This window comes from Pseudomonas sp. FG36 (genome assembly GCF_057809275.1).
Genome location: NZ_JBMDJQ010000031.1, coordinates 1 through 57044 on the forward strand (window position 1 = coordinate 1; position 57044 = coordinate 57044).

Consider the following 57044-nt stretch of genomic DNA (forward strand, 5'->3'; position numbering starts at 1 on the left):
TAGTTCGGCTTTACGTTCAGGTGAATAGTACGGCACATCGGCTCTCTTTCCGCCCTCGGAGTTTCTTTCAGGTCGGTCTGGAGACGCGACAACTATCCTGACACCGGGGGAAAGCCTGCGATGAAGATCCGCACCTGTTTGTCCAGCTGCCAGAAGTCGATGGTCTTTTCTGCGTTGATATCGCCATTGACTGAGGTGGCGGTACCCAAACGCAAGAAAGCATCCAGGCCATGCTGCTCGAGTTTTGCTCGCACCAATGCGGGCCATTTGTCCTGGGTCGATTCGTCGCCAAAGATGAACGAAAGTGGAGAGCCATTTAGCGGCTCGCCAGTGATCGCATCATGTACATGGAAAGTACGTATCACTTTGCTCCACTTGTCGTTCAACGGTATTCCCGTGTTGCAGGGTTGCCATGCGGCTGCGGGGGTATCTTTCAACGATGGTTGCGTTGTACCAGGCATGGCGTAAATCCTGCTGACTTGATGAGAATCCACTTTCTAGGCTGGTACTCGCCCACCCGCAACTGGCATTTTTGTCAGTTGCCGCGTTGCATTGGCTAGCCCACGCTTATGAAAATGGGCAGCTTCCCTACAGCTACCCGATGCAGCCAAAAGGCCGCCCCGGTGCTTGTAATCACACTCAGGAGTGGGACATGAACCTCAGTGATGCGTGGGTTGAAGAAGCCAATCGGGGAATAAAGGCGACACCGTCGGCCTGGATGGCCGATGCCGAAAAAATGCTGGAACATCTACTGGCTCATGAACCCGACGCAGCAACTGAGGCAACGGTTGGCAAATGGAGGGCTAGCTGTATAGAGGGGGTATTCAAGGACATCAGCTATCCGCAAAAAGAAGTAGGCGAGAATACCGCCCCTCTGTTTGAGCACCTGGAACGTGTACAGATGCTGGCCAGGTTCGCCATGAAACACAATGACGATGTCAGCGGGAAGTGTGCGGCCGAGGCGTTACGATTTTATACGGCACAGGAATATGTCACCGGCAATTGGTATCATTTGAAGGTGGGTCTTGCGTTACAAACGGCGCGTTGCCTGATGCTCCTGTCCGTTACACGTAATGCACCCGTCGAGAGCATTGAGTATGTCCGGGCGCTTACTAATGTTGATCAGCAACAGTACGCCGCCAATCGGGTCGAGTTTGCATACGTTCAGTTTTTTTGGTCACTTGCCGGCTGGAAAAATACATCGGATGTGAGCTACCTGGCGCAGACCTATGCAGCCTCAAGGGCCGTCTCGCAGTGCTGTGAGTTCGCCAGCCTGTCGGCCCCGACCTGGGGGGAGGGCATCAGGACGGACTACAGTTACAGTCAACACAACCCCTTCGTCATACGTGGCCAGTCCGTGTGCTCGCAATTGTATGCAGGCAGTTACGGTTTTGTGTTTCTGGAGACGGTTTTCAAGTTCAAGTCCGCACTGGTCGGGGTCTTTGGCTTGACGTCAGCCAGCCTGGAGAATCTCGAACTTCACTTGACCGAGGGCCTGGTATGGTGCGCTTACGCCGGGCGTTATGATTTTCATGTGCGGGGAAGAGCCGTCAGCCGTAGCAGCGGCGGTGGGACATCAGCATGGTCGAGGTGGTGCGAGGCGCTGCTGCCGACGGCTAAAAACCCTGGCCGGTTACGCGAGATGCAAGAGTTGGCGAGCGGAAAAGTGCTGACGGTTCCAGGGCTCAGGGGGGCTCGAGCATTCTGGGCCAATGACTATCTGTCGCACATTGACAATGATTTCGCCGTTTTCTGCAAAGTGATCTCCACGCGAACCGTAGGCACCGAAATGGGAAACGGTGAGAATCTGAAGGGTTATTACATGGGCGGCGGGAGCTATTTCGTTCATACCCATGGTAAAGAATACGAGGGCATCCAACCCGTGTGGCACTGGCAGTATTTGCCTGGGACCACGGTGGAAAAAGACCCTCATTTCGAGTACCCGCAGCTGGAGTGGGGTCGCGACGGTTGGGGCAGTCATGATTTTGCCGGGGTTCTCAGCGACGGCACAATAGGTGTTGCGACCATGATCCTGTCGCGGCAGAACATCAAGGCCTCCCGCAAAACAGTCATCACCCTGCCCGGCGAGGTTTATTGTCTCGGTCTTGCGGGGGACCTGTCGGGCGTTTCTCATGCTGTGCACACCACGGTAAACCAATGCTGGCATGACGGGACAGCGGTGACTGTAAAAGACAGGATCGGTTCGAACTCCTTTGGGGCCGGGACGTTGACGCGCTCAGATATTTCCGAGGTCAGCTACGACGGTGTCGACTATCAGTTTTTACTGCCCGCCGACGTGACCGTCGAGCTGACCACCAGTCGGGGATCATGGAAGTCCATTAATGATGGCCAGTCTGCCGAACCCGTAAGCGGCGGTACATTTTCGCTGTGGATCAATCACGGTAGAGTAAGTGAAGATAGGTATGCCTATGTGATTCGAAAGACGGGCTCGGTTGGACGTCAACCCACTTTTGTATGTTCCGCCACTGCACAATATGTTTGTTCGAGTGCAGAAGGCATGGCTGCCGGATCGGTCTTCAGCCCATCGGTCGAAATTGATCTAGGTGAAGTAAAAATCGCACCCAAGGCGCCACTGGCGTTTATTGCGTTGGTGAAGAACGCCAGGCTCACCCTGACAATTAGCGACCCGACACAAAAGCTCGATGCTGTCGAAGTTGAACTGAAGTGGAAGAGCCGGACGTACAATCACAAAGTCATGTTGCCTACTGACGTGGACTACCGTGGTAAAGGTGTTACTGTCGAGTTGACGGAAAAGGGAGTAAGCGCGTAATTGCGCAGCATCTTTCTAGTGGGGTGCTTCAGAAGTGCCACTGAAAATTTGAGCTAAGCGCTATAGAAACCCACTCATAAAACTGAGCTCATCCCCTATGCGTGCGATTGCGTGGCCATTCACCGTCGCACTGATCTCCGTTGAGGGATTCTACGATCAAGTTAGCACTGATTGTCTGACCTGTGCTGAATTAACCTCCCGTCCAACTGCCCCCGAGTCTGCTTCCATCCACCAGCGTGGATAAACGGCCTGAACATGACGGCCGGCAGATGATCTGGTAGATCGCGGCACAACGCAGCACTTACAAAAAGCTGAGTAAGTGCACCGCTCTGTACAACGCCAGACGCAAGGTTGAAAGGTCAAGGCTCAGGCAGTGGCCAAGAGCAAGGCGAAACCTGCGATCAGGAAACGAATGTCTCGCGACTTATTCGGAGTATCCCTGGGGTCTGTATGGAAAGTCTTGAGACAGCCGTTGGAGTTTGCTTCGTAACTCATAACGACCTTGCTGGGAAACATATGAGTAGGGTTTGTTTTGGGGTGAGGTTTTGCTCGCTGATGAGTACTAGTGCATGTGCGCTATTGAAATATTTTGATTTGGGTGCGATGCGTATGATTTTGTCGGAAGCTTCCTGTTTTGTATGGGTTTCTGGAAATTATTTTGCGCTCGTGCGTGTCAGTAATTTTTTGCCTCGGTTTGAAGTTCTTGAGGTGTGTCAATGTGCCAGCTGTGCTCGTGTTGCAACTCATGGGATACGACGCGGTTAGTGCTCTGGCGTGATGCCTCGAATGCATGCTGTCTTTTTGGCAGTTGTAGGACGCTTCCTGATTTTATCAAGGGACTGGCCCAAGACAAAAAGATGCGCCATGGTTTGTAGGGAAGCGCTTCCGGGTAGCGCTTTCACTCAAGTCGTCGTGCGTAATGGTCCGACAGGCTCTAATCAATTGTGTCGGGGTTCCGTGGCGCTCATTTGTGGCGCTGGTTCCCGCCAAGGAATCCCGGTCTGCAGGAGGCGGTATGGCTTCAAATAGCTTTCAGAATGAGGTGCCAAAAGCACGAGTCAATATCAAGCTCGATCTGCACACGGGTGGTGCCCAACGCAAGGTGGAACTCCCGCTCAAGCTCATGTTGATGGGGGACTACAGCAATGGGAAGGAGCAGCGTCCACTGTCGGAGCGATCCAAGGTAAACATTAACAAGAATAACTTTGATAATGTGCTGTCCGATTTTTCTCCAAGTCTTAAATTTGTAGTTGATGATACCCTCGCGAACGAGGGCGGAGAAACACCGGTCGAGCTTACTTTTCAGTGTATGAAGGACTTCGCGCCAGAGCAGGTCGCTCGGCAGATCCCGCAGTTGCGTGCGCTGCTGGCAATGCGGAACTTGCTGCGTGAGTTGAAGGCCAATCTTCTGGATAACGCTACATTTCGTACAGAGCTGGAACGGATACTTAAGGATGAGGCTCTGAGTGACGAGCTGCGTAAGGAACTAGCTGCCCTTGCACCGCAAAGCGAACGCTAGAAAACCATCATCTCGATAGACGGGAAGCTAATAAATGTCCTAAGAACAATCTTCTGTGCAGTCGCGTGGCGCCACCGTGCAGGTGGAAAAAAACTTAAGCGTTTATCACGCGCTGTTCGAAAGAATAAACCTCGAGCCACTTGATCAGATGGTAGGCATTGAAGCATTTCAAAGTGTGGATGCTTTGTCAGAAGCGACGGCTAATGAGCGCGTTACTGCATCGGTGAGCGTTTTCCTGGAGCGGCTCAAGCAAGCCTCTCCGAAGGTGGAGAAACTGGACAGGGCTTTGCTGGATGAGCACATCGCCTCGATTGACGCTCAAATAAGCAGTCAGCTGGACGCAGTCATGCATCACCCGGATTTTCAGCGTGTCGAGTCGATCTGGCGCGGTGCGAAGTCCTTGATCGATCAGACAGACTTTCGTCAGAACGTCCGGATCGAGTTGTTGGATATCAGTAAAGAGCATTTGGCGCAGGACTTTGAGGATGCGCCGGAAATTTCTCAAAGCGGTATGTACCTGCATACGTATACTCAGGAATACGATACGCCGGGTGGTGAGCCTATCGCGGCGGCAGTTTCAAATTACGAGTTTGGCCGAGGCGCACAAGATATCGCATTGTTGCGGAGTATCTCGAAAGTTGCGGCGTCGGCCCATATGCCATTCCTGTGCTCGATGGGGCCTGCATTCTTTGGCAAGAAAACCATGGAAGAGGTTGCCGCGATCAAGGATATCGGCAACTACATGGACCGCGCTGAGTACATAAAATGGAACGCTTTTGCTGAAAGCGATGATGCCCGCTATGTTGGCGGGACATTGCCCTGTATTTTGGGGCGACTGCCTTACGGGCCTGATACGAACCCGGTGCGGTTGTTCAACTATGAAGAGCGAGTCAAGGGGCCGGATCACAGCAAGTACCTCTGGGTCAGCTCGACGTTCGCGTTTGCAGCCAATATGGTCAAGAGCTTTATCACCAATGGCTGGTGTGTACAAATTCGTGGGCCGCAATCAGGCGGTGCTGTCACTAACCTGCCGATCCACCTCTATGACATGGGGACGGGCAGTCAGGTCAAGATTCCTTCGGAGGTGATGATTCCGGAAACGCGAGAGTTTGAGTTTGCCAATCTCGGTTTGATTCCATTGTCGTATTACAAGAATCGCGACTATGCGTGCTTTTTCTCGGCGAACTCAGCGCATAAACCGGCGATTTATGACACGCCTGAGGCCACGGCCAACAGCCGCATCAACTCTCGGCTGCCTTATGTATTCCTGCTTTCGCGCATCGCTCACTATTTGAAGCTTATTCAGCGGGAGAACATTGGCACGACCAAGGATCGCCGCCTGTTGGAACTGGAATTGAACAGGTGGATCAGCGGGTTGGTTACTGAAATGACGGATCCCGGCGATGACTTGCAGGCCTCTCATCCGCTGAGGGAGGCGAAGGTAGTTGTCGAAGATATTGATGACAACCCAGGTTTCTTCAGGGTCAAGTTGTTTGCTGTGCCGCATTTTCAGGTCGAGGGCATGGACATCAATCTGTCGTTGGTTTCGCAGATGCCCAAAGCTAAATCTTGACGGCTAACCTAGGAGTTTTTAATCGTGAAGATCGATCGGCCTATGTGGGCATCTGGTGTGGTGTTGTCTGCGCAGCAGTTTCAGCAGCAGGCCCGCGTTGAATCGTGGGCCAACCAGACAGTTGCTTCATTGGCATGGGTTCATCCGTGGGGCATTCGCGCAGTGGCATTTGATGCGGACGCACTGCAGCTGGGCAAACTCCTGGCCACTCGGCTGCAGCTGTGCATGCCGGATGGAACGTTAATTGACACGGATCGATTGGATCGGCTCCCCAGTGCCCTGGAGCTGTCCCGGGCGCTGTCTGAGGACAGCCAAGCTGCAACGGTGGTGCTTGCTTTGCCGCTGGAACAGGCCAATGGCAATAATTGCCTGTTCGAGGGCGGCAGAGTTGAGCGCCCCGTCAGGTATCGCCAGGTGTGGCGGGATGTTCAGGATCACTACACCGATGAAGTGCAGTCCGTCAGCGTGCTCGAACATGCACTGAGCTTGCGCTTTGAGGATGATGACAATGCCGACTACCTCACCTGCCCGGTAGCGCGCCTGATACGGGATGGGCGAGGTGGTTGGGAGATTGATCAGGCCTACATTCCCCCCTTGCTGAAGTTCGATGCACACGCTGGATTGTTGCTTCAACTGGACAACTTGCTGACTCAGCTGTCCGCCAAGCGTGAGCGATTGACGGGCATGCGCCGGGAGAGCAACCAGCGCATGGCGGATTTCGCGGTCGCAGATGTGACGTTGTTCTGGCTGCTCAATGCGCTGAATACCTACCAGCCGGTGTTGGCTGACCTTAAAGCACACCCTGCTCGGCACCCGGAGCAGGTGTACCAGCAGTTGGTGAAATGTGCAGGGGCGCTGCTGACGTTTTCGCTGGACCAGAACGTTGAGGATATTCCGGCCTATCAGCATGCAGACCTGGAGGCTGTGCTCCCACCGCTGATGCGCACTCTCTCGACCTTGTTGGAAGCGAGCCTGCCGTCACGTGTGGTGGCATTGCTGCTGGAAGCGCGCAGTGCCAACCGTTGGCAGGTGGCCCTGACTGATCCTCGTTTGCTGGAGCCAGAGGGCGCTGATTTTTACCTGTCGGTGCGCTGCAGGTTGCCAGCCGCGCAAGTGCAAAGCCAGTTTCCACGGCTGTGCAAGATCGGCTCCCCTGATGATGTGGATCATCTGGTCAATGCCGCACTCGATGGCGTTCCCTTGAAACCCCTGAGTCATGTGCCTGCGGCGATACCGCTGCGTTTGGAGAACCAGTATTTCGTACTGGACCTGAGTCATGAAAAAGGGCGTGCCATGTTGGCCGATGGCGTGTGCGCGCTCTATGTACCGAGCGTGTTTCAGGACGCCAAACTTGAACTGTTTGCGGTGCTGCGCTCATGACTTTGGCCCAGCAAAAAAACGGTGCAGCCAAGGGGGATATCGACGCCTTGCTGCAGAACACCTACTTGCTGGTGGTCGAGTTGCGCCATGGCACAGGGGTGCAAAGTAGCCCGGAGCTTTGGCCGCGTTGTGTGGCAGATGTCGAGCATGTTCGTAGCTCGCTTCAGGAGGGTGGCTTGGATCGCCGTAGCATCGAGCTTATCAGTCACGCGCAATGTGCCTTGCTGGATGAAACGGTGCTCGCTTGTGCCGAAGGTAAGGCCCATGAGGATTGGGCAATGGAAACCTTGCAGGCCAGGTTTTTCAGTAGCCACCAAGCGGGTGAATCGCTTTACGAAGACATGCGCACTGTGCTGCGTGAAGCCTCTGCACACCCTTATGTCTTCACGGTCTTTCAGCGCGTGCTGATGCTGGGCTTCCTGGGACGTTACCGTGATGTCAATCACCCAGAGCGGCAGCAGTTGCTGGCTGCAATCGATGCGCATGTTCCCCCCCTTGATACAAGTCAGTCCCTGGTCACCCACGCAAGCGGTACTTCACACCTCCTGATGTGGAGTTGGCTTCAGTCTCCTCTGATCCATGTGGTGGCTGCGTCTGGCCTGCTGATAGGCCTCTGGTGGGGGCTTGACCATACGCTGGGTGAGGCAGTGGCCTCGCTCCTTCCGGCGCAGGGGTGAGCGGGATGCAACTGAGACAAATACAAGGGCTATGGCTATGGGGCGGAACGCTGTCCTTGCTGCTCATTGCCGTGCTCCCGCTTGCTGTTGAATGGCTGCTCGCGTCTGCCGTGGTTGTTACAGGCGCAGTATGGGCAGCGTGGCGCCGAAGCAAACGAGTTGCCGCCGAGGGGCGTGAACTGCAGTGGGCCAAGGGTGCCAGCTTACCTGCTGGGTCCTACCGCCATCCGGTTGTCCTGGTGGTAGGTGATTGTCTGGCTGAGCTGTTTGGTCCAGTGCCTGCTGAGGAGTGGGCGTTGCGGGTAACGGGGGAGGGGTGCTATGTCCGGGTGTCTGATGTCCAGAAGCTGCCCGCAACGACAACCAGTCTGCTGTTGCAAAGGCCTGAGTGGAACGCTCAGCTGAGCGTCATGTGGGTTGTGGATCCCTCCGTCCATACAGATGCTGCAGTGTTGGCGAATGAGCTGCGCAGCGTGCATCTCCAGATCACGAGGTTGCGCGAGCGTGGTAGCCCGATGTTATTTCCAGAGCACTTCGCAGACTTCGGCCTGGTTTACCTGGGAGGCCGCCAAAACCAGCGTGCAAGCGCATGAGCCAGGTTTGTGCATGAGCCTGGCTGAATGGCAGGGATGGAGCGCGGACCCTGATCTCCGGGCTGCTCGACTGCGAGACATAGTGCAATTGAACGCTGCTGCCGGTTGGTTGAACGATGTGTGTATGTCGCAAGTGCGCGTGCGGAGTTCTCGCCAGAAGATCGCAGCCACCGCCGTTGCTGTTGCATGGGCTCCCATCTCTGGCAGGCATCCTGAAAACAACCTATGGCACCGTTGGCTGCAGGAGCGGACCGGCCTTTGCTTTCACCAAAGTGGGACTGATGAAGCCAATAGGTCATTGCCGTTCCCTGACGCGCTGCTCCATTTGCTGCCCCGCAGTGCTCGAAACAGGAGGCCACACAGAGCTGTGTTGGTGGGGGGCTGGCTGTTTGTGCTGGCAGGCTCCATCGCTTTGATCAGCTCGGCATGGCAGAACACATTGTTGGTACGGCAGGTCACCGACGACCTGCGCCGCTACGACGCTGCTTCGGCGAGCGCTGAGCCTGACCGGCTCCCCCAACGGGAGACCGCGCTGGTCGTGCTTCAGCAGGATGCCGAGCGCTTGGACCACTATTACCGCCAAGGTGCTCCGTGGTCGCTGGGCCTCGGCTTGTACCAGGGCGAAAAGTTGCGCCCGTCATTGCTGGCGGTCATCAACGGCCATCGTATGTCGACCATGCCTCAGGCTTCGCCCAACAGGCCTCAAATGGTACGCCTGGACAGCCTCTCCCTTTTCAGCAGTGGCAGTGCGCAGCTTAAACCGCAGTCGACCAAGGTCCTGGTCACAGCGTTGGCGGACATCAAGGCCCAGCCAGGCTGGCTGATCGTGATCACGGGCCATACGGACGCTACGGGCAACGACGAACACAACCTGCGCTTGTCGCGCGCACGTGCGTCTGCGGTTCACGACTGGATTCAACACATGGGTGACATCCCCAGCAACTGTTTCGCGGTGCAAGGCCTGGGGGCCAGCCAGCCCATTGCAAGCAATGACACGGAACAAGGACGGTCGGCCAATCGCCGAGTTGAGATTCGCCTGGTACCGGAGGCGGGGGCCTGCCAGTCCTCGACTGCGGGCTCAGGTCTGCAACCCCAGTCGCATTCCGCGACCTCCAACTCCTGAAAGAGGACTTTCTAAATGGCTATTCCTGTTTACCTGTGGCTGAAAGACGATGGCGGTGCCGATATCAAGGGCTCGGTGGATGTTCAAGATCGAGGCGGCAGTATTGAGGTCGTCGCTCAGGATCATAACTTGTACATTCCAACTGATAACAACACTGGCAAATTGACCGGTACACGCATCCACACCCCATTCCTGTTCAGCAAAGAAATCGATGCGTCTTCCCCGTATCTCTACAAGGCCGTCACAACCGGTCAAACGCTCAAGTCGGCGGAGTTCAAGTGGTACAAGATTAATGATGCCGGCCAGGAAGTAGAGTACTTCAATACCAAGCTGGAGAACGTGAAGGTCGTTCAGGTTGCACCAAAGATGCACGACATCAAAGATCCTGAGAAGGAAAAGCACAACCATTTGGAAGCGATCGAGTTGCGTTATGAAAAAATAACTTGGACATTCAAAGATGGAAACATCATTCACTCGGATTCCTGGAATGAGCGTACTACCGCCTGATGGAACCTGGCTGTCGGCCTGTAATTGCTGACGGTCCCCTGTGTATTGGGTTGAGCGTCCGTGCGCGGGCGTTCAGCCAAATACACCTCGGCCTTTCAGATACGTCGTGCTCATGACGCTAAGATCAATTACGACAAGGATGCCCTGTATGGCACATGATCCTACCCGTTTACTCCGCCGTCTCAACGGTCACTGTACCCAGGCACTTACGGCGGCGGCGTCCATGTGTCAAGCACGTGGGCACAGTCAAATCACTGTTGAACACTGGCTGTTGAAGTTGTTTGAGCAAGGAGAAGGCGATTTGGCCGTCATCGCCCGCCGTTTTGGTTGGGATGTGGATGCCTTGTGGAAAGGACTGCTTGAGTATTTCGATACCTTGCCGCGCAGTGTGCTCAGCAAGCCCCAGCTAAGTCTCGAAGTGCAGCAACTGATCAGCAGTGCGTGGCTTCAGGCATCGCTGGGTCGCGATTGTGAACAGCTTCGCTCTTTGCACTTGTTGCTAGCATTGGTTGAGACTCCGCACTTACTTCATTGCTCCTTCGCTTGGCCATTACTAAGTGTAAGTCCAGCGCAGCTACAACAGGTCGAGTTACTGCTTGAGGCCGACTCCGAAGAAGGCCGGTCGATACAAAACTCACTGTTCAAGTCTGAAACCGCACCACAGCCGCAGTCTGACGTGGATTCCTGCGTTGATGCGGCGCAGCTGGCGGTCTTGGACCAGTTCAGCCATGACGTCACCGCCAAGGCTGCAGCGGGGCAGATCGATCCAGTCCTAGGGCGTGATGATGAAATTCGTCAGGTGATCGATGTGCTGAGCCGTCGCCGCAAGAACAACCCCATTCTGGTCGGTGATCCCGGTGTCGGAAAAACCGCCCTGGTCGAGGGGCTCGCCTTGCGCATCATCAGCGGCGCTGTCCCTGACAGCTTGAAGCCGGTGAGCATCCGCACGCTTGACCTCGGGCTGCTGCAGGCTGGGGCTGGCGTCAAGGGCGAGTTCGAGCAGCGGCTCAAGAACGTGATCGATGCCGTCCAGCAATCGAAAAAGCCCATCCTGCTCTTCATCGATGAAGCGCATACCTTGATCGGGGCTGGCAACCAGGCGGGCGGCGCAGACGCCGCGAACCTGCTGAAGCCGGCCCTGGCCCGTGGCGAGTTGCGAACCATCGCTGCCACGACCTGGAGCGAATACAAGCAGTACTTCGAGCGTGATGCTGCGCTGGAGCGGCGCTTCCAGATGATCAAGGTGGATGAGCCGAATGATGCCAATGCCTGCTTGATGTTGCGCGGGCTCAAAGCGCGTTACGCCACCTATCACGGTGTGCATGTTCAAGACGCTGCCGTGCAAGCGGCGGTCAGTTTGTCCCGGCGCTTTCTGACGGGGCGCCGTCTTCCGGACAAAGCAGTTGACCTCATGGATACCGCCTGTGCACGCGTTCGCATGAGTCTGGATTGTGAACCACAGGCACTGGTCCAGCTGAGGTCGCAAAAGTCGGCTCTGACTGCAGAGCGAACTGCGCTGGAGCAGGATGCACAGCTTACCGGCAGTTTGATTGAGCCCCGCCTGGTGAAGATCAACGCCCAGCTGCTTCAACTGGAGAGCCAGCAGGCCGCGCTGGAGCTGCAGTACCAACAAGAGCTCGAATTTACGCAACAATTGCTCAATGTCCGCCAGGCCGAGCAGGTCGATGCAGCGGCGTGCGCCCAGTTGCAACAAGAACTGAGCTACGTGCAGGGCAATCGGCCGCTATTGTCGCTCGACGTGTGTGCCCGCAGTGTGGCCGAGGTGATCGCCGACTGGACGGGCGTTCCCCTTGGCAGCTTGCTCAAGGACGAACACGCCAGCTTGTTGAACCTGGAAGATCAACTGGCCGAACGCGTTGTCGGCCAAGAGCCGGCCCTGCTTGCACTGGCTCAGCGGTTGCGTGCTGCCCGAACAGGGTTGACGAACGACAACGCACCGCTGGGCGTTTTCCTGCTGGTAGGTACCAGTGGCATCGGCAAGACGGAAACGGCGCATGCCCTGGCCTGCAGCCTGTTCGGCGGGGAAAAGTCGCTCATCACCCTCAACATGTCCGAGTACCAGGAGGCGCACACCGTCAGCCAACTGAAAGGGTCGCCGCCTGGCTACGTCGGCTACGGCCAGGGCGGCATACTCACTGAGGCCGTGCGCCAGCGCCCCTACAGCGTCGTGTTGCTGGACGAAGTCGAGAAAGCCCATCGTGATGTACTCAACCTGTTCTACCAGGTGTTTGATCGCGGCTTTATGCGCGATGGTGAAGGACGAGAGATAGATTTCCGCAACACGGTCATCCTGATGACCTCCAACCTCGGCAGTGACCTACTGCAAAGTTGTATCGAGCAGCAGCCAGCCACAGACGGCAGCGCCCTCCATGAGCTGTTGCGCCCGGTGTTACGCGAGCATTTCCAGCCGGCATTGCTGGCGCGCTTCCAGACTTTGATCTTCCGACCACTGGAAGCGAGTGCGCTCAAGCGCATTGTCGCGATCAAGCTCGACCAGGTTGCCAGGCGTTTGCAGCGTCATTACGGCTTGCAGTGCGAGGTAGATGACTCGCTCTACGAGGCCTTGGTCGCCGCCTGCCTGTTGCCTGATACCGGCGCCCGCAACATCGACAGCTTGCTGAACCAGCAGATCCTACCGGTACTCAGCCAACAGTTGTTGCAGCGCCAAGCCCTGGGGCAGCCAACTCGAACGGTGACGCTCGGGTACTGCGAAGACAGCGGTATCAGTTTGAGCTTTTCCGATGAACACGACGCAGCGCAGCTGGCTGCCGAGAGGGCTTGATCATGGCGAAACCATTTCCAGGTTCCACCCATAACCACTACACGCTTGAAGTCGATGAACTGGATGCGGTTGAGCTCGATGTACTGTCGTTCAAAGGCGAGGAATGGCTGAGCCAACCGTTCCAGTACACGGTCGCTTTTACCTCTCCGACACAGGACATCGATGCTGCCAAGGTCCTCGGGAAGGGCGCCAGTTTTCAGATGGGCTCGTCAGGACAGATACCGCCCACTGCGATCCCCGCGGGAGCGTCGCGCACGCTGTATGGTGTGATTACGGGGTTCAAGCGCCTCTCCAGCTCCAGGGATGAAGCCCGATACGAGGTGATCCTGCAGGCTCGTCTGGCGCTGCTCAGCCGTGGCAAACAGTACCGGATTTACCAACATCAGTCGGTTCCGGAAATCGTCGAAAGCATCTTGCGCAGCCGCCACCAGTTCGAAGGTCAGCACTTTCTGTTCGACCTGGTTCGCGAATACCCCAAACGCGAACAGGTCATGCAATACGGTGAAAGTGACCTCGCCTTCATCAGCCGTTTGTTGGCAGAGGTGGGCATCTGGTACCGCTTCACGCACAACAACAAGCTGCTGATCGACGTTGTCGAGTTTCATGATCATCAACAGCATTACCAGTTCGATGTCAGCTTGCCCTATCGGCCGTTATCGGGCCTGACCAGCAGCGGGCAGGATGGTGTTTGGGCGCTGCAGGTCAGACATGAGGTGGTGGAGCAGCACATCAACGTTCGCGCCTATCACCACCGTGATGCTGCGGCTTTCCTGGAGGGGGAGGTGGATCACAGCCGAGGTGCGATCACCACCTATGGCGAAGGCTACCACTACGGTGAACCCTACACCGCGCTGGGTGACGCAATTGCCCAGGATGAAGACCTGCTTAGCGAGAGTGGTTACTTCTATGCGCGCCTGAACCATGAACGCTTCCTCAACGGGCAAACCCGCTGCAGTGGCATCAGCAGCAGCGTCACACTCGTTCCGGGGCAAGTGGTCACAATCACGCATGGGGCGCCGCAGGTCTTTGAGCCAGGGGTCGTCATGACGCATCTGACCGTCGAGGCGGCCCGGGACTGCAGTCTGGAAGTCACCTTCGAGGCGATACCGTACTCAGAGTCGATATGCTTTCGACCGCCATTGCCGAACAAGCCGCAGATCGCTGGCACAGTGCCGGCGCGAGTCACCAGCACCCAGCAGAACGATCCCTATGGTCACATCGACCTGGAGGGCCGCTACCGAGTGAACTTCCTGTTCGATCGGGACAGTTGGAAAGCGGGAGAGGAGAGTGTCTGGCTACGACTGGCGCGACCGTACGCGGGCGACACCCATGGCCTGCACTTGCCGTTGATCTGCGGTACGGAAGTGGCGGTGGCGTTCGAGCACGGCGACCCTGACCGTCCCTATATCGCGCATGCCTTGCACGACAGCCAGCATCCTGACCCTGTAACGCTGCGCAACTACAAACGCAATGTGCTGCGTACACCCGCGAACAACAAGTTGCGGATGGACGATACGCGTGGGCAGGAGCACATCAAGCTCAGTACCGAACACAGTGGCAAGAGCCAGCTCAACCTGGGGCATGTGGTGGATGCTAACAATCAAAAACGTGGTGAAGGTTTTGAGTTGCGCACCGACGGCTGGGGAGCGATTCGTGGTGGCAAGGGAGTGTTCATCAGCGCTGATCTGCAAGCAGATGCTGCTGGCGAAGCGCTCACCATGGAGCGCGCCAGCGCTCAGTTAGAAAGTGCGAAGCGACAATTGACCCAGTGGCACCAAATTGCACAGAACCATCGCAGCCACCAGCCTGACGTTGAGGGTTTGAGCCGGTTCGAGGCTCAGGCAGAAAACCTCAAAGGTTCCGCAATTCTGATTAGCGCACCTGATGGTGTTGGCACCGTGACGCCGGCAAGCCTGCTCCTGAAAAGTGGTGAAGCCCTCTATGTTCAAACTGATGAAGAGCTCAACTTGGCTGCAGGCACACGGCTCTTCGCCCACTCCGGCCAAGGCATTTCTCTCTTGGCCCAGCTGCAGGGCATGCGTCTGGTTTCTGGCAAAGGCCCGCTGGAAATCGAGTCGCACGGCGACTTGCTCAATCTGATTGCTCAGCAAGACATCACCGTCCAGTCTGTGGAGGGCCATATCCAATTGACGGCCAAGAAGGGCATTACGCTTGGCTGTGGCGGTGGTTACATCCGTATTACTGACCAAGGCGAAATTCAGATTCATAGCCCGGGGCTTCTCAGTCTCAAGGGCAAGCACAGATTCAATCCCCCGGCTGGCGAAACCTTCGCGCTGCCCGAGTTGCCGGGAGCTGTGTGTAAGGAATGCCTGAAGAAAGCGCAAGCCGCTGCCCAGGGTTTCGTACTCAGGGAGGCGCAGGCATGAGCATACAATCGTGGCTTGATCTTCTGCTGCGTGCATGCGAGCAGGCACAGACTCGCCATCTGCACCTAATCATCGACCAGGCCGGTTTCGAGTTACCGATACGGCCCAGTGTACTGAGCGTTGACCCACCGCTGGACTGGTACTCGCTGTTCACGGGGCTGCCTGAGGAAGGCGCCGAGGATCTGGCCCCCCTGCTGGTGCGGGTTGATCTGACACAGCCGCTGCACAGGCAATGGCTTTTTGGTTTGCTGAACGCCACCAATGGCCTGCCAGTGGTAATGACCCTGGCATCTAGTTGGCCCTTTTCGATACTCGCAGAGCACCTTGGGCGCGGCCTCGAGGCACTCAACGGCGGGTGCCTGGGCTTGTTGCGCTACTACGACCCGCGATTGTTTCCCTTGCTGTTCAGTCACGTACTGACGCTTGAGCAGCAGCAAGCATGGCTGCAACCGGCTTTGTTCTGGAGCTGGCTAGACCGTGATGGCTTACCCCGTCACTTGCTGGGTGCAGCTGAATGCCCAGTGATAGAAGACCCGCTCACTCGCCTTGAACTCAGTGACAGCCAGGTCGACGTGCTCTGTTGCGCCAGTGACGCCACCGCAGCTATGGCCCGCCTTGCTGCGGAGCTTCCCGGCGAATGGGGGGCGGAGCAGCGCTTTCGCGCTTGTTACGGCGGGATGTTGGCTGCCAGCTCGACAGGCCTGCTGACAACCGCTCAGCGCGAGGCACATACCCTTGAACACGTGCGCCAGGCCTGGGTAGGCGAACCTGCAATCGCGGGGAAACATGGATGACAAGGCGTTCGCTGATGGGCGGCAGGCCCGCCCAGGCGGTTTGATTCCGCACATTCTTTCAATACCCCATTGCACGGCAAGGAGCCACATCCATGTCCCAGATAAAGCAGCCCGTCAGTTATCCACCGCAGTTCCCACTAGAGGGCCGACTGCCTCAGCGCATGGAGCAGGTTCAGGCGAACATCCTGCGCCAGTGTGAGCAGGAGCGTGGCTATCACGACGTCTTGTGCCTGGCTTCCGGCTACCGTCAGTCACCGCCCTGTTGCAAAACCCTTCACATCAGCCTGTTTTTCGACGGGACGGGCAACAACCTCAACAACGACCTGTTCGAATCCAAGGTCGCTCACCCCACCAACATCGCACGGCTGTTTCGCGCAAGCATCGGTGCCGGTCACGCCGGTGGTACCAGCCATCACAGCCGTGGCCAGGGTTTGACCGACGCTGTGGGTACCGGCAACGGTCAGTATTTCAAGTACTACATGCCGGGCGTCGGCACACCCTTTCCGGAAGTGAATGACCTGGATTACAGCAGTGACGGCCTCGCTTTCGCCCGCCGTGGTGAAGAGCGTATCAATTGGGGGCTGCTGATGCTGATCGATGCCCTGCGGCTTACCCTGGCGCTACCCCGGTTGGACAATGCCGCCTTGCAAGCATCGGTCGAGGCCATGGGGACCTGGATTGGAACGGGGGGAATGATGGGCTCCGCCAACCGCTCCCGAGAGTTTCGTCGGCAACTCAAGATCATTGAGCAGCCCTTGCGTGTTGCCTTGGGCCAAACCCAGCCGGGGCAGTCCAGGCTGCTGGGCATCAAGCTGTATGTCTATGGATTCTCACGGGGGGCAGCGGCGGCTCGGGCCTTCGTCAACTGGTTGAACTTGCTGCTGTCGCGTCGCGAGGTCGAGCCGACACTCACGCTCTACGACCTCAAGCTACCGATCAGCGTGGAATACCTTGGGCTGCTGGACACGGTGGTATCGGTGGGGTTGGCCGATATCTCCCCGGGCGTGACCGGGCATATGGGCTGGGGCGATGACAGCCAGGTACTGCCGACAGGGAAGTTGCTGAAAAGATGCCTGCATATCGTTGCGAGTCACGAGCAGCGCTTGAGCTTTCCGCTGGAATCGATCCGCCGGGAGGATGGTAGCTACCCGGCAAACAGCGTGGAGGTGATCTATCCCGGAGTGCATTCGGATCAGGGGGGAGGGTATCCACCGGGTGATCAGGGGAAGGCAGTTGGTGTGGATGATCGTTTGTTACTTTCGCACATCGCGTTGAACGATATGTATGCTGACGCATTTACTCATGGAGCACCGTTAAAAGTTCCAGAACACGCGCTGCCAGTGGGCCAACAAAATGAAATTTGGCGGGCTATGGATCCCGATGTCCTATTAGGGTTCGATACTGAGCCTTCATTAGTCAATCGTTTCAACGCTTGGCGTCAAGTGACCCTCAACTTGACTACTTCCCCTCATCCACTTTCGTCCGAGCTAATCGAACGCTACCAAGTTTCGCCGGCTCCAGTATCTCTGGAAGATGCAATACGCATCCAGCTCGCCTGGATCACCGCGTGGCGTATAGATCGCTACGCCTTCGCCAGCCTCAAGAGCACAGGGTTCTACCGTAATGCCAGTGATACGCACGGTACGGAGGATGCCCGCAAACGCGCCGAGGCAGAGCGGGACCAACAGCAGGCGAAGGTCCAGGCCCGTCGCCTGCAGCAAATAGCCCGCGAGCGCCACGGCGCCCCGAGCATGCCGCTGGAACCTGGCATCCCCGATTTCGATCCGGACAGAGCGCAGACTCAACTGCGCGAAGCCGCCGAAGAGTTCGGCAAGGCCTATCGCAACCTTGATAGCGACCCCTACCTGACGTTCTTGCGCATCGCCAAGCAAGTGAACCCCATCGCACTGATGACTTACCTCAATAGTGCCGAAACCCGGGCCGAGCGAGAACGTCTCAAGGCTGCTGGGCGTGCAAAGGTCAGCCAGCTCTTCCCACCACCGCCAGGGGAGCGCAACCATCTTTCAGAGGGCGCTCGCGGCAATGTCGACGAGCGCCGTAACAGCCAGAAACCGGAAGGGCTTTTGCGCGCCTTGTTCGACGATCAGGTACATGACTCACGTGCCTGGTTTCTGCATGCCCTGCTCAACAGTCGCTACCTGGGCGTGGGTCTGGCGGCAGGTCGTGAACCCTGGGGCAGCTACTTCAACGAACGCATGGTGTTTTTCGGTGAAGCTGACCGAAGGGACCTGGCATTGAGGGTCGCGCCTGACGGGGAGTCGGCACTTGCAGCCAGCTTCGTCGAGGCCTCTGGGCATGGCGAAAAGAATCCAGCGGGGGATGCTGAGCAAAGGGCTCAGGTCCAGCAACGCATCACTGCGGTTTGGGACGCTCATTACGCCAGGGTGAAGGAGGTGGGCAATGAGCTGGGCTGACAGGGGCGTGCAGCAAGTCAATGCAAAACATGCAGGCAAGCTCATGCGGCGCCATGTACTGAACATCGCCCTCGGCGGTGTGGCGATGTTCGCAGCCGTTACGGTAGCGAGTGCGAGCACCCTTTATGGCATCAACCACACCCATTGGGCGATCAACCGGTTCAGTGTCGATGGCCGTTCTTCAGTTGACAGCATTGGCCGATATCAGGGCGGCGGTGGAGGTTGCTGCTACAGCGCGCCAACACGCTGGTATCCGGGGTTGACGGTGCGGGTTGACTGGCAAACGGGTGCTGGAAGTACAAAGGATTTTCCTGGATTCGGAGATCGGCCCAAATTTGAGGCTTGGAAAGAAAAAATCCTGGCGCAAAAGCGCAGCCATAGCAAAGTCGTCTCCGTCCCGGATTACACCGGCCAGAAAGTCTGCGGCATCACCGTGCATTTCCTGCCTTGCGACGACATTCAGGTCACCACCTCCTGTTACGGCTACGGCAGCCCCGAATACCCGATCAACATTCCGCTGCAACTGCCGGAGCCGGAGTCATGCCCTGTCAAAAGCACTGACCGACAGGAGCCACAGTAATGCACGCGTTCATTCGAAAGGGCGACGGCTTGCGAGAGTCAGGCGGCGAGGTGCTCGAAGGGCACTATTTGTGCGAAGACCAGCCGATTGCCTGCAAGGGGGATGCTGTGCGCTGCAACCTGCATGGGCTGACGGTGATCGCCGAAGGCAGTGACCTCATCGAGATCGATGGTTGCCCGGTGGCACTGCACGCTCACCGCTGCGCTTGCGGCTGCAGCCTGGTCAGTTCCATGCCCGATGTTCTGGCTGCTTCATGAAGAGGATTACGGAGTTTGCACCCTATCCATTGGCGCCTGAGCCTCGCTATTCGCGCTGGTTTGCAGGGGCTGTCGCGCTGTTGGCATTACTCAGCATTGGAAGTTTGCTGCTGCGTTCCTTGATTGCACCGCACATCGTCGCCCTCACGGCGGGCAGCCTGCTGCTCGTCGGTTTACTGGCATTCCTGCTTCATGTGCTCTATTACCGCTTCAACCGACATAACGCTCATTACTATGGCGAGGCGGTGGCGCGAGAACGACAGGCCTGGTGGGTACAGCATCGCCAAAACGCTGCGCTAGTCGAATCGGTGCTGCTCAGTGCTTCGTGTAGTAGTCCTGAGCAACTGGACAGCTTGCTGGATTCTGCGAAACAACCTCCCGTTGCACGAGAGACTGGTAAAGGCATGGCGCTTCACTTGCTCCAGTTGTTTGGACGCAATGCGAAGGCGCGGGAGCAGGAACTGGCAACACTGCTCGCAGTAAAGTGGGGGGTACAGCGGGGCGTCGATCAGAGTCTGACCCTATCAAGCTGTTACTGGCATGGCTCGCAGGCGGCCTGGCGTGCTTTCGCTGAGCAGATGGCGCAGTGCTGCCCCGATGTGCGCCTGCCTGAGTGTCCTCATACATGGGACGGCATCCATAGCCTTGACGCGATCATCGATCAGTTGCAAGGGGCTTCTTCTAATGCTCGTGTGCTCTGTGCCGGTTGCCATAGTGCCTCACCTGATCGGGCGAGTTCCATGCCAGCAGGTGAGGCCGCAGTGCTATGGCTACTTGGCGTCGAAGGAGACGTGGCTTTTACCCGTGGCGAGTGGTTCTCGCAAGCAGACGAAGACTTGGCGACCGTTGCCCAACGCGCCGTTGAGCAAAGCCTGCTAGAGACACCGGCGGAGCTCTGTATGTCGTTCTCTCAGCCTGACGCGCCTGATCGGGCCGTGATCGGCTGGAATGCCAAACCCAACGTTTTGGACGTCAATTTTGGTGCGTTGAATCAACTGGAAGCTATGGTCGTGCAGACCCTCGCGGCTTGGTACGTCAAGCAGCATGGTGTGCCCTGCTCATGGCTGGCTTCAGACCCTCATTTCACCTTGACCCTCGGAATCGTGCGGCCCCATGAATCAGGTAGCTGAATCACAAGAAGTATCTGCTTGGCGAACGGTATTTCTACTCGCCGTAACGATGGCTGTATTGGTCACCGCCTGTGGGACGGCCTGGTTGCTCTGGACGGGGCAGCCAAACAGCCGGACTTCGCTCATGGACCTGTTCTTTAAAGGGGTGATTTCGTGGGGGCTGCTTTTCTTAACAGCGGTGCTCGTATGGCAGGCAGTGCTGCATGGCATCCGAGGACTTGTGTGTCATCCTCGTAAGCAACCGCCTGGTCTGGAGGTCGAGACTGGCCCAGCAGATGTGAGTGCACAAATCCAGCAGCATTTACGACAGCATCATGGTCGGTTCTGGCGGCACCGAGTCCGCTTGTATGTAGTCGTTGGTGAGCCAAGCGAAGTCGAAGCGGTCGCACCCGGTCTGACGCAACAGCTGTGGCTGATGGGAACCGATGTTGTTCTGCTCTGGGCTGGAAGTGTACAGAGCGCTCTTGATAAAGCGTTGATTGAACAATGGTGCACACTAGGCCACAGAGGAGGGCTGCATGGCACCCTCTGGGTGGTGAACAACGTTCAATGCAGCGATAGCGCCTCTTTTGGTGCGACTTTCAACCGGTTACAGGAGCTGGCCCGTCTCTTAGGCTGGAAGCTATCCCTGCATCTATGGCAGATCTGTGAAAGCGACTGGCCACAGCCAGCCCGTGACGTGCGGGGGGTGGGCTGCCTGTTATCATCCCGGTTCACCGCAGTCCAATTGGCTGAGCATCTGCGTAACTTGCAACAGCCGCTACGCGAGCAAGGTCTGGCGCAGATTCAGGGCAAGATAGCTCACGATTTTTTTCTGCGGCTTGCTCGTGATCTTCAGGACGGTGGCACGGCACGTTGGCGCAGTCTGCTGGAACCCTTATCAGGTCGTGGCGTTCGAGGCGTTCAACTCCGGGGCCTATGGTTCAGTTTGCCAGTTCCTGGGTCAGGATCGGCGACCGCAACCGAGCACTACTGGCCTGAAGACCCAGCGTGGTCTGGAGTTCTCAATGACCGTTTTGGCCGACCCATCAGGCTAGGTTGGAACTCAGGTCGAATCGTCTACGCCTCGGTGCTCGGGCTAGCGGCTGTCTGGGTCATTGGCTTGTTGTTGTCCTTTGCCAGCAACCGTATCGAAGTCGGCCGAGTGGAAGCTGCGTACTGGGCGCTACAACAACCTGACACCGGCAGTTCCCCGTCACTCGCCCTGGCCGAGCTGGTTCGTGAACTGTCCCGCCAGGCATACCGCAGCGAGCACGGAGCGCCCTGGTATCAGCGCTTCGGCCTGAACCGCTCGGATGACCTGCGTGAGGCGGTGTGGCCGTTGTATGTCGAGGCCAATGACCGCCTTCTTCGTGACCCGGCCGCGTCCGACCTGGAGAGACAACTCACTGAGCTGGTCAAGCTCGCACCCGGTAGCTCGGCCCGCGCCAAGCACGTGCAGCAAGCCTATGATCAGCTCAAGGCCTATTTGATGCTGGCCCGCCCGGAAAGGGCTGATGCAGATTTCCTGGTCGACACTTTGGGTGCAAAGCAGCCCGCCATGTGGCGGTTCTACGCTGAGCACCTACCCGAGCACCCAGAGTGGGCCATCAAGGCCAACCCCAGATTGATTGGCCAGGTTCGCCAGGTACTGCTGGCTGAGCTGGGTCAACGCAACGCCGAGGCCACGCTGTACCAGCAACTGCTCGACAACGCGGCAAACCACTATCCCCCGATGGCCTTGCAGCAGATGGTCGGCGACACCGACGCGACCGCGCTGTTCACCAGCACTGGTCACGTGCCCGGCGTATTCACCCGCGAAGCCTGGGAGGGTCAGGTGCGTGCGGCCATCGATGACGCCGCGAAGGCGCGTCGTGAGGAAATCGACTGGGTGCTGAGCGACAACGTGGGCGATATCGCGGGCGAGTTGAGCCCTGAGCAACTGAAGGAGCGGCTGACTGCGCGCTATTTCAGAGATTACAGCAGCGCATGGCTGGCCTTTCTCAATAGCCTGCGCTGGCAACAGGGTAATAGCCTGCATGACGTGATCACCCAGTTGACGGTGATGAGTGATGTGCGCCAGTCGCCTCTGATTGCCCTGATGAACACACTGAGTTACCAAGGGCAGGCGGGTGTTCGTGGCCAGGCCCTGGCCGACTCGCTGATCGAGTCGGCGCAGAAGCTGGTGGGGCAGAAAGCGCCGCCGATGGTTGATCAGCTCGCTCAAGTGCCCGGCGGCCCACTCGACAGTACGTTCGGTCCGCTGATGGCCTTGCTGGGCAAAGACCCCGACGGCCTATCTGGCAGTGACCATTTGAGCCTGCAAGCCTTCCTCACCCGCGTCACCAGCGTGCGGCTGAAGTTGCAGCAGATCACCACTGCCGCAGACCCGCAGGCCATGACGCAAGCGCTGGCGCAGACGGTTTTTCAAGGCAAGGGTGTCGACCTGACCGACGCGCAGTCCTACGGCAACCTGATTGCCGCGAGCCTGGGCACCGAGTGGGGCCCTGTGGCCCATGCGTTGTTCGTGCAGCCGTTGACGCAGGCCTGGCAGCAGATCTTGCAACCGTCTTCCGCAGGCCTCAACCGGGATTGGCAGCGCGCCATCGTCGATGAGTGGCATGGCGCCTTCGACAACCGTTACCCGTTTGCCGCCTCCAGCAGCGATGCATCCTTGCCCATGCTCGGGCAGATGATTCGCGCCGACTCCGGGCGCATCGAGCAGTTCCTCAACCAACAGCTCAATGGTCTGGTGCGCAAGGAGGGGAGCCGTTGGGTCATCGATCCTCGGCAGAGTCAGGGCCTGCGCCTCAACCCTGATTTCCTGGACGCAATCAACCAACTCAGCCAACTGGCAGATGTGCTTTACACCGACGGCGGCATGGGCATGAGCTTCGAGCTGCGCGGCAAACCCGTGCAGGACGTGGTGCAGACCAGCTTCGTGCTCAACGGCGAAAAACACCATTACTTCAACCAGCGCGAGCGCTGGCAACGCTTTCGCTGGCCAGGGCAGGGCGACCACCCCGGCATCAGCCTTACCTGGACCAGCGTCCATGGCGGCGAGCGGCTGTATGCCGACTATCAGGGCAGCTGGGGGCTGATACGTCTGCTGGAAGAGGCCAGCGTCACCGCGCTGGACGACGGCGACAGCCGCTTCCGGGTGGTGCTGAGCGCACCGGACGGCCTGGGTCTTACCTGGCACCTACGCACGGAGCTGGGTGAAGGCCCGCTGGCGTTGCTCAAGTTGCGCAGCTTCCGCCTGCCCCGGGACATCTTCCTCGTGGACGATGCGCGCTACGCGCAAAACGGAGGCCCGCAATGAGCCTGAAAAGCCTGGTCGCCAGTTGCTGGTCCGATGGTGATGCACTGGCCGTAGCCCGAGCGCACGGCCAATGCTGGGAAGCCTGGTTGTCTCCCATCAGTGCTGATACGCACGTCGGTGAAGACCCCGGCTATGACGACGATTTTCAGCGCATGCGCGAGGAGGTCAATCGCCTCTCCGGGGCCGACGTGGAGCTGGTCGCACAGCTTGGGCAGAGGCTGCTGCAACATGCCTGCAAAGACCTGCGCGTCGCGACGTATTACCTCTGGGCGCGCCTGCACACGGATGGCGAGCCTGGGCTGGCAGACGGCTTGAGCCTGTTGGCCGCGTTGCTGGAGCGTTATGCCGCGGACATCCTGCCGACGCGTCCCAACAGCCGGAAAATGGCCCTGGAGTGGCTGGCGGGCAACCGGGTGCTGGCAAGCCTCTCCCTATACCCGCAAGTGGTCAAGGCCGAGGCCCAGCGCACCGTGGCGGCACTGGTGTGGCTGGAGCAGGGCTTCAGCACTTGGCCAGAAGACCACCGACCACGCCTGGATAGCCTGTACAACGCGCTGTCAGTTCGTCTGGCCGTGGCGGGCGGCGTGAACGCGATTGTTCCGCAAACCAGCAATGAATCAGCGCCGAACGACACTGCCACAAACCCGAAGCCGTCGACGATCAAGTCCGGGCGAGACTTGCTGGACAGTGGGCGTCAGTTGGCGAGCTACCTGCGCGACCAACCTGAGGGTTGGCTGGCTGCCCACCGGCTGATGAAGAGCCTGCGTTGGGACACCGTGCATCAGGTACCGCCGCAAGACGCGCAGGGTATAACCCGCCTGGCGCCCCCGCGTAGTGAATACCGTGCACAGCTCAAGCGCTTGCACTTGCAGCAACGCTGGAGCGAATTAATCGACCAGGCCGAGCGCATGTATGCCGAGGGCGTCAACCACTTCTGGCTGGACCTGCAATGGCATCTGCATCAGGCCTTGAGCAAGTCTCCCAATCCGCATAGTAGCTGGGCAGCCATCGTCAAACACGACCTGAACATGCTGCTGCAGCGCTTGCCTGGGCTGGACACGCTGTATTGGAGCGATGGCTCGGCTTTTGCGGATGAAACCACGCGCGAATGGATCAACCAGCACGTCAGCGACAGCAGTTCCGGGCAATGGCTGCCTGCCGCACCCTCGGTAACCACAACGGCAACCTGCGAAATCCTCGCGCTGGAAGCCGAGGCACTGGCACAAGCCGATGCTGAGGGTGTTGAGCAGGCGCTGGCCTGGCTGGCAAGTCGGCCCGATACGCAGGCCGGGCGGCAACGCTGGCTACTGCGTCTGCTGATGGCCCGGGTGGCCGAGCAGTACGGCAAGGCCGAACTGGCCATTCATTTGTTCACTGAGCTGGATACCGCCGCGCACCGCCACGCACTGACCGACTGGGAGCCCGAGCTGATCTTCGAGGTCAAGGCGCGCTTGCTCAAACTGCTGCGTTTGAAAGCTCAGCGCAACGATGCCGATCGGCCGGCCCTGGCGCGGCAGATGGAGCAGCAACTGGCGGCGCTGGTTGCAATTGACCCGGTACGCGCTGCGGTGCTGTGCAGCTAACTCACATTGATCAGGATCCTGTTTTGAACAAGGACAACCCAACCCTGCGGTACTTCGATGCCGAGATGCGCTACCTGCATGAAGCGGGTAAAGAATTTGCCCAGGCGTTCCCGGACCGCGCCGCGCAGCTGAATCTGGATAAACCTGGGGCGCAGGACCCTTATGTGGAGCGCCTGTTCGAGGGTTTTGCGTTCTTGATGGGGCGTCTGCGCGAAAAACTGGACGACGATTTGCCCGAACTGACCGAGGGGCTGGTCAGCCTGCTGTGGCCGCATTACCTGCGGACGATCCCTTCGCTGGCCATCGTTGAGCTGATGCCTGATATCAGCCAGATGAAGGCCAGCGAAACCATTGCCAGAGGGTTCTAGGTGCTGTCTCAGCCAGTGGGTCCGCAACGTACTCGCTGCCGCTATTCCACTACACAGGATTTGACACTTCAACCGCTCCACCTGCGATCCGTACGTCTGGATCATGAACCCGGTGGGCGCGCAGTGCTGCGCCTGCGATTTGCCTGTGGAGAATTGGCCGATTGGAGTCAACTGGATTTGTCCCGATTACCGCTGTACCTGAATGCTGATGCAGCGCTGGCCAGCGCATTGCATCAAGCACTGACCTTGAAGGTACAGGCGCTGTATGTGCGAATGCCGGGTGAGGCAGAACGCCAGTTATTTGAAGGCCATTTCAAGGCCAAGGGCTTCGCCGACCATGACCGTCTCTGGCCCAAAGGCGACAGTGCCTTCAGCGGCTATCAACTGTTGCTTGAGTACTTCACGTTCCGTGAGAAGTTCATGTTCGTCACACTGTGTGGACTGGAGTCACTTGCGATACCGGCGCAAGCCCCGTGGTTCGAACTGGAAGTCGTGCTTGATGAAGCGTGGTCGCATGCCTTCATACCGAACCAGGAGCACATTCGCTTGCACGCGGTTCCAGTGATCAACCTGTTTCCCCTGGAGGCCGACCCGCTCAATCTGGACCCGCTGCAGAGCGAGTATCTGCTGCGCCCGATGCGGCTACAGGACGGGCACACGGAAATCTATTCCGTAGACAGGGTGTCCGGTACGAAGAACAGTGTCCGTCAGGACTACGTGCCTTTCAGCAGCTTTCGCCACAAGGGTGGCATGCTCCGCGATGAAGCCCCGGAGAGGTACTTTCATACTCGCCTCAGACAGGGCGCCAATGGTCTGCATGACACTTGGCTGATCCTGGGCGGGGAAGGCTTTGACAAGGATGTGTTGCTCAAGCGCAAAACCCTGTCACTGCGCCTTACCGGGACCAATGGCCAGCTGCCGCGCAAGGCGCTGCGCAGTACGTTGCTCGACGCTGCCGCGCAATCCACCCAGGCCGGGCTGCAGGTGCGCAACCTGACCTCACCCACGCTGCCGTGCTATCCGCCGAATCGTGACCGTTTCCACTGGCGAGTGCTGAGCCATCTGGGCTCGAACTTCTTGCCCATGCTCAACAGTGCCGAAGTGCTGCGAGGCACGCTGGCCTTGTACGAGTGGACGGGTAGCGAAGCCAATCGCCGCCGCTTGGAGGCCATCGTTGAGGTCCAGCATCACCTTATCCAGCGGTTCGAAAAAGGGTTTCTGCTGCGCGGCGTGGATATCGAGGTGACGATCGACAGCAATGGCTTTTCGGGGGAGGGGGACATCAGCCTGTTCGGCGAAATGCTCAGCCGGTTCTTCGCCCTGTATGCCGACATTCACTTGTGCACGCAATTGACGTTGATCCTGCAACCTACGGGGAGGTGCCTGCGATGGAGCGAACATCACAGTCAGCGTATTCCCGGCTGAAGGCTGAAGGGCTTTTGCAGGTACTGCAGGGGCAGGTTGCCTCGGCCAACGTGTATCGCGTCTGCCAGTTGCTGGAGCAGGTACTGGCCGATCACCCACCGCTGGGCACTACTACACACCCGGTCGATGACGGGGTCCGCTTTCGGCCCGACCCGGGCATGGGGTTTCCCGCCAGTGAGTTGAAGGCCATAGAGTTCGACGACGCCTGTCCCGAGCGCCCTGTAACGGTACGAACGCGGCTACTGGGTTTGTACGGTGTCGATTCGCCTCTGCCAACTGTTTATCTGGACGACATCGCCCAGCGCCGCGAGGGCCACGAGGCAGTAGAGGCATTTCTCGACATCTTCAACCATCGGGTATTCACGCAGTTCTATCGGATCTGGCGCAAGTACTCGTATCCCGCGACCTTTGAGGCGGGCGGGCGCGATGCGACCTCACAGTGCCTGTTGGGCTTGATCGGGCTTGGGATACCGGGTACGGCCGAGCGTATCGCCACGCCCATCTCACGCTTCCTGGCGTTGCTCAGCGTGATGCGCTTGCCCACCCGCAACGCCGAGGGCATTGCCGCGTTGGTCAAGCTGCTAGCACCGAGCACAGAGGCGCATGTCACCGGGCATTGGCCACACCGGGTTGTACTTGTACAGCAGGCCAGCCTGGCAACCGATAGTCCGGTCAGTCTTTCCCAGGGCATGCCGTTAGGCGCTGTCGGAACTGATGCGAACAGTCAGTTGCGCCTGCTGCTGCACACCGATGACCCGGATGAAGCGCGTGAGTGGCTTCCTGGTGGGCAACTGCTGCTCGACTTGCAAGTGCTGCTGGAGGTGTACCTGGGGTGGCGCTGTACGGCCAAGCTACAGCTGTCGATTCCGCTGCGTCTGTTACCCGTGCCGGTACTCGGGCGTAAGCAAGTCAGGTTGGGAATGACGGCAGTACTGGGCTTGCCAACGGGCGACGAGGCAACGGCCCACGCCGACACCATCACAGTCAACCTGGGCCGCTATCAAGGCCTGCAACTGAATCCTTGCAACAGGGAGGTAGCGCATGTGGCGTACCGCTTCTAAACGCTTCACGGTCGTGGCGCTGGCGATACTGCTGGGCGGCTGTGGCCTCACCCAGAAGATCGTGGATGGCACCGCTTCCACGGCCCATGCGATGTTCTACAAGCAAGTCAAAACAGTGCATCTGGACTTCACCGGTCGCTCAGCGATGAATACTGACAGCATCGAGATGAGCGGGTTGTCCGTTCCGGTGCTGGTGCGTGTCTACCAGCTGCGTGATCACAAGGTTCTGGACCGAGCAACCTACGATGATCTGGTCAGCGACGGCGAGCGTGTGCTGGCTGGCGACCTGTTGAACGAAATGGCTGTAGTGGTCAAACCAGGCGAGGCGGCTCAGCTCAGCACACCTATGAACAGCGAGGCTCAGTACATCGCCGTGATTGCCTTGTTCCGCAACCCGGACATGGAGGAAAACGCGTGGCGTCTGACCTTGCAGCGTGATGACCTCGACCCGGACCTGCCCAGGGTCGTCGAACTGGGTGACAACCGCTTGAACTTGCGCCCGCACACCGAGGACTGAACATATGATCGAGCCAAGCCCTTCGCTTTACGAAACGTTGCTGCAGAACTTCAGCGGCGAGTTGGAGCTGGGCCGGGTCAGTGATGATGATCAACTGACGCTTTCGGTTCTGGACAATCTTCAGCGCATTCTAAACAGCCGGGCCGGAACACTTGCCCATCTTCCGGACTATGGTTTGCCGGACATGGGCACGGTCCTGCAAGGGTTGCCGGCCTCGGCCCATGGTTTGATGAATGACATCGTGAGCACCTTGCGCAGGTATGAGCCGCGGCTCGAAGAGGTGCGCATCGAGTTGCTGACTCAGCGACGGCCAGGCCATCTGGAGTACGCACTCGACGTACGCATCAAAGGCGGTGGCCGGGCCACCTTCGGGACCACGCTTGCATCTGACGGGAGAGTGGTTGTGCGCCACCTGAAGCAGGAAGGCTATCTCACCAAGCCATAGACCTACGGACAAGGAGTCCAGATGACGGCGCTTTTTGAAATGCGGATTCGCCTGGGAGGCGACCCAGGCAGTTTTGATGAGTTCAACGTGTTGCGCGGCGAGTTGGCCAAGCTTGATCACCCCGCGTGTCCTGACGTTGACTGGGCAAAAGTCGAAGCGTTGTGCATGAGGCTCTTCGAGCGCAACGGGGTGGAGCTGCAGACGGCGGTGGCCTTCATCCTGGCGCGCAGCTACCGTACTGGGCTCGCTGGTTTGACCGAGGGGGTGGCATTGCTCTCTACTCTCGCGGACAAGTGGCCGCGCTTGTGGCCAGTGCAGGCTTCAGCTCGGATCGATCTCATCGCCTGGTTGTTTGCTCAGCTACATCCCTTGGTCCGAATGCTGGAATGGGGCGGATCGAGCCTGGCTACGTTGAGGGAACTGATCGTTGAGCTGGGGCGGCTGGAGCACCGTGTGGAGCGGCTTGGCCACGCCCCCTTGGCTTCGCTGGAGGTGTTCCGACAGCAGATCAACAGCGTGATGCAGCGGATGTCGGGAAGCCGGGACGTGCCGATGCCGCTTCCGTTGCAGTCATGGGCATCATCCGCCGAGCCAGCGTTTAGCTCTCCGATCGCCGCAGTTGTCTCAGCACCACCGACCTACACCTTTGTGGTCGAACCTGCGGCGCAGAAGCGCGCGATGTTGCCCTGGTTGCTGACACTGACGGTCACCAGTGTCCTTGTGGGGTGGCTCGGCTGGCAAGAATGGGCATCCAGGCAAGTCGAAGAGCCCCCCACGCCTGAACCGATCCAACTCGACAGCCTGAATTTGTTCGATTCGGGCAGTGCCGAACTGAAGCCAGGTTCTACCAAGTTGCTGATCAACGCACTGGTCGGCATCAAGGCTCGACCGGGTTGGCTGATCGTGATCTCCGGGCATGCCGATGCTCGGGGTGATGCTGCCAAGAACCTTGACCTGTCCCGTGCCCGTGCTTCAGCCGTGCGCGACTGGATGCAGCGTATGGGGAACATCCCGGACAGTTGCTTTGCTGTTCAAGGTGTCGCGGCCAGCCAGCCGGTCAGCAGCAACGACACCCTCGATGGGCGGGCGGAAAATCGTCGCGTAGACATTCGCCTTGTACCAGAAGGCAATGCATGTGGTGAGCTGGAGGCCGAGGGGCGCCTGATCAGAGGTGGTGGGGCCGTGTGAGGAGAAAGTCGATGCAGAAGGAAGGATTCGCGTGGCAGTTCGTAGAGAGGTGTCGGTAGTGGTGCCGCAGATGTCTGGGCATGGGTTCGATGACTGCACGTAAGCTTGCGGAGGCGCCAGAGGGTGGTCAGATCTTGCTGTCGGCTGACCGCAGTCCGCAAGAAACGGAGAGCATCTCCTCGCACCGCACCCGATAGTACCCGCGCACCCTGCAAATCACCTTCAGGACGAGGTACAGATCATGCAACTGGCAGGCAAAGTGGCAATCATCACCGGTGCCAGCTCTGGCATCGGCCGTGCGGCGGCGAAACTGTTCGCCCGGCACGGCGCCAATCTGGTGCTCACAGCGCGGCGCCAGGCCGAACTCGAGCTGTTGGCGGCGGACATCACGGCAGCCGGATACGGCCGGGTCTTTACGGTGGCCGGTGACATCACCGACGCGGCGCTGGCCAGGGAACTGGTGGACACGGCGGTGTCGCGCTTTGGTGGCCTGGACATCGCCTTCAACAATGCAGGCACCCTCGGTGAGCTGGCTGCTGTTTCCGAGCTGACGCTGGACGCCTGGCAACACACCTTGCATACCAACCTGACCAGCGCTTTCCTCTGCGCACAAGCGCAGATTCCGGCGCTGCTGGCCCGTGGCGGTGGCTCGCTGATCTTCACCTCGACCTTTGTCGGCCACACGGTGGGCATGCCGGGCATGGCTGCTTACGCGGCCAGCAAGGCGGGCCTGGTCGGCCTGGTCCAGGTCATCGCGGCGGAGCAGGGCGCCCGGGGTATACGCGCCAATGCGCTGCTGCCGGGCGGTACCGACACGCCGATGGGGCGTAGTGTGATGAGCAGCCCCGAGGCCCAGGCCCATGTCGAAGGGTTGCACGCCCTCAAACGCCTGGCCAGGCCGGAGGAAATCGCCGAGGCGGCACTGTTCCTGGCCTCGGACGCATCAAGCTTCATGACCGGGTCGGCGATGGTGGTGGATGGCGGGGTATCGGTGGTGCGCGGTTGAGGCGTGCGGTAGCACGCCATGCCTGGGGCATCACGTCACCGCAGCGATCAGGTCGATTTCCACGGGGGCATTCTTCGGCAGCCTGAGCACGCCGACCGAAGTTCGTGTATGAGCGCCGGCTTCGCCAAACACACTGTACAGGACCTGCGAAGCACCGTTGGCCACCTCGCTCTGTCGGGTGAACGCATCGGCCGACTGCACGAACACGGTCATGCGCAGGATGGCGCGGATGTTATCCAGCGAACCAACCTGTTCACGCACCAATGCCAGGCAGCGCAGGGCGCTGACCATGGCTGCGGTGCGTGCATCCTTCAGGCTGACTTCGCTCCCCACCCGGCCGGGGTGGATCACCTCTTCGTCAATGCGCGGGATCTGCCCGCTGACGTACACAACGCCCTCATGGCGCACGGTGGCGGCGTAGTCGCCACCGAGTTTCAACCCTGCTTCGAAGGAATAACCCAGCTGATCAAGTATCGCGGCAAACTGTGCTTCACGGGACATAGGGCGCTTCTCGGTCTCTTCATGGCCTTGGGGCGGTATGCGCTAGGCGCAAGCCGGATGCCGATGCATAGTAGAAAGGCGCTGGCCGCAGGGGCAGGGCAACTTCGGATGGAAACCTCTGAACTTTACTGCCGGGACGACCAGTACAATGCAGCGACAGCGCGCGGTGATCGCCGCCATCGAACTCCAGCCGGGGCAACCGCTGGTGCAGCAGATTGCCGAGGGTTTTACCGAAGCCATCGGGCATGGGGCTTTGGCCCCAGGGGTGCGGTTGCCGCCCATTCGCGAGTTGACCGAGCTGTTGGGGGTGAGCAAGTCCACGGTGGTGGAAGCCCTGGACCGACTGCGCGCCACCGGGCTGGTGGTATCGCGCCAGGGCGCTGGCCACTATGTGGCACGCGATGCCCAGGTCATGGGCACGGAGGCTGTGCGCAATCTGCTTCCCCAGGACCCGGTGAGTGTGCTCCGTCATGCACTGCTGACGGACAATGGCATGTTGCGCCCTGGCTGCGGCTTCCTGCCGCCCTCATGGATGCCCGTGGATACCCTGCTCAAGGCCATGCGCGGGTGCCTGCGGGCCAGCGAGTTGCGCATGGGAGAGTACGGCTCGGCGGCAGGCTACCTGCCGCTGCGTCAATGGCTGCGCCTCAAGCTCGGCACCTTGGGCATCGATGTCCCGGTCGAGCAGATCGTCACCACCGCCAACACCATGCAAGGCGTGGACATGCTGATGCGCCTGATCCTGCGCAGGGGGGACAGCGTTCTGGTCGACGACCCGTGCTATTTCAACTTCCGCGCCAACCTGCATTACCACGGCGCCCTCCCGGTTTGCGTGGCGCGATCGGTGGAAGGCATCGATTTCGTGGCTTTCGAGCAACTGCTGATTGCCCATCGCCCGCGGGTCTACCTGACCAACAGTGCCTTGCACAATCCGACTGGGCATTCCTTTTCGGCATTGCAGGTCCACCGCCTGCTGGAGCTGTGCCAGCGCTATGGGGTGCACGTCATCGAAGATGATCTGTACTGCGATATCCAGCATAAACGCACGCCGCGGCTGGCAGGGGTGGGTGGGCTGGACAATGTCAGCTATGTCTGTGGCTACTCGAAGACCCTTACCGCCAATTGTCGCGTCAGCTACCTGGCCGTGGGTGCCGAACTGGCGGGGCAACTGACGCTGCTCAAGATGAAGTGCGGCGGCGTGACGTCCGAGCTGACCGAGCAGGTGATTCATCGCCTGCTGACTGAAGGGAGCTATGAGCGGCATACGCGCAGGGTCGTCGATCGGCTGCATGAGGCCAGTGGGCGGGTGGCTGGCTGGTTGCGCGAGGCAGGGTGCGAGGTGGCGTCGTGCCAAGGGGAGGGGCTGTTCTTGTGGACCCGGCTACCCGCCGGTGTCGATGGTGAGGCCATCGCCATGAGCGGCTTGCAGCATGGTCTGGTGCTGTCACCTGGCACCTTGCTGAGCGCCCAGGCCGATGCCCGGGCATTCATGCGTTTCAATGTCGGTCACAGTGACAATGTGAAGGTCCGCGACACCTTTCTGCGCCTGCTCGACAGCCACTGAGCTGTCGAGCAGGCGCGGGCCGTGGGGCTACTTCAAGCGGCCTGCTTGGGCGCAAATCGCAGGATCAGGCAGGCGATGACTGCCGACAGCAACGAGCCCAACAAGATGCCGATCTTGGCTGCATCGACTTTCTCGGCCTGGCCCGGGAAGGCCAGTTCGCCGATGAACAGGCTCATGGTGAAGCCGATACCGCAGAGCATTGCCACGCCGTAGATCTGCAGCCAGCTGGCGCCTTGGGGCTTGCTGGCCAGGCCGGTCTTGACCGCCAGCAGCACGCCACCGAACACGCCGAGCTGCTTGCCCAGCAGCAGGCCCAGGGCAATGGCCAGCGGCAGCGGGGCAAAGATGTCGTCAAGGCCCAGGTCGCCGAACGAGACGCCGGCGTTGGCAAAGCCGAAAGCAGGCACGATGAGGAAACCGACCCACGGTGCCAGGCCATGCTCCAGCTTGAGCAGCGGGCTGGCCTCGCGGGCCTCGCTGCTGCCTGTGCTGTACGGGATCAACAGGGCGCCGACCACGCCGGCGATGGTGGCGTGCACGCCTGACAGCAGGGTCACGTACCACAGCGCGGCCACGCCGATCAGGTAGGGCCACAGGCTGACCACGCGCAGGCGGTTGCAGGCCAGCAGGATGGCGATGATGCCGGCGGCACCCGCCAGTGCCAGCAGGTTCAGCGACGAGGTGTAGAACACCGCGATGATTGCCACCGCGCCCATGTCGTCGATGATCGCCACCGACACCAGCATCACCTTGAGCGACAGCGGCGCATGCCGCCCGAGCAGGGCCAGGGCGCCGACGGCGAAGGCGATGTCGGTGGCGGCGGGGATCGCCCAGCCGTTGGACAGCCCGGGTTCACCGCCAGCCACCGCCAGGTAGATGAGCGCCGGCACGGCCATGCCCATCATTGCCGGCAGGGCCGGCAGGCGGCGTTGCTCCCAGCTGGCCAGGCGGCCGTCTACCAGCTCGCGCTTGATCTCCAGGCCCACCAGCAGGAAGAAGATCGCCATCAAACCATCGTTGATCCACATGTGCACGGTCATCGGGCCGAGTATGTCGGTCAGCACCGGGCCGACGGGCAAGTGCAGCAGGTGCTGGTAGGCACCGGCCCAGGGGCTGTTGGCGATGACGATGGCCAGCGCGGCGGTGAACATCAGCAATACGCCGCCGGCCGCTTCGGTGGCCAGCAGGTGACGCAGCATCGAGCGCGGCTTGACGGTAGGAAGGGGTGCAGTCATGTAACGGTCCTCGTTCATGGCATCACCCTCGCAATGGCAGTGGCGCGGCGGGCAACGGACACGGCGAGACGCTGGCTCCGGACTGGACGGGCCACTGCGGCGAAGGGCGAGAAGAAGGATGGGGAATGCGGCGCAGCAACCCACGCCGTGAAGACACGGGGCAGGAAGGGCCATGGGGAATGGGGGCATGCGTGCAACATGGACGAATCTCACGGAAAACAAATGAATGTTCTCCGTATTCGGGAAGGCTCCCGGGCGCACGCAGCACACGCCAGGCGGCCATTCTAGCGATGCGGGCGAAGATATGCGCCAACATTTTGCGTCCAAATGTTGCCAGGTGAAGGTGCGGCACTGCGGCCTTCCGACGCCCGTGCCATCGCGCCTGCCATCAGCATGAGCAGGGTGAGGAAGGCAGCGAGCAGTACGGCCATGGGGCGGTTTCCTTGCTGAGGGCCTGCAGTTCCGACTGCTGCGCAGCGCGCTTCGTTCAGCTGTCAGAGGTATGGCGCTGCCTTGAGGTCCACGCCACGGCGCACAGTGCCATGCCTGCCACGTTCAGCGAGACCGGGTTGAAGGCGTCCACCAGCATCGACGGCTGCATCACCGCCACATCCACCAGCAGCCCAAGCAGCACGCCCGCGGCGACCAGCAACGGCCAGGCCAGGCTCGGCATCAGCAGCAGTGCGGCGAGTACCAGTTCAGCTACGCCGGCAATTTGTGACACCCAGGCTGCATGCCCGAGTCCGTGGGCCTGCAACAACAACTGCTCACCGGGGCTGAGAAACAGCAGCTTGGGCACCAGCCCGTGGTAGGCGAAGATGAACGCCAGGCTGGCGCGCGCCAACCAGTGCACCTGGCGCAGGCGGTTCATGGCTGGTCCTCGAGAAAGCGTCGCTGGTGGTCTGGGCTCGGTAGCAGGCATTGGTCGTGCTTGCCGAACAGGCGATAGCGATTGAGTGCCACGCGATCGTACAGCCAGTCCCGTAGCCCCTGCGGGCATATGCGCAGTACCCGCAGCAGCGGCCAGGCGCCGGGCAGTTGCCGGACGATTTCGAAAAACGCTGCGGAGCGCACCCAGCAGTTCTGGTCACGGATCACCGCCATGGTGTCGAACGCCGCTAGCGGCAGGCCCGCCCAGGCAAGCAGCGCCTGGCCCTGCGCTGACTGCACCGTGGCCAGGCGGATGCGTTGAAGGCGATCATGGCGGATCACGAATTTCGCCCAGCCGTTTCACAGCTTGCATACACCGTCGAACAGCAAGACGGTTTCTCCTGGCGCAAGCAGTGGCGCAGGGGTATGGCGTTTCAGGGCAGCGGGCATGGCTTGATTCCGTTCAGGCGGTGGGGCGGTATTGTATAGCGTTCAGGTAGGTGAAGGGGCATGCACGCGCGGTAGGTGGATTACCTGCAAAGGCTCTGGCCTGCACCCCGTGGGCCGAAGCCGGTATGATACGCGCCCGTCAGCGGAGTGCCCCATGGCCAAAGACATCGACAATCCCTGCATCTCGGTTTGCCAGCTCAACAGCGAGCTGTGCGTCAGCTGTGGCCGGACCCGGGACGAGATCCGCAAATGGCGCGGCATGAAGCGCCCGGAAAAGATGGCGACCGTGCAGCGCGCGGCGGTGCGGATGAAGGCCATCGTCAAGAAGAACGCCAAGCGCCAGGTCATGGCGTCGTGAACGGGTAGTCCGAGGGTTCGAAGCGTTGCTGCGTGTCCATTTGGACGCCACGCAGATGCGCGGTTCCCTCGAACACGGCATACAGCGGGTCGGCGGCATAACCGATCAGCAGCGCGCGGCGCGGTGCACCGCTGGCGTTCAGGCTGCCGGCATGTACCAGGTCGACATCGAACACCAGGGCGTCGCCCGCTCGCCCGGCAAGCTGGACGCTGCGTGATTCGTCACTGAAGTCGAAAGGTGGCGCGTCCGGGGCGGGGCGATGGCTGCCGGGGACGATACGGGTGGCTCCGTTGTCCGGGCCGTAATCGTCCAGGTAGACCATCACCCCCACCGTGTCGCCCGGGCGCTGCGCCGACAGGTCACGGTGCAGGCGCTGATGGCCACCCCCGGCAACGGGGGCGCGCCCCTCGACCTGGTAGAGGAAGAACCGTTCGCCGATCAACGCGCCAACCGCTGCCAGCACATGCGGCAAGCGGCAAACGGCGTGGACCGCTGCTGCGCCATCCAGTTGCGCATGGCGCCAGTCCCGGGCGCGGGGCACTGGCCAGTGTTCCGAGGGTTTCACCCCGGCCTCGAACACCCGACGCAGCTCGTCCAGCCATTGTGCCGGGATCGCCTGGCGGAGCAGGGCGTAGCCCGCCTGGTGGAGCTGTTGGTAGTGGGGCATGGCACTCTCGCTATCCCTGTCGGTCGTGTATTGGCCAAGGTTAGTGAGCCTGGTCGGTTTTTGCGAGCGCCACGGGTAGCGTGCACTTGGCCAATCACTTCTAGACTTGCGCACATCACCTGTATCCGTGGGAGAGGCCCATGCGCAGACTCTGGCAAAAGTACCTGGCACTGCTCGACGCCGACCTCAGCGCCAAGGTGTTCGACAACTTGAAGAACCTGCTGGTGTGCGCACTGCTGTTCGCCGCAGGCACCGAGGCAATTCACGGTGACCAGCAGATCCTGCTGGGCTTGTGGGTGTCTAGCTTTACCGGCTGGGGGCTGATCCTGGTATCGGCGCTGTTGTTGCTGCTGAATGTCAGCGATACCTTGCACCGGCTGGCCAAACTGCCTTATCACACGGCGCTGCAGGTGATCCTGTGTTTGCTTTACCTGGTGCTGGCTTCGCGGGTGGTCGAGATCGTCTGGAGTTTCAGGGCGGAGTAAGCATCGCGGCGGATTCGAGCCTAGGGCGAGTACCGTGAAAGGGGCGCCGACCGCCCCCAGGATGGTCGGCGCAGTTGGCTACTGTTGTTCCACCTTGTTGAAGCGTTCGTAGTATTTGAGCGTCTCGTCCCAGTGCTGTGTGGTGTTCTCATGGAAGCGACTGCCTAGGCGTTTGGCCATCTCTGCGTAATACCTTGCCTTTACCACGTCTTTCGGGATGTCCTCGTAACCGATCATATTGATCTCGAACAGACGGTGCGCTGCCACGCCATTGCCATTTTGAGCGGCGAGATCGAAGTATTGGACGGCTTTAGGCAGGTTTTTCTCCACGATCTTGCCCACCTCATGATTCACCCCTGCGCAGTAAAGAGCCAAGGGATGCCTGGGGTTGAGCGCAAGGCTGCGCTCAAGAAAGTCGAGCGCCATTTTTATGCGTTGTTCGCTTTCCTGGTCGGGCATGCCATGAGGTATGTAGCGTGCGTTGTAGGTCGTTTCCAGAAGGTAGAGTTCGTAGAGCAGATAATTGCTGTCCGCGTCGCCACGCTCGGCTTTGTCATGCAACTGTGCGAACGCATTCTGGGTGCTGGGCTCTGGCGCCCGGTCACGAATGGTCGGGGTGAAGAGCAGGTCGGTATCCGAGTAGCGATAGCTCAACATTCGTTCGCTCGCGATCAGGCGATCAGCTGCATGGGTAGAGAGTGGTGTCGTCATCATGAGTATCGCCATGAGCAGGGTGAGAGTCCTGAAAAACTTCATGCGAGGTAAAACCCCGCTGCGGTTTCTGGCATAGCACTTTGACCTACCAGTTCACAAGGCATGCCGTTATCGGTTACCAGCTTGTTGGGAGAATGGTTCGATACTTCGAAGGTGGGCTGCTGGTGAAGCAGGACGTCCACCAGTTCGGTCTGTGTGCCATTGACCCACTCAATGCTTGAAATTAACTGGCGAATGTTGCCACCTCCATCGAACAGGCCCGAAGGGGTAGCAGTCAATGAAAGGGAAACGATCCCCAAAGTGTCCAGCGAGAAGAGTTCTTGCTGCTGGCTAACGCCGTCCGAGTCTCGGTCCTGCCATACTTGCAAGTGCGTCCATATGGCATCTTCAGCATTGATCAGGCCATCCTTGTTACCATCATGAAACGCAAGCGCTTCAAATCCATCCTTGGCCAGTGCGCCTGCATTCACCAGGCTGTTACTGCCAAACAACTCACTGCCTGTATCGATAATGCCGTCGCCATTGCGGTCCAGTACGAGCAGCCCGTCTTCCGGGCTGGCCCAGCCAGTTTTGCTCTTGTGACCTTGGCCGTCGAAGTCGAAACCTACGCCGCTGCTGCTCTGCAGGGTGTGCACGCCATCTCCGTTCAGGTCCAGGATCAGCGGTGTCACATAGTTATCGGCGGAATGTTCGAGGTTGTCCTGTACCCCGTTGGGCGTCAAAGCGAATTTGATGCCTTTTATACCGGCTCCTTCCAGCAAATCCTGAGCGAACTGAATGCAGTTTTGCGCCAACAGATTGTAGTTTGGCGGAGCTTTCTTTCCTGCTTGGTAATCCATGATACTGCCGAACAGCGCACCCACCTTCGCGTGGTGAGGGAAGCCTGATCCTTCTACGGTCATGCTGGAGGCGTCAGGGTAACGGAAGGCGTCGTTGAACGAGAGGTTATCCTTGTTCGTCCTCCAATCAGCGCCTGGACTCAGCCCGATGTTGGCGGTCTTGAACGTACCGGTGTTGAAGTCCAGTTGTCTTGCGCTGATAAATACATGCCCAGTCAATGAGTTTCCGGCTTCCCGGCCAAAGTCGTCCACCACCCGGCTTCCGGCCGGGGCAACATGAATGGTGAACGAGGAAACTGCTTGAGTACGTGTGTTCATCGAGCGATTGCCGTCGAAAAACATCGCCTCGGGTATGCGTCCTGTTTCTAACAGTGCGCCTTCTTCGCCCACGAGTCGGTACAAGTGCTTTTCTTCACTCACGTAGGTCAAACTCCTTTTTTGCTGGGAACGTCCCAGCGTCCTGTGATGTGCGGCTACCTTACAGAGCGCCTGGCGCGACAATAAGGCGGAAGGTGCTCTAGGAACGAATGGCCTGTGTTTCGGTTTACAGCCAGTGGTGAGCAGGGCGATTGTCTGGGCCGCGCTCCGTCGCGTCCCAGGGGCTAGCGGTAGGTAAGCCGATGGCTCCAATCTGCTGCTGGCCAACACTTTCCGGCAAAAATCCCGGATAATGCTCGCCATTTATCTGTTCCCGCCTGCTTTTGGTACCCCTGCGCATGGAAATCAAGGTCAATTTTCTCGACAACCTCCGTCTCGAAGCCAAGTTCGACGACTTCACGGTGATCGCCGACCAGCCGATCCGCTACAAGGGCGATGGCTCGGCCCCGGGGCCGTTCGACTACTTCCTGGCCTCGTCGGCCCTGTGCGCGGCGTACTTCGTCAAGCTGTACTGCCAGACCCGCGACATTCCGACCGAGAATATCCGCCTGTCGCAGAACAACATCGTCGACCCCGAGAACCGCTACAACCAGATCTTCAAGATCCAGGTCGAGCTGCCCGAGGACATCTCCGAGAAGGACCGCCAGGGCATCCTGCGCTCCATCGACCGTTGCACCGTGAAGAAAGTGGTGCAGACCGGCCCCGAGTTCATCATCGAGGAGGTCGACAACCTCGACGCCGATGCCCAGGCATTGCTGATGCCGGTGTCGGACACCACCACCTACATCCCCGGCAAGGACCTGCCGCTGGAGCAGACCATCGCCAACATGTCTGCCCTGCTGGCGGAGCTGGGGATGAAGATCGAGATCGCCTCGTGGCGCAACATCGTGCCCAACGTCTGGTCGCTGCACGTGCGCGACGCGCAGTCGCCGATGTGCTTCACCAACGGCAAGGGCGCGACCAAGGAAGCGGCGCTGGCCTCGGCGCTGGGTGAGTTCATCGAGCGCTTGAACTGCAACTTCTTCTACAACGATCAGTTCTGGGGCGAGGACATCGCCAACGCCGCGTTCGTGCACTACCCCAACGAGCAGTGGTTCAAGCCTGGGCCCAAGGACGCGCTGCCGGCCGAGATCCTCGATGATTACTGCCTTGAGATCTTCAACCCCGATGGCGAGCTGCGCGGCTCGCACCTGTACGACACCAACTCGGGCAACAAGGAGCGCGGTATCTGCTCGCTGCCGTTCGTGCGCCAGTCCGACGGCGAGACGGTGTACTTCCCGTCCAACCTGATCGAGAACCTGTACCTGAGCAACGGCATGAGCGCCGGCAACACCCTGGCCGAGGCGCAGGTGCAGTGCCTGTCGGAGATCTTCGAGCGGGCGGTCAAGCGCGAGATCCTCGAAGGTGAACTGTGCCTGCCGGACGTGCCGCAGGAGGTACTGGCCAAGTACCCGGGCATCGTCGCCGGCATCCAGGGGCTCGAGGAGCAGGGCTTCCCGGTGCTGGTCAAGGACGCGTCGCTGGGTGGTGAGTTCCCGGTGATGTGCGTGACCCTGATGAACCCGCGCACCGGCGGCGTGTTCGCTTCGTTCGGTGCCCATCCGAGCTTCGAGGTGGCGCTGGAACGCAGCCTTACCGAACTGCTTCAGGGCCGTAGCTTCGAGGGCCTGAACGATCTGCCGCAGCCGACCTTCGACAGCCTGGCGCTGACCGAGCCGAACAACTTCGTCGAGCACTTCATCGACTCCAGCGGCGTGGTGTCGTGGCGCTTCTTCAGCGCCAAGGCCGACTTCGAGTTCGTCGAGTGGGACTTCTCGGGCCACGGCGAGGACTCCAACCAGCAGGAGGCGCAGACGCTGTTCGGCATCCTCGAGGACCTAGGCAAGCAGGTGTACATGGCCGTTTACGACGACCTCGGCGCCACCGCCTGCCGAATTCTGGTGCCGGGTTATTCGGAGATCTACCCGGTCGAGGACCTGATCTGGGACAACACCAACCGGGCGCTGGGCTTCCGTGCCGACATCCTCAACCTGCACAAGCTGGACAACCGCTCGCTGAAGCTGCTGCTCAAGCGTCTGGACAATGCCGAGGTGGACGACTACACCACCATCACCACGCTGATCGGCGTCGAGTTCGACGACAACACGGTGTGGGGCCAGCTGACCATCCTCGAGCTGAAACTGCTGATTCACCTGGTGCTGCAGCGCTTCGAGGACGCCAAGGAGCTGGTCGAGATGTTCCTGCAGTTCAACGACAACACCGTCGAGCGCGGGCTGTTCTACCAGGCGCTGAACGTGGTGCTGGAGGTGATGCTGGACGATGAGCTGGAGATGACCGACTACGAGGCCAACTTGCGCCGCATGTTCGGTAACGAGCGGATGGACGCCGTGCTGGGCTCGGTGGACGGCAGCGTGCGTTTCCATGGCTTGACCCCCACCAGCCTGAAGCTCGAGGGGCTGGACCGCCACCTGCGCCTGGTCGAGAGCTACAAGAAGCTGCACGCCGCACGGGCGAGGGCGGCCGGGCTGCACAACTGATCACGTCTTGAATGCCAAGGGCCGCGTAAAGCGGCCCTTTTCATTTGTAACGGAGTTCTCTGTAGGCGCGCATTGTCATTGTCGTTTCCCGTCGCATGGTGCGTCGCAATCAGACAAGCACCTGTCTGCGCCAATCTGCTTGCGTGGCTCTTGGATCTGAATAATTGATCCATCGGTCAACCCCGCGCCAAGGGCTGGCTGGCGCAACAGATTCGAGTAAGCAGCCTCGCCTCACAATTCCAACGCTGCGGCGCCCCACAACTACAGCCCCAGAAACCCATGACGCACACGCGGCCGGCCACGGCAGCGACGTGCGCGCTTGTGAGACTTGACTGCCATGATCGCTACTTCCGTTTCCGCCGCCGATACATCGGGCGGCCATCGCAATGCGTTGCTTGTCGCCCATCTCGCGGCGATCCTGTTCGGCCTGACCGGCATCCTCGGCGCGCTGATCCAGGCCGATGCCAGCCTGATCACCGTTGGCCGCGCCACCTTCGCCTTCATTGCCCTGGGCTTTGTCGCCGGGCTCAAGGGCACCCGCCTGCTCGATGCGCTGAAGCGGCGCAACCTGCCGGTGCTGGTGCTGACCGGCGCATTGTTGGCGGCGCACTGGCTGACCTTCTTCGTGGCCGTCAAGGCCGGGGGTGTGGCGGTGGCCACCCTGGGCTTTGCCAGTTTCCCGGCCTTCATCGCACTGATCGATGTGCTGGTGTTCCGTGAACGCATTGGTGGCGTCGAGACGCTGTTGCTGCTGATGGTCACGGCAGGCCTGGTACTCGTGGTGCCGTCGTTCGACCTGCTCGACAGTGGCACCCAGGGTTTGTTGTGGGGCCTGGCCTCGGGGCTGTCGTTCGCCTTGCTGGCGGTGGCCAACCGCCGTCGCCCGGCCGGCATGAACGCGATGCAGGTGGCGTTCTGGCAGAACCTGGTGGTGGCACTGCTGGTGGCACCGCTTGCGTTCAACCACCTGGAAGGAGCCCGCCTGGATGGCGCCGACTGGGTCAACCTCGCCTTGCTGGGCGTATTCTGCACCGGGCTTGCGCAGTTCCTGTTCGTCAAGAGCCTCGAGGGTCTGGAGGCACGCACGGCGGGCATGATCCTGGCCCTGGAGCCGGTGTATGCCATCGCCGGTGCCTGGTGGTTGTTCGCTGAACAGCCATCACCACGCATGGCCGCGGGGGCGGCATTGATCGTGCTGGCGACCGTGTGCTGCGCCTGGCGCAAGGCGCCGATGCACTGAGCTTTGATTTCCCGCTGCGACGATGAACCACAGTGGCGTAATGAGCGGGGTTGGTCTTAGCTGTTGCGGGCCCGGCGAGCGGTTGTCGCCCGTTGGGGAAGGATCGTCAGGGATAGGCCCAAGGAGGGTTGGATGAACAGGAAAATGCTGGCTGGCGCGATACTGCTGTGGATGTGCTCGATGACGGCGCAGGCCGATTGCGCGGTACTGGGACCCTGGGAGGACCCTTGTGCCGGCCCGGTGCTGGGCCCGACGACTTGCGTGTGCGAGCGCTGATCACAGCGAAGGTGCAGGGAAGAATCAATCATTGACCAGGAGGTTTACCCATGAAGAAAGTCATGCTGGCTGTACTGCTGCTGTGGGGCTTTTCCGTGACGGCCCAGGCGTCGTGCCCGGTGTTCGGCCCGGGCAAAGACCCTTGCGCGGGGCCTGTGTTCGGGCCTTCCACCTGCGAGTGCCCTTGACTCCATGGCCGCCTGAGACAGCAGGCGCGAGCTTGCGCGGCGGATAACGGGCGAAGCCAGGCCGGGCTGGCTACACAACGATCACCACGTGTTTCAGGGGCTTGGAACATCTCGCTGATCGTGCAGCCCGGCCAGCACCTCGGCGGCGGTGGTGACGTGACCGAAGTGGTGTTTCCACAGGTCGATGCCCAACTGCCCGGAGCGGTCCAGCGAGGAACCCATGGTCAGGTCGGTGACCAGTGTCGGGGTAAGCCCCGCATCGAACAGGGCGAAGCCTGCGGCCAGCACGCAGGTCTCGGTCTGCAGCCCGCAGACCAGCACACGCTCGACGCCGAGGCTTTTGATGTAGTCGAGTGTCTCGGCGGTCTGGCCGTAGCCATGCTTGACGAACACCTTGTCCGCCTCGACCAGGGCCACGTCCTCGTTGGCCGGGTGCCAACCGAGCTGGCGCTGGAAAGGTGTGACCTGCTCGTCGTGCAGTTCGACCGAAGCGATCGTGGGGATGTGCGCGGACAACACGCGGATGCCGTCCACCAGTTTCTCGGAAGGGCTGAAGGTGGATTGCACATCGACGATGAGCAGGACTTGCTGCATGGCGGTTTCCCGGGCGAGGTTCGAAAGCTGGCGAGTATACCGCCGCACGCCGGGTTATTGCGGCAAGGGCCTCTCTATGAACGTGTCGCGTTCACCGGACAATCCGCTTCAGGGCCTCGCCTGCAATTTCGCGAGTCAGTGCCTCTGCACCCATATGCCTTCCCAGGCGCAATGCCTGCCCGGACCACAGGTTGCTGAAATCACTGTTGCCTTGCGGGTCGGTGATCGCGCGCAGCGGCATCAGCGCGCCGCCGGCCAACGGGAAACGCGGGGCGAGGGCGCTCATCGGGCCCAGCTCGCGCATGAGGCGGTTGTTGATGCCGCGGGCCGGGCGGCCGGTGAACAGGTTGGTCAGCGCGGTATCGCTGGCGGGGGCACTGTCCAGGGCGCGGCGGTGCGCAGGTGACACCTTGGCCTCGGGGCAGAACAGGTAGGCGGTGCCGATCTGCACGGCCGAGGCGCCCAGGGCCAGGGCGGCGAGCAGGCCGCGGTGATCGGCCACGCCGCCTGCCGCGATCACCGGCAGGCTCACCGCGTCGACGATCTGCGGCACCAGGGCGAAGGTGCCGATCTGGCTGGTGATGTCGTTGCTGAGGAACATGCCGCGATGGCCGCCGGCCTCATAGCCCATGGCGATGATCGCGTCGCAGCCGTGCTGTTCCAGCCAGATCGCTTCCTCCACCGTGGTGGCGCTGGACAGCACCTTGGCGCCTGCCGCCTTGACCCGCTGCAGCAGCGCCGGCGCTGGCAGGCCGAAGTGGAAGCTCACCACTTCCGGGCGCAGTTCCTCCACCAGCTTGCAGCTTTGTTCGTCAAAGGGCGCGCGATTGGACACCGGCGTTGGCGCCTCGAAGTCCGCGCCGACTTCATCGTAGAAGGGCTTTAGCGCCTGTTTCCAGCGAGCGTCCTGCTCGGGGTCTGGCGCCGGCGGTTGATGGCAGAAGAAGTTCAGGTTGAGCGGACCCTGGCAGGCGGCGCGGAAGGCGTCGATTTCGCCACGCAGCTGCTCGCTGGAGAGCATGGCGCAGGGCAGGGCGCCCAGGCCCCCGGCATTACCGACGGCAATGGCCATGGCTGAGCCAGTGGCGCCGGCCATGGGCGCCTGGAGGATGGGCAGCTCGATGCCAAGCAGATCGAGGATGCGGCGGTCTTGCCAGGTGCTCATGGGCGACTCCTTGAGTGCGGCCAGCGTTGCTACAGGGCCTTGCTGACCTGGATGTCGCTGATCTTGTCGGCGTCGTCGCCATGGATCTTGCGCAGGGCTTCCTGTGCCTGCTCCAGGGAGGCGTCGGGCATCAGGGCGAAATCCCAGCGGCGTTCGCCGTCGAGTTTGTACTTGATCACGTACTTGATGGTCTGGGTCATGCTGGCCTCATCCGAGTTTCGACGACGAGCGACGAATGATCTTGATCTTGTGGGTCAGGGTTGGCTTGCGCGTCACGGAGATCGGGCGGGTGGTCACGGTGTCGATGGTGATGTTCCAGAAACCGGTGCTGGGAACGGTGATCTTCGCCGGGAATTTCTCGAAGTGGCCGCCGTGGTAGGTATGCCGGCCGCCATTCTTGAAGCTGCGGAAGTTGGCGTCGTTCATCAGGCGGATGTTGCAGCGCTGGGAACACTCGATGACGACGATATCGTCCTCGTTCAGGTGTTCGCGCTGGTGTACGAATTTCATGGGGCGCTCCGCAAGGATTGTTTCTGCAAACGCGAAAGATATCACGATGTGAGGTTACACTTGCGCCCGGGCTGACCAAGCCAAGGAGATTTCCGCCAGACGTGGGAGCAAAAACGCCTGGACGTGGTCAGAGGATGACTTTGAAGTTGGAGAGTGTGTGCATGAAATGGGTAGTAGCGGCAGCGGTGCTGGCATTGGGAGGCTGTGTCAGCGTGACGGAACTCGAGCAGTCCCACGCCACCTTGGACGTGATCTCTGGCAAGACGCCACGTGAGTACGCCGACTGCGTGAAGGGCAAGCTGGCTGAAACGCGCGATCCGTTGCAAGAGGAGGTGCGCGGGGAAAACCTGCGCCTGACCGTGCCGCAGAAGCTGACGGCTGGCGTCGGCCCGGCGGCGTTGCTCGATATCGACAAGCGGGGCAGCGGCAGCGCGATCAAGGTCTACGAGCGGTTGAACAACTTCCCGCTGCGCCTGGGCGACGTGCGCACTGCCGCAACCCAATGCATCTCCGGTTCTTGATCCAGCTCAGTTAATCGGTAATTAGCTGGCGTATTGCCATTTTCCTTCCCGGCGGCACGTTGTCGCAGGCCGGGGAATAGGCCTAGTATTTCTGGGCTTATATCGTTTGAGCCTAAGCTTATAACAAGGAAATGGAGCCTCCGTGATGAAACCCCTGAGCCATGTCGTGATCGGCAGCCTGCTGATCTTGGCCTGGCCCTCGGCGCACGCTGCCGACGGCCAGAAAATCTTCAATCAGGGCGGGCAGAATCCCGCCGCCATGGCTTGCCTCGGCTGCCATGGCCCGGACGGCAAAGGCATCGCCGCCGCCGGCTTTCCCCGCTTGGCCGGCTTGCCTGCCGGTTATCTGAGCAAGCAATTGCAGGACTTTCGCAGTGGCAGCCGCAAGCAGGCGGTGATGGAGCCCCTGGCCAAAGCCCTGGACGATGCGGAAATCGAAGCGATCAGCGTCTACCTTGCCAAGCTGCCGGCTGATACCGCACCTGACACGCGTCGCCAGCAGATCGCCACCGATCCGGTGGCCCGCCTGGCCATCTATGGCGACTGGAGCCGCAAGATTCCTGGTTGCGTGCAGTGCCATGGCCCGGGTGGCAGCGGTGTCGGCGAGCACTTCCCGCCGTTGGCCGGGCAGCCGGCTGGCTACCTGGTGGCACAGCTCAACGCCTGGCGCGATGGCAGCCGCAGCAACGACCCCAACCAGCTGATGGTGGATGTCGCCAAAGCGATGACCGATGCCGAGGTCAAGGCGGTTGCCGACTACTTCGCACAGCCGGCAAGCCAGGAGGCCAAGCCATGAAAACCCTTATGCCAAGCCTGTTGCTGCTGGTCATGGGCGCTGCCCAGGCCGCCCCTATCGCCATGGAAGACCAGTCCCAGCTCAAGGTGCCGGGCGTGCAGGCGGCTCCGCAATTCGTACCGCCCGCAGAAAGCGCCATCCCGGACAACGCCTTTGGCAAGATGGTCCGTGAAGGGCATGCGCTGTTCGTCGATACCCGCAGGCTGATGCCCGAAGCCGTCGGCAATGGCCTGAACTGCAGCAACTGCCATCTCGACCAGGGCCGCCTGTTCCATTCCGCGCCGCTTTGGGGCGCCTATCCGATGTACCCGGCGTACCGCAAGAAAAACGACAAGGTCAACACCTTCGCCGAACGTATCCAGGGCTGTTTCAGCTTCAGCATGAACGGCAAGCCGCCGGCGGCCGACAGCCCGCAGATGACCGCGTTGAGCGTTTATGCCTACTGGCTTTCGACCCAGGCGCCGACGGGGGTGGAGATCGCCGGTCGCGGCTACCCGGAAGTGCCGAAGCCCAAGGATGGCTACGACTTCAAGCGCGGCAAGCAGGTGTATGACGAACAATGCGCGATCTGTCACGGCGGCAACGGCGAAGGGCAGAAGGTGGCCGGGGAGTACGTGATGCCGCCGTTGTGGGGCAAGGACTCGTACAACTGGGGGGCCGGCATGCACCGGATCAACACGGCGGCGTCGTTCATCAAGTACAACATGCCATTGGGCAAGCCCGGCAGCCTGAGCGACCAGCAGGCCTGGGACGTGGCAGCCTGGATCAATCGCCATGAGCGGCCGCAGGATCCGCGCCTGGTCGAGGGCTCGATCGAGAAGACCCGGCTGAAGTTCCATGCCAATGACGGGGTCAACCTGTATGGGCAGAAAGTCGATGGCGTTCTGATCGGACAGGGCATCGGTGGCTGAGCTGATCCGATGAAAGGCCAAGCCCGCAGCCATGGTCGTTTCACGGGTGCGGGCCGGCTCTGTGGCAAGCCGTCGGGCGCTTAATATCCATGCCCTTGCGGAACTAACTACACTGGAATGTCTCTATGATGGCATCGGCCGCTGCGGGGGGCATTGTAAGGTGACCGCCGCCTGATTAGACTGCGCCGAATTTCGTACGCAAAGCCCTTGTTAAGGACGTATATGATCAAGAAATGCTTGTTCCCGGCAGCCGGTTACGGCACTCGTTTCCTGCCCGCTACCAAAGCCATGCCCAAGGAAATGCTGCCGGTGGTCAACAAGCCACTGATCCAGTATGGCGTTGAAGAAGCACTGGACGCCGGCCTGAATGAAATTTCCATCGTCACCGGCCGTGGCAAGCGCGCCCTGGAAGACCACTTCGACATCAGCTACGAGCTGGAAAACCAGATCAAGGGCACCGACAAGGAAAAATACCTGGTCGGCATCCGTCGTCTGCTGGACGAGTGCTCGTTCGCCTACACCCGCCAGACCGAAATGAAAGGCCTGGGTCACGCTATCCTCACCGGCCGCCCGCTGATCGGTGACGAGCCGTTCGCCGTGGTACTGGCCGACGACCTGTGCGTCAACCTCGAAGGTGATGGCGTGCTCGCGCAAATGGTCGCGCTGTACAAGAAGTACCGCTGCTCGATCGTTGCCATCCAGGAAGTAGACCCGCAAGAAACCAACAAGTACGGCGTTATCGCCGGTGAAGAGATCAAGGACGGCATCTTCCGTGTGGATTCCATGGTCGAGAAACCGAAGCCGGAAGACGCACCGTCGAACCTGGCCATCATCGGCCGTTACATCCTGACCCCGGATATCTTCGAGAAAATCGAACAGACCGAACCAGGCAAGGGCGGCGAGATCCAGATCACCGACGCGCTGATGAAACAGGCCGCCGAAGGCAACGTGATCGCCTACAAGTTCAAGGGCAAGCGTTTCGACTGCGGTGGCGCCGAAGGCTACATCGAGGCGACCAACTTCTGCTTCGAGAACTTCTACAAGACCGGCAAGGCTTACTAAGCCACAAGCTTTAAGCTTCAAGCGGCAAGAACTGGCGCGCGTCTGCTTGTACTTGTCGCTTGGCGCTTGCAGCTAGCCACGAAAAGAGCCACCCTCGGGTGGCTTTTTTTGTGGAGTCTGGAAAGTGGCCTACGATTTTGATCTGTTCGTGATTGGTGCCGGTTCCGGCGGTGTGCGCGCGGCGCGATTCGCCGCGGGCTTCGGTGCCAAGGTGGCGGTGGCCGAGAGCCGTTACCTGGGGGGCACCTGCGTCAACGTCGGCTGCGTGCCGAAGAAACTGCTGGTGTACGGCGCCCATGTGGCCGACGAGCTGGAACAGGCCGCGGGCTTCGGTTGGACCCTCGAGGAGGGGCATTTCGACTGGGGTACGCTGATCGCCAACAAGAACCGCGAGATCGAGCGCCTCAACGGCATCTATCGCAACTTGCTGGTCAACAGTGGCGTCACCCTGCTGCAGGGGCATGCCCGGATCACCGGCGCCAATGAAGTGGAGGTCGAGGGCCAGCGCTACACGGCGGCCACCATTCTGATCGCCACCGGTGGCTGGCCACAGGTGCCCGACATCCCCGGCAAGGAGCTGGCGATCACCTCCAACGAAGCCTTCTACCTCAAGGCATTGCCACGTCGCGTGCTGGTAGTGGGGGGCGGTTATATCGCCGTGGAGTTCGCCGGCATCTTCCAGGGCCTGGGCGCCGCTACCACGCTGCTGTATCGCGGCGACCTGTTCCTGCGCGGTTTCGACGGCTCGGTGCGCACGCACCTGAAGGAAGAACTGGAAAAGCGTGGCATGGACCTTCAGTTCAACGCCGATATCCAGCGCATCGACAAACTCGATGACGGCAGCCTCAAGGCCACCCTCAAGGATGGTCGCGAGCTGGTGGCCGATTGCATCTTCTACGCCACCGGTCGGCGGCCGATGCTGGACAACCTGGGCCTGGAGAACACCGGGGTGGAGCTGGATCCGCGTGGTTTCATCCGAGTCGATGAGCAGTTCCAGACCACCGAACCTTCGATCCTGGCCATCGGCGATGTGATCGGCCGTGTGCAACTGACGCCGGTGGCCCTGGCCGAAGGCATGGCCGTGGCCCGACGTCTGTTCAAGCCTGAGCAGTACCGTCCTGTCGATTACCAGAATATCCCGACGGCGGTGTTCAGCCAGCCGCCGATCGGCACCGTGGGCCTGACCGAGGAACAGGCGTTGGCCGCCGGGCACAAGGTGCAGATCTTCGAGAGCCGCTTCCGGGCGATGAAGCTGACCCTCACCGACATCCAGGAGAAGACCCTGATGAAGCTGGTGGTCGACGCCGAGACCGACAAGGTCCTGGGTTGCCACATGGTCGGCCCGGATGCCGGCGAAATCATCCAGGGGCTGGGTATCGCCCTGAAGGCCGGGGCGACCAAGCAGCAGTTCGACGAAACCATCGGCGTGCACCCGACCGCCGCCGAAGAATTCGTGACCATGCGTACCGTCACTCGCTGATACGCCTTGTCGCGGGGCAGGCCCGCTCCCACGCCAGGTATCGCCGGGCATGGGAGCGGGCTTGCCCCGCGATGCTTTTGACCCCGCGCAATCCTTTGCTCAGCCCAATCCCTTCTATTAATAATCCCGCCTTATAGCCAAAACCAATCGCGAGCATGAGCTTTGCCAATGAGCCTTTAACGGGACCAGCGGTTAGGATTCTCTCCGTCAACTGATTTCAACTCATTGAAATTCAATCCATGAAGGAGCGTCTCTCATGCCTATCATCAACAGCCAGGTCAAACCGTTCAACGCCACCGCCTACCACAACGGCGAGTTCGTCCAGGTCAGCGAAGCCGACCTGAAAGGCAAGTGGTCCGTCGTATTCTTCTACCCGGCCGACTTCACTTTTGTCTGCCCGACCGAGCTGGGCGACCTGGCCGACAACTACGCCGAGTTCCAGAAACTGGGCGTGGAAATCTACGGCGTGTCCACCGACACCCACTTCACCCACAAAGCCTGGCACGACACCTCGGACACCATCGGCAAGATCAAGTACCCGCTGATCGGTGACCCGACCCACGTCATCTCGCGCAACTTCGACGTGCTGATCGAGGAAGCCGGCCTGGCCGATCGCGGTACCTTCGTGATCAACCCGGAAGGCCAGATCAAGATCGTCGAACTGAACGACGGTGGTGTAGGCCGCGATGCTGCCGAGCTGCTGCGTAAAGTCAAAGCTGCCCAGTACGTTGCCGCTCACCCAGGCGAAGTCTGCCCGGCCAAGTGGAAAGAAGGCGAAGCCACTCTGGCACCGTCGCTCGACCTGGTCGGCAAGATCTAAGTCGATGCACACCCCGCGGGCGGTAGACAGCCGCCAAAGCTGAAGCAGTTACCGCCCCGTAAAAACGCCCGGGCGATCTCGCCTGGGCGTTTTTGTATCCGAGTTTTGAAAAAGGAATCGCCCGTATGTTGGACGCCACGCTTAAATCGCAACTGAAAACCTACCTGGAGCGGGTCACCCAGCCGATCGAGATCGTTGCCTCCCTCGACGACGGCGCGAAGTCCCGCGAATTGCACGACCTGCTGGTGGAAATCGCCGGCCTGTCGAACCTGATTACCTTCAGCGCGGACGGCGCCAACACCCGTCGCCCTTCGTTCTCGCTGAACCGCCCAGGGTCTGATATCAGCCTGCGCTTCGCCGGCATCCCCATGGGCCACGAGTTCACCTCCCTGGTGCTGGCGCTGCTGCAAGTCGGTGGCCATCCCTCCAAGGCCAGTACCGAAGTGATCGAGCAGATCCAGGCGCTGGAAGGCGAGTTCACCTTCGAGACCTACTTCTCGCTGTCGTGCCAGAACTGCCCGGACGTGGTCCAGGCGCTGAACCTGATGGCGGTGCTCAACCCCAATGTGCGCCACGTCGCCATCGACGGCGCGTTGTTCCAGGATGAAGTCGAAGCCCGCAAGGTCATGGCCGTGCCGAGCATCTACCTGAACGGCGAAGTGTTCGGCCAGGGCCGTATGGGTCTGGAAGAGATTCTTGGCAAGATCGACACCAATGCCGGCGCCCGCCAGGCCGAGAAGATCAACGCCAAGGACGCCTTCGACGTGCTGGTGGTCGGCGGTGGCCCGGCCGGTGCCGCCGCAGCGATCTACGCCGCCCGCAAAGGCATCCGTACCGGTGTTGCTGCCGAGCGTTTCGGCGGCCAGGTGCTCGACACCCTGGCCATCGAGAACTTCATCTCGGTGCAAGAGACCGAAGGGCCTAAGCTGGCCACGGCCCTGGAAGAGCACGTCAAGCAGTACGACGTCGACATCATGAACCTGCAACGCGGCGAAGCGTTGATCCCGGCCAGCGACGGCGGCCTGCACGAAGTACGCCTGGCCGGGGGCGCCTCGCTCAAGGCCAAGACCGTGATCCTGGCCACCGGTGCCCGCTGGCGTGAAATGAACGTGCCGGGCGAGCAGCAATACCGCGCTCGCGGCGTGGCCTACTGCCCGCACTGCGACGGCCCGCTGTTCAAGGGCAAGCGCGTGGCGGTGATCGGTGGCGGCAACTCCGGCGTGGAAGCGGCCATCGACCTGGCCGGTGTCGTTGCCCAGGTGACCCTGATCGAGTTCGACAGCCAGCTGCGTGCCGACGCCGTGTTGCAGCGCAAGCTGCACAGCCTGCCGAACGTCAAGGTGATCACCAGCGCGCTGACCACCGAGGTGGTTGGTGACGGTGAAAAGGTCACCGGCCTGCGCTACAAGGACCGCAGCACCGAGGCGCTGCATGACCTGGCGCTGGAAGGCATCTTCGTGCAGATCGGCTTGCTGCCCAACACCGATTGGCTCAAGGGCACCGTGGAGCTGTCGCCGCGCGGCGAGATCATCGTCGACGCCAAGGGCCAGACCAGCATCCCGGGTGTGTTCGCTGCCGGTGACGTGACCACGGTGCCGTACAAGCAGATCGTCATCGCCGTGGGCGAGGGCGCCAAGGCTTCGCTGGCCGCCTTCGATCACCTGATCCGTACTTCGGCACCGGCCTGACCGGCTGCGGGGGCAACGCAAGAACGCCGCCATCCCTCAGGGGTGGCGGCGTTCTTGTTTGTTTCGGCTGTCTCAGGCCATATTGCCCAAGGCTTCGTCGGTGGCCTTGCCACGCCCGCCCAGCCACACCAGCAGCAACCCGGCCGCCGCCAGCAGGCCACCGGCCATCGGCACCGCCGCGTAACCCAGATCCAGGCTGATCACCGCGCCACCCAGGGCCGCGCCCACGGCATTGCCCAGGTTGAACGCGCCGACATTGATCGACGACGCCAGCCCCGGCGCTTCGGCTGCGGCGATCATCACCCGCATCTGCAGCGGCGGAACCACAGCGAAGGTGAATACCCCCCAGACCAGCAGCGCGAGCGCCGCGCCGACATGGCTGCCCAGTACCAGCGGCATCAGCAGCATGATTGCTGCCAGAGCGCCGAGGAAGATCCGTGCGGCACCGTCCAGCGACCAGTCGGCCAGCTTGCCACCCAGGCTGTTGCCCAAGGTGAAGCCGACGCCAATCAGCACCAGGCCAAGGGTGACGAAACTGGCGGAGGCGCCGGTCAGCTCGGCGAGCACCGGTGCGACATAGGTGTACAGGGTGAACATGGCGCCTGCGCCGAGCACGGTGGTGGCCATGGCCAGCAGCACGTTGGGGCGGGCGATTACCGCCAGCTCCTTGCGGACATGGGGCACGTTGCCGCGCTCGCCCTTGGGCAGCGCATACCACAGGGCGGCGATGGCCAGCAGGCCGAGCACCGCGGTGCCGGCAAAGGCCATGCGCCAGCCGACCTGCTGGCCGAGCCAGGTGGCGGCCGGCACGCCGCCGATGTTGGCGATGGTCAGGCCCATGAACATGGTGGCCACCGCGCTGGCCTGCTTGTCCCGGGGCACCACGCTGGCGGCCACCACCGCGCCCAGGCCGAAGAAGGCGCCATGGTTGAGGCTGGTGATCAGACGTGAGACAAGCAGGGTGTAGTAGTCCGGCGACAGCGCCGACAGCAGGTTGCCGAGGGTGAAGATGCCCATCAGCATCATCAGCGCGGCACGCTTGCCGAAGCGGCTGAACAGCAAGGTCATGATCGGCGCGCCGACCATGACGCCGATGGCATAGGCGGTGATCAGCATGCCGGCGCTGGGAATGCTGGCGCCGACGCCGTCGGCGATCACCGGCAGCAGGCCCATGGGGGTGAATTCGGTGGTGCCGATGCCGAAGGCGCCGATGGCCAGGGCGAACAGCACCCGTCCGGGGGAAAGCGTGCTCATTGGGAGCTCCGAAAAAGCGGTTGAAATCAGGGAGGTGGGCCTCCATGCCCGAAGGATATCAGTCCCAGGCCGGTGCCAGGCCGTCCGGGCTGACTTCACGGCCGTCGCGCTCCAGGGTGGCGATGCGCGCCATGTCGTCGGCGTCCAGGCGCAGGCTCTGGGCGAGCAGGTTGCTGGCCAGGTTCTCGCGCTTGGTCGATGAAGGGATCACCGCGTAGCCCAGTTGCAATGCCCAGGCCAAGGCCACCTGGGCCACGGTGGCCTTGTGCTTGGCGGCGATTTGCGCCAGCAGCGGATCCTTCAGGACCTTGCCATAGGCCAGGGTCATGTAGGAGGTTGTGGTGATACCTTGTTCCGCGAGGAAGGCGGTGAGCTTGCGGTTTTGCAGATACGGGCTGAGCTCGATCTGGTTGGTGGCGATCTCGCCCTGGCCGACCGCTTCGATGGCCTGGCGGGTCAGTTCGATGTTGAAGTTGGAGATGCCGATCTGGCGGGTCAGGCCCTGGCGCCTGGCCTCGGCCAGGGCCTGCATGTATTCGGGCAGCTCGACGCCATTGCCTGGGGCCGGCCAGTGGATCAGCAGCAGGTCGACATGCTCGGTGCGCAGCTTGGCCAGGCTCTCGCGCAAGCTGGGGATCAATTTGTCGGCGGCGTAGTTGTCGACCCAGATCTTGGTGGTGATGAACAATTCGTCGCGCGGCACGCCGCTCTCGGCGATGGCCTGGCCGACCTCGGCCTCGTTCTTGTAGATCTGCGCGGTGTCGATGGCGCGGTAGCCCAGCTCCAGCGCCGACTTGACCGAGTCGATGACGGCCTGGCCGGTGAGGCGGAAGGTACCCAGGCCAAAGGATGGAATGCTCATGGATGTGCTCCTGTCGAGTGAATGCGTGCAGTGTGCGCGGTTCGGCGGGATTGATTAAGGCCTCGGCAAAACAAGGTCCTTTGAGCTGGAGTCATGAATGCGGGGCTGGGTTGTGATCAGAGCGTGACAATAATGGCGTACACGCGTGCGGGAGATACGCTGGATAGCACGGCTTTGCTGGTGATCGCGGCCAGGCCAGGACTACCTGAGAATGTTGTGATTGAGCAAGTGCGGCTAGGCGGGATCATGGCAGGATCGACGAAGCTGTGGCCTGCCGTATTTCCAGGAGCAACCTGATTTGTCAGTCAATGCCCTTTACCAGCAGCGGTTCGAGACCGTACTGGCCTATATCGAGGACAACCTCGAAGGTGACCTGTCGGTGGAGGCCTTGAGCGCCGTGGCACATTTTTCGGCGTTTCATTTTCACCGTCAGTTCAGTGCCTATGTGGGCGTCCCGGTTGCCCGTTATGTGCAACTGATGCGCCTGCGCCGTGCGGCGCATCGGTTGGTCGGCCAGCCCGAACACTCGGTGCTGGACGCGGCCCTGGCGGCGGGCTTCGAAAGCCCCGAGGCATTCAGCAGGGCGTTCAGGCGGGCCTTTGGGCATGCGCCCAGCGCGTTTCGCCGCCAGCCCGACTGGCAGGTGTGGAATACGGTGTTTGCCATCCCTCATTTTTCCAGGAGCATCACCATGCAGGTACGAATCGTCGATTTCGCCGCCGTGCGCCTTGCCGCGCTCGAGCATCGGGGGCCGCCGAGCCAGGTCAGCGAATCCGTGCGCCGGTTCATCGACTGGCGCATGAGCAGCGGGCAATCGCCCGTGGCCAGCAGCCGCAGTTTCGGCATCCCCTACAACAATCCGGACACTACCGCGCCGGAAGACTTCCGCTTTGCCATCTGCGGGGAAATCCATGAGGCCGTGGCGCCGAATGCTCAAGGCGTCTGCGAGTCGAGCCTACCCGCGGGGCGCTGCGCAGTGGTGCGCCATGTCGGCTCCCCGGACCACATCGGCGAGACGATCTACCCGATCTACCGCGACTGGCTGCCGGGAAGTGGCGAGGAACTGCGCGATCACCCGTTGTTCTTCCATTACCTGAGCATCTACCCGCAGACGCCGCTGGAGCAGTGGCAGACGGATATCTATGTGCCGTTGCGTTAACGCGCAGCCGATCCGCAAATGAAACGGCCCGCCATAAGGCGGGCCGTTCAATGCAGCAGGCGACGATCAGCGGCGGCGGAACAGCGGCAGCGGTTCGTCGGTGGCGCCCTGGTAGGTCACCGAGAAGTCCTTCAGGCTCTGCAGCGCGTCTTCCGGGTCCTTGTCGGCACGGATGGCGAACGCGTCGAAACCGCAGCGGGCCATGTAGAACAGCTGGTCGCGCAGCACGTCGCCAATGGCGCGCAGCTCGCCCTTGAACTTGTAGCGGTCACGCAGCAGGCGCGCATTGGAGTAGCTGCGCCCGTCGGTGAAGGCCGGGAAGTTCAGGGCGATCACCTGGAAGTGCTCGACGTGCTCGCCGATTTCCTCGGCTTCTTCGTCGCTGTCCAGCCAGATGCCCAGGCCGCCGTCGCGGGCCTTGAGCAGGCTCGGATGGTCGCGCCACAGCTGCAGCGGCACGATGTAGTCGTCGCAGTT

General features: G+C 60.6%; 52 protein-coding genes and 3 pseudogenes (1 of these 55 running past the window's edge). 39 read left to right on the forward strand and 16 right to left on the reverse strand.

The genetic code is table 11. The features are described from left to right. Positions 1–92 precede the first annotated feature (92 nt). A complete protein-coding gene (locus tag ACODS9_RS20520) occupies positions 93–461 on the reverse strand; it encodes a hypothetical protein (RefSeq protein ID WP_489094622.1) in 369 nt (122 codons plus the stop codon). Positions 462–652: 191 nt separating this feature from the next. Between ACODS9_RS20520 and ACODS9_RS20525 the strand changes: the two genes are divergently transcribed. The 24 genes and pseudogenes from ACODS9_RS20525 (at position 653) to ACODS9_RS20640 (ending at position 31443) form a co-directional block, all read left to right on the forward strand. After that, complete coding sequence (locus ACODS9_RS20525; RefSeq protein ID WP_489094623.1) at positions 653–2791, forward strand: polysaccharide lyase family 8 super-sandwich domain-containing protein; 2139 nt, start codon at positions 653–655, stop codon at positions 2789–2791. A gap of 230 nt (positions 2792–3021) precedes the next feature. Further along, positions 3022–3156: pseudogene (locus tag ACODS9_RS20530) on the forward strand (IS5/IS1182 family transposase); the annotation flags it as partial. A 650-nt stretch (positions 3157–3806) separates the two neighbouring features. After that, the gene (tssB, locus tag ACODS9_RS20535) at positions 3807–4310 is read left to right on the forward strand and encodes a type VI secretion system contractile sheath small subunit (RefSeq protein WP_489094624.1); all 504 of its coding nucleotides are present in this window, start codon (positions 3807–3809) and stop codon (positions 4308–4310) included. A 55-nt stretch (positions 4311–4365) separates the two neighbouring features. Next, the gene (gene tssC / locus ACODS9_RS20540; protein ID WP_489094625.1) at positions 4366–5883 is read left to right on the forward strand and encodes a type VI secretion system contractile sheath large subunit; all 1518 of its coding nucleotides are present in this window, start codon (positions 4366–4368) and stop codon (positions 5881–5883) included. A gap of 24 nt (positions 5884–5907) precedes the next feature. Continuing rightward, entirely contained in the window at positions 5908–7263 is a 1356-nt protein-coding gene (gene tssK, locus ACODS9_RS20545) for a type VI secretion system baseplate subunit TssK (protein WP_489094626.1), read from the forward strand. Further along, entirely contained in the window at positions 7260–7940 is a 681-nt protein-coding gene (gene tssL, locus ACODS9_RS20550; RefSeq protein ID WP_489094627.1) for a type VI secretion system protein TssL, short form, read from the forward strand. The genes tssK and tssL overlap by 4 nt, the downstream gene beginning before the upstream one ends. Positions 7941–7945: 5 nt before the next feature. After that, entirely contained in the window at positions 7946–8533 is a 588-nt protein-coding gene (locus ACODS9_RS20555) for a hypothetical protein (protein ID WP_489094628.1), read from the forward strand. Positions 8534–8906: 373 nt separating this feature from the next. After that, positions 8907–9656, forward strand: coding sequence for an OmpA family protein (locus ACODS9_RS20560; protein ID WP_489094629.1), 750 nt, complete (start codon positions 8907–8909; stop codon positions 9654–9656). 15 nt (positions 9657–9671) lie between these two features. Beyond that, entirely contained in the window at positions 9672–10163 is a 492-nt protein-coding gene (locus ACODS9_RS20565) for an Hcp family type VI secretion system effector (protein ID WP_489094630.1), read from the forward strand. A gap of 148 nt (positions 10164–10311) precedes the next feature. Beyond that, a complete protein-coding gene (gene tssH, locus ACODS9_RS20570; RefSeq protein ID WP_489094631.1) occupies positions 10312–12966 on the forward strand; it encodes a type VI secretion system ATPase TssH in 2655 nt (884 codons plus the stop codon). A 2-nt stretch (positions 12967–12968) separates the two neighbouring features. Continuing rightward, the gene (locus ACODS9_RS20575) at positions 12969–15353 is read left to right on the forward strand and encodes a type VI secretion system Vgr family protein (RefSeq protein WP_489094632.1); all 2385 of its coding nucleotides are present in this window, start codon (positions 12969–12971) and stop codon (positions 15351–15353) included. Continuing rightward, the gene (gene tla1 / locus ACODS9_RS20580; RefSeq protein WP_489094633.1) at positions 15350–16147 is read left to right on the forward strand and encodes a toxin Tle1 chaperone Tla1; all 798 of its coding nucleotides are present in this window, start codon (positions 15350–15352) and stop codon (positions 16145–16147) included. Before ACODS9_RS20575 ends, tla1 begins: the two co-directional genes overlap by 4 nt. A 92-nt stretch (positions 16148–16239) precedes the next feature. Further along, positions 16240–18582 (forward strand): T6SS phospholipase effector Tle1-like catalytic domain-containing protein, encoded by a 2343-nt coding sequence (locus ACODS9_RS20585; protein WP_489094634.1) that lies wholly within the window; start codon positions 16240–16242, stop codon positions 18580–18582. A gap of 85 nt (positions 18583–18667) precedes the next feature. Beyond that, on the forward strand, positions 18668–19162 hold the full coding sequence (tli1a, locus tag ACODS9_RS20590) for a Tli1a family immunity protein (protein ID WP_489094665.1): 495 nt from the start codon (positions 18668–18670) through the stop codon (positions 19160–19162). Further along, positions 19162–19419: a PAAR domain-containing protein gene (locus ACODS9_RS20595; protein ID WP_489094635.1), complete on the forward strand. Its 258-nt coding sequence runs from the start codon at positions 19162–19164 to the stop codon at positions 19417–19419. The genes tli1a and ACODS9_RS20595 overlap by 1 nt, the downstream gene beginning before the upstream one ends. Further along, the gene (locus tag ACODS9_RS20600) at positions 19416–20549 is read left to right on the forward strand and encodes a hypothetical protein (protein WP_489094636.1); all 1134 of its coding nucleotides are present in this window, start codon (positions 19416–19418) and stop codon (positions 20547–20549) included. Before ACODS9_RS20595 ends, ACODS9_RS20600 begins: the two co-directional genes overlap by 4 nt. Before the next feature lie 49 nt (positions 20550–20598). Beyond that, positions 20599–23850, forward strand: a complete 3252-nt coding sequence (locus ACODS9_RS20605) for an ImcF-related family protein (protein WP_489094666.1) — start codon at positions 20599–20601, stop codon at positions 23848–23850. After that, the gene (gene tssA / locus ACODS9_RS20610; protein ID WP_489094637.1) at positions 23847–25433 is read left to right on the forward strand and encodes a type VI secretion system protein TssA; all 1587 of its coding nucleotides are present in this window, start codon (positions 23847–23849) and stop codon (positions 25431–25433) included. The genes ACODS9_RS20605 and tssA overlap by 4 nt, the downstream gene beginning before the upstream one ends. 23 nt (positions 25434–25456) lie before the next feature. Beyond that, positions 25457–27226, forward strand: a pseudogene (tssF, locus tag ACODS9_RS20615) (type VI secretion system baseplate subunit TssF). Continuing rightward, positions 27190–28287 carry a type VI secretion system baseplate subunit TssG gene (tssG, locus tag ACODS9_RS20620; protein WP_489094638.1) on the forward strand — a complete coding sequence of 366 codons (1098 nt, stop codon included), beginning with the start codon at positions 27190–27192 and terminating at the stop codon, positions 28285–28287. The pseudogene tssF and the gene tssG overlap by 37 nt, the downstream one beginning before the upstream one ends. Continuing rightward, positions 28268–28804 carry a type VI secretion system lipoprotein TssJ gene (tssJ, locus tag ACODS9_RS20625; protein ID WP_489094639.1) on the forward strand — a complete coding sequence of 179 codons (537 nt, stop codon included), beginning with the start codon at positions 28268–28270 and terminating at the stop codon, positions 28802–28804. The genes tssG and tssJ overlap by 20 nt, the downstream gene beginning before the upstream one ends. A 4-nt stretch (positions 28805–28808) precedes the next feature. Beyond that, positions 28809–29249, forward strand: a complete 441-nt coding sequence (tssE, locus tag ACODS9_RS20630) for a type VI secretion system baseplate subunit TssE (RefSeq protein WP_489094640.1) — start codon at positions 28809–28811, stop codon at positions 29247–29249. A 21-nt stretch (positions 29250–29270) separates the two neighbouring features. Further along, entirely contained in the window at positions 29271–30437 is a 1167-nt protein-coding gene (locus tag ACODS9_RS20635) for an OmpA family protein (RefSeq protein WP_489094641.1), read from the forward strand. Between the two features lie 241 nt (positions 30438–30678). Then, complete coding sequence (locus ACODS9_RS20640) at positions 30679–31443, forward strand: SDR family oxidoreductase (RefSeq protein ID WP_489094642.1); 765 nt, start codon at positions 30679–30681, stop codon at positions 31441–31443. Between the two features lie 30 nt (positions 31444–31473). Here ACODS9_RS20640 and ACODS9_RS20645 read toward each other — a convergent pair whose 3' ends face one another. After that, positions 31474–31944 carry a RidA family protein gene (locus tag ACODS9_RS20645; RefSeq protein WP_401111301.1) on the reverse strand — a complete coding sequence of 157 codons (471 nt, stop codon included), beginning with the start codon at positions 31942–31944 and terminating at the stop codon, positions 31474–31476. 148 nt (positions 31945–32092) lie between these two features. Here ACODS9_RS20645 and ACODS9_RS20650 point away from each other — a divergent pair, with 148 nt between their 5' ends. Further along, positions 32093–33508: an aminotransferase-like domain-containing protein gene (locus ACODS9_RS20650; RefSeq protein WP_489094643.1), complete on the forward strand. Its 1416-nt coding sequence runs from the start codon at positions 32093–32095 to the stop codon at positions 33506–33508. Positions 33509–33540: 32 nt separating this feature from the next. On the opposite strand, the gene nhaA is transcribed toward ACODS9_RS20650, so the two are convergent. From nhaA to ACODS9_RS20670, 4 genes and pseudogenes are all read right to left on the reverse strand, one after another. Next, positions 33541–34743, reverse strand: coding sequence for a Na+/H+ antiporter NhaA (gene nhaA, locus ACODS9_RS20655; protein ID WP_489094644.1), 1203 nt, complete (start codon positions 34741–34743; stop codon positions 33541–33543). A gap of 284 nt (positions 34744–35027) precedes the next feature. Beyond that, positions 35028–35174, reverse strand: a complete 147-nt coding sequence (locus ACODS9_RS20660; protein WP_489094645.1) for a hypothetical protein — start codon at positions 35172–35174, stop codon at positions 35028–35030. Between the two features lie 56 nt (positions 35175–35230). Continuing rightward, the gene (locus ACODS9_RS20665) at positions 35231–35614 is read right to left on the reverse strand and encodes a DoxX-like family protein (RefSeq protein WP_489094646.1); all 384 of its coding nucleotides are present in this window, start codon (positions 35612–35614) and stop codon (positions 35231–35233) included. Further along, a pseudogene (locus ACODS9_RS20670) lies at positions 35611–36063 on the reverse strand (thiol-disulfide oxidoreductase DCC family protein). The gene ACODS9_RS20665 and the pseudogene ACODS9_RS20670 overlap by 4 nt, the downstream one beginning before the upstream one ends. A gap of 154 nt (positions 36064–36217) precedes the next feature. Here ACODS9_RS20670 and ACODS9_RS20675 point away from each other — a divergent pair. Next, positions 36218–36421, forward strand: coding sequence for a DUF1289 domain-containing protein (locus ACODS9_RS20675; RefSeq protein ID WP_489094647.1), 204 nt, complete (start codon positions 36218–36220; stop codon positions 36419–36421). On the opposite strand, the gene ACODS9_RS20680 is transcribed toward ACODS9_RS20675, so the two are convergent. Further along, complete coding sequence (locus tag ACODS9_RS20680; RefSeq protein WP_489094648.1) at positions 36408–37088, reverse strand: phytanoyl-CoA dioxygenase family protein; 681 nt, start codon at positions 37086–37088, stop codon at positions 36408–36410. The genes ACODS9_RS20675 and ACODS9_RS20680 overlap by 14 nt on opposite strands. A 140-nt stretch (positions 37089–37228) precedes the next feature. On the opposite strand from ACODS9_RS20680, the gene ACODS9_RS20685 reads away from it, so the two are divergent. Further along, complete coding sequence (locus ACODS9_RS20685; RefSeq protein ID WP_023630028.1) at positions 37229–37573, forward strand: hypothetical protein; 345 nt, start codon at positions 37229–37231, stop codon at positions 37571–37573. A 78-nt stretch (positions 37574–37651) separates the two neighbouring features. Here the strand turns inward: ACODS9_RS20685 and ACODS9_RS20690 are convergent, their stop codons facing one another. Continuing rightward, on the reverse strand, positions 37652–38287 hold the full coding sequence (locus tag ACODS9_RS20690; RefSeq protein WP_489094649.1) for an SEL1-like repeat protein: 636 nt from the start codon (positions 38285–38287) through the stop codon (positions 37652–37654). 38 nt (positions 38288–38325) lie between these two features. After that, positions 38326–39546, reverse strand: coding sequence for a hypothetical protein (locus ACODS9_RS20695; protein WP_489094650.1), 1221 nt, complete (start codon positions 39544–39546; stop codon positions 38326–38328). 296 nt (positions 39547–39842) lie between these two features. On the opposite strand from ACODS9_RS20695, the gene ACODS9_RS20700 reads away from it, so the two are divergent. The 4 genes from ACODS9_RS20700 to ACODS9_RS20715 all read left to right on the forward strand — a co-directional run bounded on the left by ACODS9_RS20700 (position 39843) and on the right by ACODS9_RS20715 (position 43745). Further along, positions 39843–42041 carry an OsmC domain/YcaO domain-containing protein gene (locus tag ACODS9_RS20700; RefSeq protein ID WP_489094651.1) on the forward strand — a complete coding sequence of 733 codons (2199 nt, stop codon included), beginning with the start codon at positions 39843–39845 and terminating at the stop codon, positions 42039–42041. 337 nt (positions 42042–42378) lie between these two features. After that, a complete protein-coding gene (locus ACODS9_RS20705) occupies positions 42379–43281 on the forward strand; it encodes a DMT family transporter (protein WP_489094652.1) in 903 nt (300 codons plus the stop codon). A gap of 132 nt (positions 43282–43413) precedes the next feature. Then, complete coding sequence (locus ACODS9_RS20710) at positions 43414–43557, forward strand: PA0050 family protein (protein WP_023630030.1); 144 nt, start codon at positions 43414–43416, stop codon at positions 43555–43557. Between the two features lie 50 nt (positions 43558–43607). After that, a complete protein-coding gene (locus ACODS9_RS20715) occupies positions 43608–43745 on the forward strand; it encodes a PA0050 family protein (protein WP_231867481.1) in 138 nt (45 codons plus the stop codon). Between the two features lie 93 nt (positions 43746–43838). Here ACODS9_RS20715 and ACODS9_RS20720 read toward each other — a convergent pair whose 3' ends face one another. The 4 genes from ACODS9_RS20720 to ACODS9_RS20735 form a co-directional block, all read right to left on the reverse strand. After that, a complete protein-coding gene (locus ACODS9_RS20720) occupies positions 43839–44339 on the reverse strand; it encodes a cysteine hydrolase family protein (protein WP_489094653.1) in 501 nt (166 codons plus the stop codon). Between the two features lie 91 nt (positions 44340–44430). Further along, on the reverse strand, positions 44431–45504 hold the full coding sequence (locus tag ACODS9_RS20725) for an NAD(P)H-dependent flavin oxidoreductase (RefSeq protein ID WP_489094654.1): 1074 nt from the start codon (positions 45502–45504) through the stop codon (positions 44431–44433). Between the two features lie 29 nt (positions 45505–45533). Beyond that, on the reverse strand, positions 45534–45704 hold the full coding sequence (locus ACODS9_RS20730; protein WP_094011390.1) for a hypothetical protein: 171 nt from the start codon (positions 45702–45704) through the stop codon (positions 45534–45536). A 7-nt stretch (positions 45705–45711) separates the two neighbouring features. Continuing rightward, positions 45712–46014, reverse strand: a complete 303-nt coding sequence (locus ACODS9_RS20735) for a DUF1883 domain-containing protein (protein WP_046855131.1) — start codon at positions 46012–46014, stop codon at positions 45712–45714. Between the two features lie 161 nt (positions 46015–46175). On the opposite strand from ACODS9_RS20735, the gene ACODS9_RS20740 reads away from it, so the two are divergent. The 7 genes from ACODS9_RS20740 to ahpF all read left to right on the forward strand — a co-directional run bounded on the left by ACODS9_RS20740 (position 46176) and on the right by ahpF (position 53292). Next, positions 46176–46535 (forward strand): hypothetical protein, encoded by a 360-nt coding sequence (locus tag ACODS9_RS20740; protein ID WP_046855132.1) that lies wholly within the window; start codon positions 46176–46178, stop codon positions 46533–46535. Between the two features lie 145 nt (positions 46536–46680). Beyond that, entirely contained in the window at positions 46681–47331 is a 651-nt protein-coding gene (locus ACODS9_RS20745) for a c-type cytochrome (protein WP_401111342.1), read from the forward strand. Further along, a complete protein-coding gene (locus ACODS9_RS20750; protein ID WP_489094655.1) occupies positions 47328–48242 on the forward strand; it encodes a c-type cytochrome in 915 nt (304 codons plus the stop codon). The genes ACODS9_RS20745 and ACODS9_RS20750 overlap by 4 nt, the downstream gene beginning before the upstream one ends. Before the next feature lie 222 nt (positions 48243–48464). After that, complete coding sequence (gene galU / locus ACODS9_RS20755; RefSeq protein ID WP_046855135.1) at positions 48465–49304, forward strand: UTP--glucose-1-phosphate uridylyltransferase GalU; 840 nt, start codon at positions 48465–48467, stop codon at positions 49302–49304. Positions 49305–49428: 124 nt separating this feature from the next. Next, complete coding sequence (gorA, locus tag ACODS9_RS20760) at positions 49429–50784, forward strand: glutathione-disulfide reductase (RefSeq protein WP_102682875.1); 1356 nt, start codon at positions 49429–49431, stop codon at positions 50782–50784. Between the two features lie 256 nt (positions 50785–51040). Continuing rightward, positions 51041–51604, forward strand: coding sequence for an alkyl hydroperoxide reductase subunit C (gene ahpC / locus ACODS9_RS20765; protein ID WP_023631141.1), 564 nt, complete (start codon positions 51041–51043; stop codon positions 51602–51604). 125 nt (positions 51605–51729) lie between these two features. Beyond that, entirely contained in the window at positions 51730–53292 is a 1563-nt protein-coding gene (gene ahpF / locus ACODS9_RS20770) for an alkyl hydroperoxide reductase subunit F (protein ID WP_489094656.1), read from the forward strand. A 72-nt stretch (positions 53293–53364) separates the two neighbouring features. Here ahpF and ACODS9_RS20775 read toward each other — a convergent pair whose 3' ends face one another. Both ACODS9_RS20775 and dkgB read right to left on the reverse strand, forming a co-directional pair. Then, on the reverse strand, positions 53365–54546 hold the full coding sequence (locus ACODS9_RS20775; RefSeq protein WP_401111353.1) for an MFS transporter: 1182 nt from the start codon (positions 54544–54546) through the stop codon (positions 53365–53367). A gap of 58 nt (positions 54547–54604) precedes the next feature. Beyond that, on the reverse strand, positions 54605–55408 hold the full coding sequence (dkgB, locus tag ACODS9_RS20780; protein ID WP_489094657.1) for a 2,5-didehydrogluconate reductase DkgB: 804 nt from the start codon (positions 55406–55408) through the stop codon (positions 54605–54607). A 298-nt stretch (positions 55409–55706) separates the two neighbouring features. On the opposite strand from dkgB, the gene ACODS9_RS20785 reads away from it, so the two are divergent. Further along, a complete protein-coding gene (locus ACODS9_RS20785; protein ID WP_489094658.1) occupies positions 55707–56567 on the forward strand; it encodes an AraC family transcriptional regulator in 861 nt (286 codons plus the stop codon). Positions 56568–56633: 66 nt separating this feature from the next. On the opposite strand, the gene ACODS9_RS20790 is transcribed toward ACODS9_RS20785, so the two are convergent. Beyond that, on the reverse strand, positions 56634–57044 hold the 3' portion of the coding sequence (locus tag ACODS9_RS20790) for a DUF934 domain-containing protein (RefSeq protein ID WP_023629994.1). 84 nt of this gene lie beyond the right edge of the window; the window shows 411 of its 495 coding nt (coding positions 85–495); its start codon lies beyond the right edge, outside the window; the stop codon is at positions 56634–56636.

Excerpts from the sequence above, each read along its gene's own strand:
- ACODS9_RS20720 (WP_489094653.1), bottom strand. The coding sequence starts at position 44,339 with ATGCAGCAAGTCCTGCTCATCGTCGATGTGCAATCCACCTTCAGCCCT.
- ACODS9_RS20710 (WP_023630030.1), top strand. The coding sequence starts at position 43,414 with ATGAACAGGAAAATGCTGGCTGGCGCGATACTGCTGTGGATGTGCTCG.
- ACODS9_RS20575 (WP_489094632.1), top strand. The coding sequence starts at position 12,969 with ATGGCGAAACCATTTCCAGGTTCCACCCATAACCACTACACGCTTGAA.
- ACODS9_RS20730 (WP_094011390.1), bottom strand. The coding sequence starts at position 45,704 with ATGACCCAGACCATCAAGTACGTGATCAAGTACAAACTCGACGGCGAA.
- tla1 (WP_489094633.1), top strand. The coding sequence starts at position 15,350 with ATGAGCATACAATCGTGGCTTGATCTTCTGCTGCGTGCATGCGAGCAG.
- ACODS9_RS20650 (WP_489094643.1), top strand. The coding sequence starts at position 32,093 with ATGCAGCGACAGCGCGCGGTGATCGCCGCCATCGAACTCCAGCCGGGG.
- ACODS9_RS20635 (WP_489094641.1), top strand. The coding sequence starts at position 29,271 with ATGACGGCGCTTTTTGAAATGCGGATTCGCCTGGGAGGCGACCCAGGC.
- tssB (WP_489094624.1), top strand. The coding sequence starts at position 3,807 with ATGGCTTCAAATAGCTTTCAGAATGAGGTGCCAAAAGCACGAGTCAAT.
- tssA (WP_489094637.1), top strand. The coding sequence starts at position 23,847 with ATGAGCCTGAAAAGCCTGGTCGCCAGTTGCTGGTCCGATGGTGATGCA.
- tssJ (WP_489094639.1), top strand. The coding sequence starts at position 28,268 with ATGTGGCGTACCGCTTCTAAACGCTTCACGGTCGTGGCGCTGGCGATA.
- tssH (WP_489094631.1), top strand. The coding sequence starts at position 10,312 with ATGGCACATGATCCTACCCGTTTACTCCGCCGTCTCAACGGTCACTGT.
- ACODS9_RS20690 (WP_489094649.1), bottom strand. The coding sequence starts at position 38,287 with ATGATGACGACACCACTCTCTACCCATGCAGCTGATCGCCTGATCGCG.
- ACODS9_RS20680 (WP_489094648.1), bottom strand. The coding sequence starts at position 37,088 with ATGCCCCACTACCAACAGCTCCACCAGGCGGGCTACGCCCTGCTCCGC.
- ahpC (WP_023631141.1), top strand. The coding sequence starts at position 51,041 with ATGCCTATCATCAACAGCCAGGTCAAACCGTTCAACGCCACCGCCTAC.
- ACODS9_RS20700 (WP_489094651.1), top strand. The coding sequence starts at position 39,843 with ATGGAAATCAAGGTCAATTTTCTCGACAACCTCCGTCTCGAAGCCAAG.
- ACODS9_RS20645 (WP_401111301.1), bottom strand. The coding sequence starts at position 31,944 with ATGTCCCGTGAAGCACAGTTTGCCGCGATACTTGATCAGCTGGGTTAT.
- galU (WP_046855135.1), top strand. The coding sequence starts at position 48,465 with ATGATCAAGAAATGCTTGTTCCCGGCAGCCGGTTACGGCACTCGTTTC.
- tssE (WP_489094640.1), top strand. The coding sequence starts at position 28,809 with ATGATCGAGCCAAGCCCTTCGCTTTACGAAACGTTGCTGCAGAACTTC.
- ACODS9_RS20775 (WP_401111353.1), bottom strand. The coding sequence starts at position 54,546 with ATGAGCACGCTTTCCCCCGGACGGGTGCTGTTCGCCCTGGCCATCGGC.
- ACODS9_RS20555 (WP_489094628.1), top strand. The coding sequence starts at position 7,946 with ATGCAACTGAGACAAATACAAGGGCTATGGCTATGGGGCGGAACGCTG.
- ACODS9_RS20735 (WP_046855131.1), bottom strand. The coding sequence starts at position 46,014 with ATGAAATTCGTACACCAGCGCGAACACCTGAACGAGGACGATATCGTC.
- ACODS9_RS20675 (WP_489094647.1), top strand. The coding sequence starts at position 36,218 with ATGGCCAAAGACATCGACAATCCCTGCATCTCGGTTTGCCAGCTCAAC.
- ACODS9_RS20665 (WP_489094646.1), bottom strand. The coding sequence starts at position 35,614 with ATGAACCGCCTGCGCCAGGTGCACTGGTTGGCGCGCGCCAGCCTGGCG.
- ACODS9_RS20585 (WP_489094634.1), top strand. The coding sequence starts at position 16,240 with ATGTCCCAGATAAAGCAGCCCGTCAGTTATCCACCGCAGTTCCCACTA.
- nhaA (WP_489094644.1), bottom strand. The coding sequence starts at position 34,743 with ATGACTGCACCCCTTCCTACCGTCAAGCCGCGCTCGATGCTGCGTCAC.
- ACODS9_RS20640 (WP_489094642.1), top strand. The coding sequence starts at position 30,679 with ATGCAACTGGCAGGCAAAGTGGCAATCATCACCGGTGCCAGCTCTGGC.
- ACODS9_RS20595 (WP_489094635.1), top strand. The coding sequence starts at position 19,162 with ATGCACGCGTTCATTCGAAAGGGCGACGGCTTGCGAGAGTCAGGCGGC.
- dkgB (WP_489094657.1), bottom strand. The coding sequence starts at position 55,408 with ATGAGCATTCCATCCTTTGGCCTGGGTACCTTCCGCCTCACCGGCCAG.
- ACODS9_RS20715 (WP_231867481.1), top strand. The coding sequence starts at position 43,608 with ATGAAGAAAGTCATGCTGGCTGTACTGCTGCTGTGGGGCTTTTCCGTG.
- ACODS9_RS20750 (WP_489094655.1), top strand. The coding sequence starts at position 47,328 with ATGAAAACCCTTATGCCAAGCCTGTTGCTGCTGGTCATGGGCGCTGCC.
- tli1a (WP_489094665.1), top strand. The coding sequence starts at position 18,668 with ATGTTCGCAGCCGTTACGGTAGCGAGTGCGAGCACCCTTTATGGCATC.
- ACODS9_RS20565 (WP_489094630.1), top strand. The coding sequence starts at position 9,672 with ATGGCTATTCCTGTTTACCTGTGGCTGAAAGACGATGGCGGTGCCGAT.
- ACODS9_RS20740 (WP_046855132.1), top strand. The coding sequence starts at position 46,176 with ATGAAATGGGTAGTAGCGGCAGCGGTGCTGGCATTGGGAGGCTGTGTC.
- ACODS9_RS20525 (WP_489094623.1), top strand. The coding sequence starts at position 653 with ATGAACCTCAGTGATGCGTGGGTTGAAGAAGCCAATCGGGGAATAAAG.
- ACODS9_RS20705 (WP_489094652.1), top strand. The coding sequence starts at position 42,379 with ATGATCGCTACTTCCGTTTCCGCCGCCGATACATCGGGCGGCCATCGC.
- ACODS9_RS20660 (WP_489094645.1), bottom strand. The coding sequence starts at position 35,174 with ATGGCCGTACTGCTCGCTGCCTTCCTCACCCTGCTCATGCTGATGGCA.
- ACODS9_RS20520 (WP_489094622.1), bottom strand. The coding sequence starts at position 461 with ATGCCTGGTACAACGCAACCATCGTTGAAAGATACCCCCGCAGCCGCA.
- ahpF (WP_489094656.1), top strand. The coding sequence starts at position 51,730 with ATGTTGGACGCCACGCTTAAATCGCAACTGAAAACCTACCTGGAGCGG.
- ACODS9_RS20685 (WP_023630028.1), top strand. The coding sequence starts at position 37,229 with ATGCGCAGACTCTGGCAAAAGTACCTGGCACTGCTCGACGCCGACCTC.
- tssL (WP_489094627.1), top strand. The coding sequence starts at position 7,260 with ATGACTTTGGCCCAGCAAAAAAACGGTGCAGCCAAGGGGGATATCGAC.
- ACODS9_RS20745 (WP_401111342.1), top strand. The coding sequence starts at position 46,681 with ATGAAACCCCTGAGCCATGTCGTGATCGGCAGCCTGCTGATCTTGGCC.
- ACODS9_RS20600 (WP_489094636.1), top strand. The coding sequence starts at position 19,416 with ATGAAGAGGATTACGGAGTTTGCACCCTATCCATTGGCGCCTGAGCCT.
- ACODS9_RS20605 (WP_489094666.1), top strand. The coding sequence starts at position 20,599 with ATGGCTGTATTGGTCACCGCCTGTGGGACGGCCTGGTTGCTCTGGACG.
- ACODS9_RS20725 (WP_489094654.1), bottom strand. The coding sequence starts at position 45,504 with ATGAGCACCTGGCAAGACCGCCGCATCCTCGATCTGCTTGGCATCGAG.
- tssG (WP_489094638.1), top strand. The coding sequence starts at position 27,190 with ATGGAGCGAACATCACAGTCAGCGTATTCCCGGCTGAAGGCTGAAGGG.